Source organism: Ruegeria sp. AB11, assembly GCF_056536325.1.
Map to the genome: position 1 here is coordinate 2610479 of NZ_JBQFJO010000001.1, position 55877 is coordinate 2666355.

62 protein-coding genes, 1 other RNA gene and 1 pseudogene (2 of these 64 running past the window's edge) are annotated in these 55877 nt (G+C 54.4%); 31 read left to right on the plus strand and 33 right to left on the minus strand.

What is annotated here, in order from left to right; all coding sequences use genetic code 11:
- From ACR3EJ_RS13110 to ACR3EJ_RS13155, 10 genes and pseudogenes are all read left to right on the plus strand, one after another.
- Positions 1–291, plus strand: partial view of a LacI family DNA-binding transcriptional regulator gene (locus ACR3EJ_RS13110; protein WP_170539617.1) — the 3' end only. Its footprint begins 741 nt before the window's first position; the window shows 291 of its 1032 coding nt (coding positions 742–1032); its start codon lies beyond the left edge, outside the window; it ends in the stop codon at positions 289–291.
- Between the two features lie 102 nt (positions 292–393).
- Positions 394–1152 (plus strand): annotated as a pseudogene (locus ACR3EJ_RS13115) (IS5 family transposase).
- 222 nt (positions 1153–1374) lie between these two features.
- A complete protein-coding gene (locus tag ACR3EJ_RS13120) occupies positions 1375–1893 on the plus strand; it encodes a hypothetical protein (protein WP_170539614.1) in 519 nt (172 codons plus the stop codon).
- 210 nt (positions 1894–2103) lie between these two features.
- Complete coding sequence (locus tag ACR3EJ_RS13125; protein WP_170539611.1) at positions 2104–3132, plus strand: alcohol dehydrogenase catalytic domain-containing protein; 1029 nt, start codon at positions 2104–2106, stop codon at positions 3130–3132.
- A gap of 42 nt (positions 3133–3174) precedes the next feature.
- Entirely contained in the window at positions 3175–4050 is an 876-nt protein-coding gene (locus ACR3EJ_RS13130) for a branched-chain amino acid ABC transporter permease (protein WP_010440044.1), read from the plus strand.
- 5 nt (positions 4051–4055) lie between these two features.
- On the plus strand, positions 4056–5153 hold the full coding sequence (locus tag ACR3EJ_RS13135; protein ID WP_170539608.1) for a branched-chain amino acid ABC transporter permease: 1098 nt from the start codon (positions 4056–4058) through the stop codon (positions 5151–5153).
- Positions 5150–5914: an ABC transporter ATP-binding protein gene (locus ACR3EJ_RS13140; RefSeq protein ID WP_170539605.1), complete on the plus strand. Its 765-nt coding sequence runs from the start codon at positions 5150–5152 to the stop codon at positions 5912–5914. The genes ACR3EJ_RS13135 and ACR3EJ_RS13140 overlap by 4 nt, the downstream gene beginning before the upstream one ends.
- Positions 5911–6684: an ABC transporter ATP-binding protein gene (locus ACR3EJ_RS13145; RefSeq protein WP_170539602.1), complete on the plus strand. Its 774-nt coding sequence runs from the start codon at positions 5911–5913 to the stop codon at positions 6682–6684. Before ACR3EJ_RS13140 ends, ACR3EJ_RS13145 begins: the two co-directional genes overlap by 4 nt.
- 5 nt (positions 6685–6689) lie before the next feature.
- Positions 6690–8576 (plus strand): AMP-dependent synthetase/ligase, encoded by a 1887-nt coding sequence (locus ACR3EJ_RS13150; RefSeq protein ID WP_170539600.1) that lies wholly within the window; start codon positions 6690–6692, stop codon positions 8574–8576.
- A 30-nt stretch (positions 8577–8606) separates the two neighbouring features.
- On the plus strand, positions 8607–9767 hold the full coding sequence (locus ACR3EJ_RS13155) for an ABC transporter substrate-binding protein (protein WP_170539597.1): 1161 nt from the start codon (positions 8607–8609) through the stop codon (positions 9765–9767).
- Positions 9768–9827: 60 nt separating this feature from the next.
- Here the strand turns inward: ACR3EJ_RS13155 and rpsI are convergent, their stop codons facing one another.
- On the minus strand, positions 9828–10313 hold the full coding sequence (rpsI, locus tag ACR3EJ_RS13160; RefSeq protein ID WP_010440030.1) for a 30S ribosomal protein S9: 486 nt from the start codon (positions 10311–10313) through the stop codon (positions 9828–9830).
- Between the two features lie 6 nt (positions 10314–10319).
- Complete coding sequence (gene rplM, locus ACR3EJ_RS13165) at positions 10320–10778, minus strand: 50S ribosomal protein L13 (RefSeq protein WP_010440027.1); 459 nt, start codon at positions 10776–10778, stop codon at positions 10320–10322.
- Positions 10779–11022: 244 nt separating this feature from the next.
- Between rplM and ACR3EJ_RS13170 the strand changes: the two genes are divergently transcribed.
- The gene (locus tag ACR3EJ_RS13170; RefSeq protein WP_170703232.1) at positions 11023–11388 is read left to right on the plus strand and encodes a nuclear transport factor 2 family protein; all 366 of its coding nucleotides are present in this window, start codon (positions 11023–11025) and stop codon (positions 11386–11388) included.
- Positions 11389–11391: 3 nt separating this feature from the next.
- Here ACR3EJ_RS13170 and ACR3EJ_RS13175 read toward each other — a convergent pair whose 3' ends face one another.
- Complete coding sequence (locus ACR3EJ_RS13175) at positions 11392–12795, minus strand: aminotransferase-like domain-containing protein (RefSeq protein ID WP_170539592.1); 1404 nt, start codon at positions 12793–12795, stop codon at positions 11392–11394.
- 99 nt (positions 12796–12894) lie between these two features.
- On the opposite strand from ACR3EJ_RS13175, the gene ACR3EJ_RS13180 reads away from it, so the two are divergent.
- Positions 12895–13122, plus strand: coding sequence for a DUF1127 domain-containing protein (locus ACR3EJ_RS13180; protein ID WP_170539591.1), 228 nt, complete (start codon positions 12895–12897; stop codon positions 13120–13122).
- Positions 13123–13181: 59 nt separating this feature from the next.
- On the opposite strand, the gene ACR3EJ_RS13185 is transcribed toward ACR3EJ_RS13180, so the two are convergent.
- On the minus strand, positions 13182–13625 hold the full coding sequence (locus ACR3EJ_RS13185; RefSeq protein WP_170539589.1) for a PaaI family thioesterase: 444 nt from the start codon (positions 13623–13625) through the stop codon (positions 13182–13184).
- Positions 13626–13683: 58 nt separating this feature from the next.
- On the opposite strand from ACR3EJ_RS13185, the gene ACR3EJ_RS13190 reads away from it, so the two are divergent.
- The 4 genes from ACR3EJ_RS13190 to gluQRS all read left to right on the plus strand — a co-directional run bounded on the left by ACR3EJ_RS13190 (position 13684) and on the right by gluQRS (position 17556).
- The gene (locus ACR3EJ_RS13190) at positions 13684–14469 is read left to right on the plus strand and encodes an enoyl-CoA hydratase (RefSeq protein ID WP_170539586.1); all 786 of its coding nucleotides are present in this window, start codon (positions 13684–13686) and stop codon (positions 14467–14469) included.
- Positions 14470–14720: 251 nt separating this feature from the next.
- Complete coding sequence (trmFO, locus tag ACR3EJ_RS13195) at positions 14721–16061, plus strand: methylenetetrahydrofolate--tRNA-(uracil(54)-C(5))-methyltransferase (FADH(2)-oxidizing) TrmFO (protein ID WP_170539583.1); 1341 nt, start codon at positions 14721–14723, stop codon at positions 16059–16061.
- Between the two features lie 38 nt (positions 16062–16099).
- Positions 16100–16714 carry a methyltransferase domain-containing protein gene (locus tag ACR3EJ_RS13200; protein ID WP_170539580.1) on the plus strand — a complete coding sequence of 205 codons (615 nt, stop codon included), beginning with the start codon at positions 16100–16102 and terminating at the stop codon, positions 16712–16714.
- On the plus strand, positions 16711–17556 hold the full coding sequence (gluQRS, locus tag ACR3EJ_RS13205) for a tRNA glutamyl-Q(34) synthetase GluQRS (RefSeq protein ID WP_170539577.1): 846 nt from the start codon (positions 16711–16713) through the stop codon (positions 17554–17556). The genes ACR3EJ_RS13200 and gluQRS overlap by 4 nt, the downstream gene beginning before the upstream one ends.
- 29 nt (positions 17557–17585) lie before the next feature.
- Here gluQRS and hisI read toward each other — a convergent pair whose 3' ends face one another.
- A complete protein-coding gene (gene hisI / locus ACR3EJ_RS13210) occupies positions 17586–17975 on the minus strand; it encodes a phosphoribosyl-AMP cyclohydrolase (RefSeq protein WP_170539574.1) in 390 nt (129 codons plus the stop codon).
- A gap of 48 nt (positions 17976–18023) precedes the next feature.
- On the opposite strand from hisI, the gene ACR3EJ_RS13215 reads away from it, so the two are divergent.
- Positions 18024–18476, plus strand: coding sequence for an iron-sulfur cluster assembly scaffold protein (locus tag ACR3EJ_RS13215; RefSeq protein WP_170539571.1), 453 nt, complete (start codon positions 18024–18026; stop codon positions 18474–18476).
- A gap of 57 nt (positions 18477–18533) precedes the next feature.
- Complete coding sequence (locus ACR3EJ_RS13220; RefSeq protein ID WP_170470084.1) at positions 18534–19172, plus strand: MarC family protein; 639 nt, start codon at positions 18534–18536, stop codon at positions 19170–19172.
- 187 nt (positions 19173–19359) lie between these two features.
- Here ACR3EJ_RS13220 and ACR3EJ_RS13225 read toward each other — a convergent pair whose 3' ends face one another.
- From ACR3EJ_RS13225 to sciP, 5 genes are all read right to left on the minus strand, one after another.
- A complete protein-coding gene (locus tag ACR3EJ_RS13225; RefSeq protein ID WP_010440002.1) occupies positions 19360–19482 on the minus strand; it encodes a hypothetical protein in 123 nt (40 codons plus the stop codon).
- 110 nt (positions 19483–19592) lie between these two features.
- Positions 19593–21683, minus strand: a complete 2091-nt coding sequence (gene recG, locus ACR3EJ_RS13230; RefSeq protein WP_170539568.1) for an ATP-dependent DNA helicase RecG — start codon at positions 21681–21683, stop codon at positions 19593–19595.
- Complete coding sequence (ligA, locus tag ACR3EJ_RS13235; RefSeq protein WP_170539565.1) at positions 21680–23932, minus strand: NAD-dependent DNA ligase LigA; 2253 nt, start codon at positions 23930–23932, stop codon at positions 21680–21682. The genes recG and ligA overlap by 4 nt, the downstream gene beginning before the upstream one ends.
- A gap of 125 nt (positions 23933–24057) precedes the next feature.
- Positions 24058–24774 (minus strand): response regulator transcription factor CtrA, encoded by a 717-nt coding sequence (gene ctrA, locus ACR3EJ_RS13240; RefSeq protein ID WP_170539562.1) that lies wholly within the window; start codon positions 24772–24774, stop codon positions 24058–24060.
- Positions 24775–24858: 84 nt separating this feature from the next.
- Positions 24859–25152: a CtrA inhibitor SciP gene (sciP, locus tag ACR3EJ_RS13245; protein ID WP_170703286.1), complete on the minus strand. Its 294-nt coding sequence runs from the start codon at positions 25150–25152 to the stop codon at positions 24859–24861.
- 130 nt (positions 25153–25282) lie between these two features.
- Between sciP and mnmA the strand changes: the two genes are divergently transcribed.
- Complete coding sequence (mnmA, locus tag ACR3EJ_RS13250) at positions 25283–26428, plus strand: tRNA 2-thiouridine(34) synthase MnmA (protein ID WP_170539558.1); 1146 nt, start codon at positions 25283–25285, stop codon at positions 26426–26428.
- On the opposite strand, the gene ACR3EJ_RS13255 is transcribed toward mnmA, so the two are convergent.
- From ACR3EJ_RS13255 to ACR3EJ_RS13335, 17 genes are all read right to left on the minus strand, one after another.
- On the minus strand, positions 26425–27006 hold the full coding sequence (locus ACR3EJ_RS13255) for a cadmium resistance transporter (protein WP_170470071.1): 582 nt from the start codon (positions 27004–27006) through the stop codon (positions 26425–26427). The genes mnmA and ACR3EJ_RS13255 overlap by 4 nt on opposite strands.
- Entirely contained in the window at positions 27006–28163 is a 1158-nt protein-coding gene (gene lpxB, locus ACR3EJ_RS13260) for a lipid-A-disaccharide synthase (RefSeq protein ID WP_170539555.1), read from the minus strand. The genes ACR3EJ_RS13255 and lpxB overlap by 1 nt, the downstream gene beginning before the upstream one ends.
- The gene (locus ACR3EJ_RS13265) at positions 28163–28957 is read right to left on the minus strand and encodes a UDP-2,3-diacylglucosamine diphosphatase LpxI domain-containing protein (protein WP_170539552.1); all 795 of its coding nucleotides are present in this window, start codon (positions 28955–28957) and stop codon (positions 28163–28165) included. The genes lpxB and ACR3EJ_RS13265 overlap by 1 nt, the downstream gene beginning before the upstream one ends.
- A gap of 3 nt (positions 28958–28960) precedes the next feature.
- Positions 28961–29746, minus strand: coding sequence for an acyl-ACP--UDP-N-acetylglucosamine O-acyltransferase (gene lpxA / locus ACR3EJ_RS13270; protein ID WP_170470062.1), 786 nt, complete (start codon positions 29744–29746; stop codon positions 28961–28963).
- Entirely contained in the window at positions 29743–30216 is a 474-nt protein-coding gene (fabZ, locus tag ACR3EJ_RS13275; protein ID WP_010439978.1) for a 3-hydroxyacyl-ACP dehydratase FabZ, read from the minus strand. Before fabZ ends, lpxA begins: the two co-directional genes overlap by 4 nt.
- 72 nt (positions 30217–30288) lie before the next feature.
- Positions 30289–30873, minus strand: a complete 585-nt coding sequence (locus ACR3EJ_RS13280; protein WP_170539549.1) for an OmpH/Skp family outer membrane protein — start codon at positions 30871–30873, stop codon at positions 30289–30291.
- A gap of 6 nt (positions 30874–30879) precedes the next feature.
- The gene (bamA, locus tag ACR3EJ_RS13285; protein ID WP_260026011.1) at positions 30880–33240 is read right to left on the minus strand and encodes an outer membrane protein assembly factor BamA; all 2361 of its coding nucleotides are present in this window, start codon (positions 33238–33240) and stop codon (positions 30880–30882) included.
- A 347-nt stretch (positions 33241–33587) separates the two neighbouring features.
- The gene (rseP, locus tag ACR3EJ_RS13290; protein WP_170539546.1) at positions 33588–34940 is read right to left on the minus strand and encodes an RIP metalloprotease RseP; all 1353 of its coding nucleotides are present in this window, start codon (positions 34938–34940) and stop codon (positions 33588–33590) included.
- Between the two features lie 5 nt (positions 34941–34945).
- On the minus strand, positions 34946–36118 hold the full coding sequence (gene dxr / locus ACR3EJ_RS13295) for a 1-deoxy-D-xylulose-5-phosphate reductoisomerase (RefSeq protein WP_170539543.1): 1173 nt from the start codon (positions 36116–36118) through the stop codon (positions 34946–34948).
- The gene (locus ACR3EJ_RS13300; RefSeq protein ID WP_170539540.1) at positions 36118–36900 is read right to left on the minus strand and encodes a phosphatidate cytidylyltransferase; all 783 of its coding nucleotides are present in this window, start codon (positions 36898–36900) and stop codon (positions 36118–36120) included. The genes dxr and ACR3EJ_RS13300 overlap by 1 nt, the downstream gene beginning before the upstream one ends.
- Entirely contained in the window at positions 36897–37628 is a 732-nt protein-coding gene (locus ACR3EJ_RS13305; protein ID WP_170470044.1) for an isoprenyl transferase, read from the minus strand. Before ACR3EJ_RS13305 ends, ACR3EJ_RS13300 begins: the two co-directional genes overlap by 4 nt.
- Positions 37629–37637: 9 nt before the next feature.
- Complete coding sequence (gene frr / locus ACR3EJ_RS13310; protein WP_170470041.1) at positions 37638–38201, minus strand: ribosome recycling factor; 564 nt, start codon at positions 38199–38201, stop codon at positions 37638–37640.
- A 186-nt stretch (positions 38202–38387) separates the two neighbouring features.
- Positions 38388–39383: an acryloyl-CoA reductase gene (gene acuI / locus ACR3EJ_RS13315; protein ID WP_170539537.1), complete on the minus strand. Its 996-nt coding sequence runs from the start codon at positions 39381–39383 to the stop codon at positions 38388–38390.
- A 49-nt stretch (positions 39384–39432) separates the two neighbouring features.
- On the minus strand, positions 39433–40527 hold the full coding sequence (locus ACR3EJ_RS13320) for a dimethylsulfoniopropionate demethylase (protein ID WP_170539533.1): 1095 nt from the start codon (positions 40525–40527) through the stop codon (positions 39433–39435).
- Position 40528: 1 nt separating this feature from the next.
- Positions 40529–41065 (minus strand): DinB family protein, encoded by a 537-nt coding sequence (locus tag ACR3EJ_RS13325; protein WP_480422968.1) that lies wholly within the window; start codon positions 41063–41065, stop codon positions 40529–40531.
- On the minus strand, positions 41035–41739 hold the full coding sequence (locus ACR3EJ_RS13330; RefSeq protein ID WP_010439955.1) for a DUF1326 domain-containing protein: 705 nt from the start codon (positions 41737–41739) through the stop codon (positions 41035–41037). The genes ACR3EJ_RS13325 and ACR3EJ_RS13330 overlap by 31 nt, the downstream gene beginning before the upstream one ends.
- 4 nt (positions 41740–41743) lie before the next feature.
- Positions 41744–42535: a DUF2182 domain-containing protein gene (locus ACR3EJ_RS13335; RefSeq protein WP_170539530.1), complete on the minus strand. Its 792-nt coding sequence runs from the start codon at positions 42533–42535 to the stop codon at positions 41744–41746.
- Between the two features lie 89 nt (positions 42536–42624).
- Here ACR3EJ_RS13335 and ACR3EJ_RS13340 point away from each other — a divergent pair, with 89 nt between their 5' ends.
- From ACR3EJ_RS13340 to ACR3EJ_RS13370, 7 genes are all read left to right on the plus strand, one after another.
- Entirely contained in the window at positions 42625–43356 is a 732-nt protein-coding gene (locus ACR3EJ_RS13340) for a FadR/GntR family transcriptional regulator (RefSeq protein ID WP_170539527.1), read from the plus strand.
- 48 nt (positions 43357–43404) lie between these two features.
- Complete coding sequence (locus ACR3EJ_RS13345) at positions 43405–43767, plus strand: DUF4345 family protein (protein ID WP_170539524.1); 363 nt, start codon at positions 43405–43407, stop codon at positions 43765–43767.
- 36 nt (positions 43768–43803) lie between these two features.
- Positions 43804–44151: a transfer-messenger RNA gene (gene ssrA / locus ACR3EJ_RS13350) on the plus strand.
- A 99-nt stretch (positions 44152–44250) separates the two neighbouring features.
- Positions 44251–44685: an ester cyclase gene (locus ACR3EJ_RS13355; RefSeq protein WP_170539521.1), complete on the plus strand. Its 435-nt coding sequence runs from the start codon at positions 44251–44253 to the stop codon at positions 44683–44685.
- Between the two features lie 127 nt (positions 44686–44812).
- Complete coding sequence (locus ACR3EJ_RS13360; RefSeq protein WP_170539518.1) at positions 44813–45628, plus strand: chromate resistance protein ChrB domain-containing protein; 816 nt, start codon at positions 44813–44815, stop codon at positions 45626–45628.
- On the plus strand, positions 45625–46875 hold the full coding sequence (gene chrA / locus ACR3EJ_RS13365; RefSeq protein ID WP_170539514.1) for a chromate efflux transporter: 1251 nt from the start codon (positions 45625–45627) through the stop codon (positions 46873–46875). Before ACR3EJ_RS13360 ends, chrA begins: the two co-directional genes overlap by 4 nt.
- A 76-nt stretch (positions 46876–46951) precedes the next feature.
- Positions 46952–47422, plus strand: coding sequence for an SspB family protein (locus ACR3EJ_RS13370; protein ID WP_010439943.1), 471 nt, complete (start codon positions 46952–46954; stop codon positions 47420–47422).
- Positions 47423–47450: 28 nt separating this feature from the next.
- Here the strand turns inward: ACR3EJ_RS13370 and ACR3EJ_RS13375 are convergent, their stop codons facing one another.
- Positions 47451–48014, minus strand: a complete 564-nt coding sequence (locus ACR3EJ_RS13375) for a hypothetical protein (protein WP_120981137.1) — start codon at positions 48012–48014, stop codon at positions 47451–47453.
- 207 nt (positions 48015–48221) lie between these two features.
- Here ACR3EJ_RS13375 and fumC point away from each other — a divergent pair, with 207 nt between their 5' ends.
- Genes fumC through ACR3EJ_RS13395 form a run of 4 tightly spaced genes read left to right on the plus strand, consistent with a single transcriptional unit; the run spans position 48222 to position 50672 of the window.
- The gene (fumC, locus tag ACR3EJ_RS13380) at positions 48222–49616 is read left to right on the plus strand and encodes a class II fumarate hydratase (protein ID WP_170539511.1); all 1395 of its coding nucleotides are present in this window, start codon (positions 48222–48224) and stop codon (positions 49614–49616) included.
- The gene (locus ACR3EJ_RS13385; protein WP_010439938.1) at positions 49616–49792 is read left to right on the plus strand and encodes a DUF4169 family protein; all 177 of its coding nucleotides are present in this window, start codon (positions 49616–49618) and stop codon (positions 49790–49792) included. Before fumC ends, ACR3EJ_RS13385 begins: the two co-directional genes overlap by 1 nt.
- The gene (locus ACR3EJ_RS13390; protein ID WP_170539508.1) at positions 49789–50010 is read left to right on the plus strand and encodes a ribbon-helix-helix domain-containing protein; all 222 of its coding nucleotides are present in this window, start codon (positions 49789–49791) and stop codon (positions 50008–50010) included. Before ACR3EJ_RS13385 ends, ACR3EJ_RS13390 begins: the two co-directional genes overlap by 4 nt.
- A gap of 59 nt (positions 50011–50069) precedes the next feature.
- Positions 50070–50672 carry a DNA-3-methyladenine glycosylase I gene (locus ACR3EJ_RS13395; protein ID WP_170539505.1) on the plus strand — a complete coding sequence of 201 codons (603 nt, stop codon included), beginning with the start codon at positions 50070–50072 and terminating at the stop codon, positions 50670–50672.
- Between the two features lie 12 nt (positions 50673–50684).
- Here the strand turns inward: ACR3EJ_RS13395 and ACR3EJ_RS13400 are convergent, their stop codons facing one another.
- From ACR3EJ_RS13400 to ACR3EJ_RS13415, 4 genes are all read right to left on the minus strand, one after another.
- A complete protein-coding gene (locus tag ACR3EJ_RS13400; RefSeq protein ID WP_170539503.1) occupies positions 50685–51566 on the minus strand; it encodes a fructose bisphosphate aldolase in 882 nt (293 codons plus the stop codon).
- A 72-nt stretch (positions 51567–51638) separates the two neighbouring features.
- A complete protein-coding gene (locus ACR3EJ_RS13405; RefSeq protein ID WP_170539501.1) occupies positions 51639–52988 on the minus strand; it encodes a cytochrome P450 in 1350 nt (449 codons plus the stop codon).
- Positions 52985–54196, minus strand: a complete 1212-nt coding sequence (locus ACR3EJ_RS13410) for a hypothetical protein (protein WP_170539498.1) — start codon at positions 54194–54196, stop codon at positions 52985–52987. The genes ACR3EJ_RS13405 and ACR3EJ_RS13410 overlap by 4 nt, the downstream gene beginning before the upstream one ends.
- Positions 54197–54283: 87 nt before the next feature.
- Positions 54284–55036: a cytochrome c biogenesis CcdA family protein gene (locus ACR3EJ_RS13415; protein ID WP_010439928.1), complete on the minus strand. Its 753-nt coding sequence runs from the start codon at positions 55034–55036 to the stop codon at positions 54284–54286.
- Between the two features lie 105 nt (positions 55037–55141).
- On the opposite strand from ACR3EJ_RS13415, the gene ACR3EJ_RS13420 reads away from it, so the two are divergent.
- Complete coding sequence (locus ACR3EJ_RS13420; RefSeq protein ID WP_170539495.1) at positions 55142–55375, plus strand: sulfurtransferase TusA family protein; 234 nt, start codon at positions 55142–55144, stop codon at positions 55373–55375.
- 55 nt (positions 55376–55430) lie between these two features.
- On the opposite strand, the gene ACR3EJ_RS13425 is transcribed toward ACR3EJ_RS13420, so the two are convergent.
- Positions 55431–55877 carry the 3' end of a ribonuclease E/G gene (locus ACR3EJ_RS13425; RefSeq protein WP_170539492.1) on the minus strand. The gene runs 2346 nt beyond the window's last position, so 447 of the gene's 2793 nt are visible here — the last part of the coding sequence; its start codon lies beyond the right edge, outside the window; its stop codon occupies positions 55431–55433.

The following is a 55877-nucleotide window of genomic DNA, read 5'->3' on the forward strand; positions in this document are numbered from 1 at the left end:
GCTCTGCTTTGCGGCAATGACGTCATTGCGCAAGGCGCATTATTTGCGGCCCAGAGCCTGGGGTTGAAGGTTCCAGACGATCTCTCGATCATCGGCATCGGAGACTTCAAAGGATCAGCGGATGTTGAGCCGGGCCTCACAACCATTCGCATCCCGGCAGAAAACATCGGCAAACTCGCAGGCGAGAGGTTCACCGACTACATTACGTCAGAACATCCAGAGCCTTTTAAAATTTGTTGCGAACTCGAGTGTGTCGTTCGAGGAACGACAAGCCCGGTGTCAGTATATTAACCTACTTGGACAGATTATTTCGCCAACTGAAATTGTTAGGCTCGGGAGCCATTGAATTCCGTTTGGTTGCGTGACTCACGGGTCGAAAAACGAGCGGTGAACATATGTGGTCTATTCTGGTTGAGCGACGCGCAGATGGCGCGGCTTGCACCTTTCTTTCCGAAGTCCCATGGCAAGCCCCGTGTTGACGATAAGAGTGTGCTGAGCGGGATTATCTTCATCAATCGCAATGGGTTAAGGTGGCGCGACGCACCCAAAGAATACGGGCCGCAAAAGACATTGTACAATCGTTGGAAGCGATGGAGCGATAAGGGTATCTTTGCTGGTATGTTGATTGGTTTGGCCGCAGATCACGGTGAAAAGAATACAGTCATGATCGACGCAACCTGCCTCAAAGCCCATCGCACGGCGTCGAGCCTTGCGGTGAAAAAGGGGGACGTAGCCGTCTGATCGGGCGGACAAAGGGCGGGATGAACACCTAGCTTCACGCGATCTGTGACAGCACTGGATGACCGTTGAACTTCTTCATAACCGCCGGTCAGGTCAGTTGATTACACCGGCGATCGGGCTCTCGTTTCCAGTCTACCAAAGGTCGATTGGTTGCTGGGTGATCGAGGCTATGACACTGATTGGTTCAAAGAAGCATTGAAAGACAAAGGAATACGCGCCTGTATCCCCGGTCGAAAACAACGCAAGACGGTAGTTCGATACGACAAGCGACGATACAAACGAAGTAACCGGATCGAGATCATGTTCGGCAGGCTGAAGGACTGGCGGCGAGTTGCAACAAGATACGACAGATGCCCGAAGGTCTTCCTGTCCGCAATCGCGCTCGCCGCACTCGTTATCTATTGGCTATGAGTCCTGAGCCTAGTTGGCCGCTTGAGTTTCCACCACAAACTTCCGAAACGTGTTTTTATCTGATCAATCGACCGAATACGGCATGATGTTGCCACCGCATACCATGCCTATCAGCACAGTGTAGCTCAAACCCGGAATGTGCTGCAGATTCACGGGTTTTCCCCTTGGCGCTAGGGTAAATTCAACCCATGTCGGCGACACATTATTTGAAGGAGACCCCCTATGTCGCGTCTATTGTTAGTTGTTGCCATCGCCATCATTGGCGGAGGGGCATACTATTTCGCCACAAAACCTGAACCAACACCGGCCGAACAGCTTCAATCGGCTGCCGAGGACGCATCCGACGCTGTTGGCGAGGCAGCCACAGCCATTCAAGAGGCTGCGAGCGATGCGGTTGAAGCGGCGACTGAGCAGGCGTCTGAGGCCGCATCTTCGGTTGCAGATCAGGCAAGTGAAGCGGCGTCATCTGTCGCAGAACAAGCCAGCGATGCAGCTTCCGACGCCGGAGAGCAAGTTGCTGCGCTCACGGCGCAGGGGCAAGAGCTGTTTAATTCCTGGGTTCAAGAGGGAATGCTGACTGCACAGAATTTTGACTATGACGCGCTGGTCACATCGATCCAGGACAGCACTCTGACTGAGGATGTTAAATCCAAAGCTCTTACGATTCTCGACGATATTAAAGCATCGCCCGAGCTGATCGTCGCCAAGATACAAGACCTGCGCAACTTGCTGACGCAGTAGTACGGCTCTTTGAACCAGCCCGGTTGGGGCTGGTTCAGCTAAGCTTGGGTACTTTGATTCCTTAGTGTCGCGATCGTGCAAAGTAATGCAGCAAACCCAAGAACGCTTAGTTCTGCAACACTGGGAAATACAATTTTAGATGTTTGTCAGAGTGTTACGTTGAAGTAGTTTCCACATTGTGTTGAACTTCCTTTCCAAAAGGATTGTAAAATGACCGCTCTGCCCGACTCCATGATTGCCATTGTTCAAACACATGACGGCTATTCAGGTACTGCCACCGGACCCGTTTTGGAAAAGGCATCGGATTGGTTGGCCGAAGCCGATCTGCCCTTGCCCGTTCCCGGGCCGGGTCAGGTGTTGATCAGATTGCGAACTGCCTCGGTTAACCCATCTGATATCCATTTTATCAAAGGCGAATACGGTCAGCCTCGGGTCAAAGGTGCTGCTGCAGGTTTCGAAGGATGTGGAGACGTTGTCGCCACAGGTGCCGGCGCTGAAGCCCTGCAGGATCAGCGGGTGGCGTTTGTTGCAGCAGGCTCAGGTGCATGGGCCGAATATGTCGTCACGCAAGCTCAGATGTGCATCCCTTTGCGGCCCGATATCTCAGACGAAGACGGTGCTGCGCAGATTGTTAACCCTCTGACAGCTATGGCGATGGTGGATATCGCGAAGAATTCAGGTGAGGCCTTTGTGGTATCCGCTGCGACCAGCCAACTCGGAAAATTGATGTGCAGCCTTGGGCGGGACCTTGGGTTGAAACCAATCGCATTGGTGCGACGAGCTGAGACGGTTGACCCGCTAAAGGCCCTCGGCGCTGCAGAGGTGGTGGTAACTGGTGGCGCTGATGCAGCCACGCAGTTCGCGACTATCAGCAAAAACCTAAAACCTCGTGTGTTCCTTGATGCCGTTGCAGACCAACTGTCCGAGCAAGTGTTTTGTGCCATGCCCAATGGCGCGCGCTGGGTGTGTTACGGCAAGCTCAGCACTGAATTGCCAAAGCTGACCCAGATGGGACAGTTGATCTTTATGAGCAAACGGATCGAAGGGTTTTGGTTGACCCGCTGGATGATGGACACGCCCCCGGCTGATCAAATGCGCGTTGTCGGCGAAGTACAGGCGCGATTTGCGGACGGACGCTGGCACACAGATGTTTCCGCAAGGCTTTCGTTGCGAGAAGTGCTGCCAAATCTGGCAGACGCTCTAAAAAAGAGTGACGGCAAGGTGATTATCACGCCATAGTAGAACGAAGCGCCGGACGTAACCGGCTGAGGGAGGGTGAGATTGGATAACGCACAGCTGCTGATCAGCGGGCTGGCGAATGGCTGCGTTTACGGCCTGATCGCTCTGGGCTTTGTTCTGATTTACAAAGCGACCGAGGCGGTGAATTTCGCGCAGGGCGATTTCATGATGCTGGGTGCGTTTGTCACTATCGGCCTTACGAATACTGAATATATGGGTCTGCCCTTCTGGCTGGCATTGCCAATCTCACTGATGATTATGGGGGCGTTGGGATATCTGATTGATCGGCTGATCATCCGTCGCTTGTTTGGCGAAAGCCAAACCGCGGTCGTGATCCTTACCATCGCTTTGGGCTTTGTGATCCGGTTTGCCGCCGGTCTGATCTGGGGGCACGAGCCACAAACGCTGCAGAATCCTCTGGCCGGAAAGGAAATCCGGTTTGGTGGACTGGTTCTAGGCATGGAAGATGTGGCTGTTATCGTCGTCACTATCCTACTAACCTGGGGCCTTTATGTGTTTTTCAGCAAGACCAAGCTGGGGCTTGCCATGCAGGGTGCGTCGCAAAACCAGTTGGCAGCCTATTACATGGGTATCCCGGTCAAGCGCGTTCAGGGGTTTATCTGGGCCTTGGCAGGAGTCGTTGCCGGAATCGCCGGAATATTATTCGCCGCCAAAGGCTCGGTTGATCCCACGACCGGATTGCTGGGAATCAAAGCCTTTGCGGCCGCAGTGATCGGAGGGTTCGGCAGCCTTCCGGGTGCATTGGCCGGAGGGCTGATTGTCGGAGTGATCGAACCTTTTGCCAGCCGTTATGTCGCCGCCGGATACAGCCAGATCGCACCATATGCGCTCTTGCTGGCGGTACTGATCTTTCGACCGCACGGGCTGTTCAGCCAGGTGCGGGTCAAGAAGGTCTAAGCGCCATGCGGGTTGTTTTCAAAACAAGCTATATGCAGGACATTCGCCCGTGGAAGGATGGCTATCAGCTTAGCCTCTATCTTATCCTTTTGGCGATCGTTACCGCTGCGCCCTGGTGGCTGGATGATTTCTATCTGGGTGAACTGACCAATGTGCTGATCTGGGCAATAGCCGGGCTCGGCCTGATGATCCTGACAGGTCATACTGGACAAGCCAGCCTCGGCCACGCCGCCTTTCTGGCCGTCGGATGCTATGCAAATGTTGTGCTCATAGAAGCGGGCGTACCTTTTCTACTGGCTTTCCCTGTGGCGGGCCTGTTGACCGGTATCGTTGGTGCAACGGTTGCCATCCCGGCCCTGCGCCTGCACGGCATCTATCTTGCGATTTTTACTTTGGCCCTGTCTGTGCTCATGGACGACATCATCGTTCTGGCCGAACCCATCACCGGAGGTGTCGCGGGTAAATATCTGGGTGGTGTCGAGATCTTTGGACATCTGGTCGATCGTTGGGCTACCCCGGCCCCGTTCTTCTGGCTGGTGCTGGCCGTCGCCGTTGTCGTGACACTGGGCTATATCAACCTATTGCGCGCGCCCTTGGGCCGCAGCTTCATCGCCGTACGAGACTCGGAGGTCTCAGCGCAGGCGATGGGCGTGGATATCGCGCGCACCAAGACGATCTCATTTGCCCTCTCCTGTGCAGTCACCGGGCTGGCAGGCGCACTGATGGGAATGTTTGCGGGAGCGTTCAATAACGAGACTTTCAGCGTCGTTATTTCGATCCAATTGCTTATGATGATTGTGATCGGCGGATTGGGTTCTATCCATGGCGCGTTTCTGGGTGCAATCGTGATCGGTTTCCTGCCGCAGTTCCTGTCGATCTCGAAGGAATATGCAGCGGCCATATTTGGCGGCAACACCGTTGCCATTCCGGGTTTGGAGTTCGGCATCTTCGGCATGATCCTGATCGCCTTCATCCTGTTCGAACCAATGGGCCTCTATGGCCGATGGTTGAAAATCCGCACTTGGTTCGAGCTATTCCCCTTCTACCGCAAGGACATGTTCAAACGGCAAAAATCGTATCTCAAGACGGAGCGTCTGAGATGAACTTGCTGGAGTTTGAAAGCGTCACCCTGAAATTCGGTGGTCTGACTGCGGTCGATAATCTGTCATTTGATGTTCAGGAGGGCGAGGTTTTTGCCATCGTTGGTCCGAACGGGGCTGGTAAATCTACTGTCTTCAATCTGATCTCACGATTTTACGATCCTTATGCGGGGGCGATCCGGTTCGATGGGCACGACTTGCTGCGCGTGAAACCTTCGGCCGTAGCGGCCTATGGTGTGGCACGTACATTCCAGAACATTGAACTGTTCGAACACGCGACCGTTCTACAGAACCTTCTGGTCGGGCGCCACCGGCACCGCTCAACCAACCTGTTCTCGGAAATTCTGTTTACGCCCGCTGCGCGCAAGCAAGAGATTGAAAACCGTGAAAAGGTAGAAGAGATCATCGACTTCCTCGACCTTCAGGCTTTCCGCGACAAGATGATCTCGGGCCTGCCCTACGGTGTACGCAAGGTGGTAGAGGTCGCGCGCGCGCTGGCCACCGATCCAAAACTCCTGCTACTGGACGAACCCGCCTCGGGCCTGTCGGTTGAAGAGACCACCGATATGCGCTGGTGGATCGATGATATCCGGCGGCAGATGGGGATCACCGTGCTGATGGTGGAACATGACATGGGACTGGTCTCGGGCGTTTCCGACCGGGTGCTGGCGATGGCAGACGGAGCGAAACTTGCGCTAGGAACCCCAGCTGAGGTTCAATCGCATCCAGCCGTGGTCGAGGCTTATCTGGGGAAAGCCTCATGAATGAGCCAATTCTCAGAATCCGCAATATCGAAAGCTTCTATGGCCCGATCATGGCCATTCGCGGCGTTTCGCTCGACGTGCATGCAGGGCAGATCGTCTCGATCCTTGGCGCGAATGGTGCAGGTAAGACGACACTAATGAAAACCGTCTCGGGCGTGATGGACCCCGAAAAAGGCACGATCACATTTGACGGCCAGCAAATACAAGGCTCCGAACCTCACAAGGTTGTTCAAAAAGGCATCGTACATGTGCCTGAAGGACGTGAGGTTTTTCCGCTACTGACCGTCGATGAGAACCTGAGCCTTGGCGCGTATACCCTGTCAGACAAAGGTCAGATCGATCACGATCGCGATCTGGTCTTTTCCTACTTTCCCGTTCTGAAAGAACGCCGGGGTCAAGAGGCCGGCACCTTGTCTGGCGGGCAACAGCAGATGCTGGCAATCGGGCGCGGTTTGATGGCCAACCCCCGTATCATGCTGCTGGACGAGCCCTCGCTGGGCCTGTCACCGTTGTTGGTGCAAGAGATTTTTGGCATCCTCAAGCGCCTCAATGACGAGCAGAAAATGACGATGATGCTGGTTGAACAGAACGCCAATGCCGCCTTGGAACTTGCCCATCATGGCTATGTTATGGAGATCGGGCGGATCGTCATGGATGGTGCCGCCGATGTATTGCTGCAATCCGAAGACATCCAGAACTTCTATTTGGGCGTTAAGGAAGAAGGCGCGCGGGAGAACCGCCGTTGGAAACGCAAGAAGACGTGGAGGTGAGCCGGATGGACGCAAGCCCCCTGCCCCCTCAGATCACGATCAACGGCGTGCAGTTCAACGCGACGCCCGGGCAGCGCCCGCTGCGGGTCGATGGTTGCGTGACGATTTGCGAGCTGTTCCAAAAACGTTTTGCCGAGTTGGGATCACGCACAGCGCATCGTGAAAAGGATTTCGGCATCTGGAAATCCTATTCATGGGCCGACTACTGGCAGCACGCCAGATGGATCGGGCTGGCCCTGCGCAAGTTGGGCCTGCAACGTGGCGAAGTTGTGTCAATCCTGTCCGAAGACCGTAAGGAATGGGCATGGTTCGATATGGGCATCCAATGCGTCGGAGGGATCGCCTCTGGCGTCTACACCACGGATTCAGCTGCTCAGCTGAAATATCTGATCAACGACAGTGGTAGCCGGTTTCTGATCGTTGAAGACGAAGAGCAGTTGGACAAGTTCCTCGAGGTAGAAGAGCAACTTCCAGATTTGCTCAAGGTCATTATCCTTGAAGACGAAGGCCTGCACGATCTCGACCATCCGCGTTGTATGATGATTGGGGACTTGTACGCTCTGGGGCGGCAGGCTGAGGCCGAAGAACCTGGCGCATTCGAATCGGAGATCGCTGCGGCCACGCCACAAGACACTGCCTTGCTCATCTATACTTCGGGCACCACCGGCAATCCTAAGGGCGCCATGCTAAGCCATGAAAACATCATGGCGGCGATCGAAGCTGGCGCCCATTCCCTGCCTTCTCAGTCGACCGACGAACAGCTATGTTTTCTACCGCTCTGTCATATCCTCGAGCGCGATGTGTCGATCTATTACCCACTGGCGATGAAAAGCACAGTGAATTTCGCCGAAAGCCCCGAAACGGTATTCGCCAACCTGCAAGAAGTCTCTCCCGCCACCTTTACCGCCGTTCCACGAGTGTGGGAGAAAATCTACTCGCAGGTCATGTTCATGGCAAAAGAAGCCACGCCGACCGGGCGTTTCGCCTTTGTGCAGGCGCTCAAGGCGGGCACGGCACGGGCTGATTACATCCTTACGGGCAAGCCTGTGCCCTCGCCGGTCGCCATGCGGTTCTGGTTCTGGGATCGGCTGGTATTGCGCAACCTCCGACGGATGCTGGGCCTAGACCGGCTTCGTCGGGGTGGTTCTGGTGCGGCGCCGATCTCTCCTGATCTGCTTAGATGGTATTGGGCCATCGGCGTACCAATTGTCGAAGGGTTCGGGATGACCGAGACTGCCGGCATAGCGGCGTTGAACACGCTTGGGGTCAATAAGATTGGCACCATTGGAATGCCAGTGCCCGGCAACGACATGCGTATTTCGGATGATGGGGAAATTCAAGTTAAAGGTCTGAACATTTTTCAGGGCTACTGGCGCAACAATGCCAAAACGGCTGAAAGCTTCACTTGCGACGGCTGGCTGCGCACCGGGGATATGGGGCATATCGACGAGGATGGCTTTGTCACCATCACAGGTCGCCTCAAGGACATCATCATCACTGCGGGCGGCAAGAACATCACGCCCGCCGAGATCGAGAGTGGATTGAAGTTCAGCCAGTACATCTCGGACGCGGTAATCATCGGGGACAGGCGTAAGTATTTAACTGCTCTGATCATGATCGATCAGGAGAACGTCGAGAAATTCGCGCAAGAGCGTAAGATCCCCTTCTCGAATTTTGCATCCCTCTGTGCGGCATCGGAAGTCACCGAACTAATTGGTGCAGAGATCAAAGCCGTAAACAAAGAGTTTGCACGGGTCGAACAGATCAAGGATTTTCGTTTGATCGATGTGTTGCTGACTGCAGAGGATGAAGAGCTGACTGCGACGATGAAACTCAAGCGTGGTCTTGTGGAAAAGAAACACGCACATCTCATTGAAGATATGTACAATTAGTTAAGGGATGACCCAACAGGGAGGAGAAATATGAAACAACTGATTAAGGGGTTTGCTGCAGCCACGGCATTAACTGCATCCGCCACAATAGGCTGGGCGCAAACCCAGGGTGTGAGCGATGATGAGATTGTCATTGGCTCTGTTAACGACCTCAGTGGCATTTTCGCTGCCGTGGGAGTACCGGCCACGAAGGGCGCGAATGTGGTCTTTGATCGGGTCAACGCTGAGGGCGGCGTTCACGGGCGTCAGATTCGCTTTGTGGTCGAGGATAACGGCTATCAAATGCCGCGCGCGATGCAGGGCTATAACAAGCTTCTGAACCGCGACAAGGTGTTTGCCATGTTGCAGTCGCTGGGCACACCAATGAATGTTGCCGGGTTCAAACTGCTGGACCCGAAAGGTATTCCCAACGTCGCTCCTCTGACCGCCGCGCGGCAGATGCTGCAAGAGCCGATGAAGAACAAGTTCACGTCGTTCTCGACCTATTACGACCAGGCGCGGATTGGAGTGAAATATCTAAACGGTGAATTCGGATCGCAAACCGTCTGCACAATGTATCTACCCACCGATTTCGGCGAGGAAATCCTGGAAGGCAGCAAAGCCGGAGCTGAAGAAGCTGGTATTTCGTTTGGTGCAGAGACCACCCATAAGCCTGACGAGACGGACTTCGTCGGTTCCCTGAGCAAGCTTAAGGAAGAGGGTTGCGATATCGTCACCATGGCCCTCGGCGTACGTCAGGCGATCACCGTTGTTGGAACGGCCAAAAAGATGGGCCTGACCGACATGAAATTCCTCGGAACCTCGGCCAGCTTTTTGACCGTGGTCGCACAGGTGCCCGGTGGCGTCACGGACGGATTTTATGCCGCGGCGTCTTGGCTGGACCTCTGGGCACGCGCGGAAGAACCTGCCCCGGCGGCGTTTATCGCGGAATACAAAGCGGCCACAGGTGAAGATCCTGTCGGTTTCTCAATGCTTGGCTATTCAGCCGCCGAAATGATGGTCAAAGCGCTTGAGGCCGCAGGGCCTGATCTGACCCACGAAAGTTTCATCGCCGCAATGGAATCGCTGGATTACATGGATGAACTGGTCGGCAACCAGATCACCTATGGGCCGGATGACCATCAGGGTGCTGATACTGTCTTTGTCAGCGTCGTTGAGAATGGTGCTTGGAAACTGGTTTACGAAGAATAAACCCACCAAAGAAAAAGGGCTCGCAGTTGCGAGCCCTTTCCAATTCGGTATCCGTAGCGATTAACGCTTCGAGAACTGGAACGAACGACGCGCTTTGCGCTTACCGTATTTCTTACGTTCCACAACGCGGCTGTCGCGGGTCAGGAAGCCAGCAGCTTTCAGAGCACCACGCAGGTTCGGATCGTAAAGTTGCAGCGCTTTCGAGATGCCGTGCTTGACCGCACCGGCCTGCCCCGTCAGGCCACCGCCTTTGACGGTTGCAACAACATCGAACTCACCTTCAACACCAGCAACCTGGAACGGTTGGCGCAGGATCAGCTGCAGAACGGGACGCGCAAAATACTTGTCCTGATCTTTGCCGTTCACGGTGACCTTGCCGGAACCCGGCTTGATCCAAACGCGGGCAACGGCGTCTTTACGCTTGCCGGTGGCATAGGAGCGGCCCAGTTCGTCACGTACGGGTTCACGCACGATGACTTCTTCGGCCACGGTTTCAACGCCTGCGACGGCGCTCAGCTCTTCGAGAGTATTGATCTGATCAGCCATCGGTCATTAGCTCCGGGTGTTTTTCTTGTTCATGGATGCAACATCCAGAACTTCGGGCGCTTGCGCCTCATGGGGATGCTCGGCGCCTGCGTAAACGCGCAGGTTGGTCATCTGCTGGCGAGCCAGGCGGTTGCCCGGCAGCATGCGCTTGACCGCCTGGGTCACGACGCGCTCGGGATGTGCACCCTCGAGGATCTGCTGCTTGGTGCGCGATTTGATGCCGCCCGGGTGGCCAGTGTGCCAGTAGAAGTTCTCTTCGCGCTTCTTGCCGGTCATCTGGATTTTGTCAGCGTTGATCACGATGACATTGTCGCCCATGTCCATGTTGGGTGTGAACGACGCTTTGTGCTTGCCACGCAGGCGCATGGCGACGATCGAGGCAAGACGGCCCAGAACAACGCCCTCGGCGTCGATCAGGATCCATTTCTTGTCGATGTCTGCAGGTGTTGCAGAAAAGGTTTTCATGGCAGGATAGTCCTGTTTGATGTGAAAGACCGCCCCAAGCGGAGCGGCCCGAATTCGATGGATGGGGTTTAGACCTACTCGTGATGCAGGTCAATACACGTAAGGTAGAATAAATAACGCAATAACAGAGACTTACAAAATAGGTAATATTTTACCCCAATGATTTATTCGCCAACCTATCTAAATCTATAAGGTGCGCAACTGTAACCCACTCATTAAAACCAACCAGTCCCGGGAGGCTACCATGCAAGAACTAAACAATGTAATTGCTGCTTACGGTGCTGCCTGGCAGGAAACGAACCCGAATAGACGACTGAAACTGCTTGATCAGTGTTTTGCTGGCAATGGCAACTATGTCGATCCTACCGCTGCGGTAACTGGAAGAGATCAGCTATCCGAACATATCGGAGAAGTCCTGAAAGATACGCAAGGCCGCGTTGAACTGACAAGCGCCCCCACCTCACATCATGACGTCGTCCACTTCACCTGGCATATGGTTTCACCCGATGGTTCGATCATGGTTGCGGGACATGATTTCATCCGCCTCGATGCCAACGGCAAGATCGGGCATCTGGCCGGTTTTTTTGGGGACCCTACCCCGTTGAATTAAGGCTTAGACGCTTATTTGTTCGGGTGGGTTATCCAACAACGTGCGCAGGCGCAGCATTGCATCTTCGAATTTAGCTAACGAGACATGCCCGTTCACTGCAATACGGACAGCATTTGGTGCCCTGCCGTCCCTAAGCGCGAATTCGTCGGCAGATCGCAATTGAATACCTTCACGTTCGGCTGCGCGACTGAAGGCAGCAGAGCGCCAACCCGAAGGCAGATGCAGCCACACAAAGGGAATCTCTGAATCCCAATTGAGGTCAAAGCCGCCCAAGGCGTTTACTGCGACCCGCACATATTCTCCCATCTTGGAGCGAACATCTCGTGCCAGTTGCCTCGCCTCTGGGTGCCCCAACAATAGCCGCGTCAATTCGGCTAAGGGTTGGGCCAACCCAAAGTACCCGTACTCGGCAGATCGGCGCAAATCTACACTTCGCTCCCGTGGGGCAATCGCGAATCCAACACGTAGCGCTGGCGTCAGCGTTTTTGAAATTGAAGAGACATGCCAGCCCCGCTCAGGTGCCAACGCACGATAGCTGGGCGCGCGTGCCTCACCCATGCGGTAGCAATCATCTTCGATGATCTGCAATTCATACTTTCGCGCAATCTCGACCACCTCTTTGCGTCTCTCCAGCGGAGAATGCCCGCCCGTAGGGTTCTGCACCTCGGGTGAGACGCAGATCGCCTGCGCCTTGGTTTGCCTGAGGATATGATCCAGCGCGTCGGGGCTAATGCCCCATTTATCCATCTTTACCCCGACAATCTCGGCGCGCATCAACTCTCCGGCCCGCCGGAAACCGGCATACGACAGATCCTCGACCAGCACGACAGGTTTTGGATCCCTCAGAACGGTTTGAAAAACAACACAAATACCACTTTGTCCGCCATGCGTCAGTACAATGTCGTCTGCGTTCAATGAACCAAGTGGAAGATCCGATAACCAGTCAGCCACGACTTGGCGCACCGGTAGATAAGCATCGCGGGTCGGATAGTTCATGAACATCCGCGGATCGCCTTTTGCAACCTTTTCAAGGCATTCGCGGATTAAGGTCACCTGCCCTACATCCGGCAAGCGTGGGCTGAACAGGCTGACGTTGGACTCATATTTATCGTCCCTCAGATGTAACTGTCGTGACCAGACATCATCCAGAATGGGCGATCGCGGCGGGGCGACAAATGTACCACGCCCGACCTCGGCTTGTAGCAAGCCTTCATCGGTCAGGATCGTATAGGCACGCGCGACAGTGCCTGGTGTGATCTTTAATCGATACGCCAATTCCCGCACCGGAGGCAGTTTCTTTCCAACCTCCAGCGTCTTGTTATCTATTGCTTTTCGGATCGTGTCGGCGACCAGAGTGTACTTTGGACCTTTGGATTTAGGTAATGCCTCTGGCCAAATTGTATCCATTACAATTCTTCCTTTGATTTCGATACAATGTTGAATGTATCAACGCACTGTACCGAACATCTTAGCTTTGTGTCAATACAATTTGAAAGGATACCCAAGATGACACACGCAATGCACAACCCCGCCCTCTTGCTGCTGAACGACAGCCCTCGGCTGCCGCTGATCGCCGCGCTGGCCGTGCGGTTTGCGGCGATTGTCACACAGTGGGAGCAACGCCGCCGCAGCCGCGTCAATTTAGGCAAGCTGGATGACAGGCTGCTTCGCGATGTAGGACTGACCCGCCATCGCGCCGATGAAGAAGTAAGCCGCTACTTCTGGATGAAATAATTATCCCCAGTCCCATCTAAGGGACCTCTTCCTGGCCGGGGTTTGTCCCCGGCCCTTTTTTATCCAAACGCGGCGGCGGCTGAACCTACTGGAGGAATGGAATACGTTATACTCGCCCGTGCAACCGGTTTGTCCGAGCCTTCCGAGTACATCAGCACATCCCCTACTGCCAATGTTCGACCTAATTTCAGCAACTTGCATTCGGCAATTAAGTCAGCACCACCTTCCGGCTTGCGAAGGAAATCCAGCGAACTGTTTGTGGTTACCGCCAGCGATTGCCGACCCTTTCGCGCCAAAACCATCGCATAAACGCTAACATCAGCCAGCCCGAACATGGACGGCCCAGATACGGTGCCGCCAGGTCGCAGATGTCGGTCCTCGACCCTTAGTCGCATCGTGATGGACGTCTCGGTCAGTTCTTCCACAACAAAATCGCTGTGGACCTGTGGAAATACTTCTTCCAGATACTCTGTCAAATCTTGTTTGCTCAGTGCTAACGACATGCTTCCCCTCATGGCTCTGCCCGCCTAGAGTTGGCCCAAACGCCAGTGGGAGGGCAAGATGGCAATTCTGGAACGTAACGACACAGGAGCTATTGCGCGGCTCAAGATGAATGCGCCTGAGCGTTTGAATGCACTGAGTGACGAAATGCTCGCCGCGTTGCAGGCCGAGCTCGATGCACTGCGTGATGATAATTCGATTCGTGTCGTTGTTCTTTCAGGGGCAGGAAAAGCGTTTTGTGCCGGGCACGATCTGAAACAGATGACGCAAGGACGACAGGCCAGCGACCGAGGGCTTTCCTACTTTCAGGATCTGTTTGACCGCTGCGCAAAGATGATGCTGTCTATCCAGTCCCTGCCCCAGCCTGTTATTGCCCAGACGCACGGAATCGCTACGGCGGCAGGCTGTCAGTTGGTAGCAACCTGTGACATGGCAATTGCGGCCGAGGGTACACGGTTTGGCGTAAATGGCGTTAATATCGGCCTGTTTTGCTCGACCCCGATGGTGGCACTCAGCCGGAATATTCCGCGTAAACAGGCGTTTGAGATGCTGACGACCGGTGATTTTATTTCAGCCGAGCGCGCAGCCGAGCTTGGTCTGGTCAATCGGGTTGTCCCAGAAAACCTGCTGGCGGAAGAAACTGATACGCTTGCAGAGAAGTTGGCGGCAAAGCTTAGCAGTGCGGTGAAAATCGGTAAAACAGCTTTTTATCAACAAGTTAACATGCCCGTTGACCAGGCCTACGCGTACACTGCCGAAGTAATGGCTCAGAATATGATGGACCGGAATACCGAGGAAGGCATAAGCGCATTTATAGAGAAACGTCCGCCCAATTGGCATCAGTGACGCTGTTATTTCATACATTTTTCAGCACTGTTCGCATTTTTTCACTTTTCAAAAGGGCGACACTGTGGCAATGCTGGGACAAGGCCAAGGCCTGAATATGCTTTTGGGTCGCCGTGGGCGGAAGGTCCCTCCAGCTGGTTTCTCTCACCGGCGCAGACATTCCCGCAGCGGCGACCCCAAAAACTTCTCCGTTTAAAGTTGCTGATATCTGCACATTGCGTATGACGTTGCAGTGCCCTATTTGGCATCGCATGACAGACAAATTGCATATTGTGGGCGGCGGCATGGCCGGGTCCGAGGCCGCCTGGCAGGCGGCGGAACTGGGCGTGGATGTTGTGATCCACGAAATGCGACCTAATGTAGGCACCTTTGCGCACCAGACCGGCAATCTGGCCGAGATGGTATGTTCGAACTCGTTCCGCTCAGATGATGATGAACAGAACGCTGTCGGATTGCTGCATTGGGAAATGCGCGCAGCAAACGGGTTGATTATGACCACGGCTGATAGCCACCGCCTACCAGCAGGTGGTGCCCTGGCGGTTGACCGTGATTCTTTTGCTGAATCTGTGACCGCCAAGTTGAAGGCACATTCACACGTATCGGTCACTGACGAGGAGGTCATCAGCCTGCCCAGTGAGGGCCACTGGATATTCGCCACAGGCCCGCTGACCTCACCCGGTTTGAGTGAGGCCATACGGTCAGAGACAGGTGCCGAAGCACTAGCCTTTTTCGACGCCATAGCGCCTATCGTCTACGCCGACAGCATTGATATGAGCAAAGCATGGATGCAGTCGCGTTATGACAAGGGCGAGACCGAAGAAGAACGGACGGCCTATCTCAATTGTCCGATGGATCGTGAACAGTACGAAGCCTTCATTGATGCGCTCCTGGCGGCTGACAAGACCGAGTTCCACGAGGGCGAAACCGCGAGTTATTTCGACGGCTGCCTGCCGATCGAAGTAATGGCCGAGCGCGGCCGTGAAACCTTGCGTCACGGTCCGATGAAACCCGTTGGTCTGACCAATCCGCACCAACCGGATGTAAAGCCACACGCTGTTGTTCAATTGCGGCGTGACAATGCCTTGGGCACCTTATTCAACATCGTTGGTTTTCAGACCAAGATGAAATACGGCGCACAAACGGATGTTTTTCGTAAAATCCCAGGGCTGGAAAACGCCAGCTTTGCGCGGTTGGGTGGCATTCATCGTAATACCTTCATCAATTCCCCGACATTGCTAGATGCGCAGATGCGGCTGAAATCCCGGCCCAATATTCGATTTGCTGGCCAGATTACTGGGGTCGAAGGCTATGTTGAAAGTGCCGCGATGGGCCTGCTGGCTGGTCGTCTTGCTGCCGCCGAGATTTTGGGCAAGACCTTGCCCGAAGTGCCTCAAGATAGCGCGATGGGCGCGTTGATCCACCATATTACCGGCGGTGCTGAGGCCAAAACGTTCCAGCCCATGAACGTGAATTTCGGATTATTCCGCCCGGTCGATGGTCTGAAAGGTGGTCGTCGGGGCCGTAAAGATCGCTACAAGGCGTATACAGACCGGGCAAAAGCTGTCTGGAGAGACTGGTTAAACCAGTGTTGACTGGACGGCACGCCTACCCTGCGCCTAACATGTGAGGTATGAGCGACAAGTTTCTGAAAAACACATACAATCTGAACTCTGCCCAGGAAACGCAGGAACACTATCAGAATTGGGCGGCTTCGTATGATGATGAAGTCGATGAGCATGGCTACGTCACCCCGGATCGTGTTGCCGCAGCATTGTGGTCATTTATCTCAGATGCCGAGGTGCCGGTTCTGGACTATGGCTGTGGCACAGGGCTTTCAGGTGTTGCGCTGAACAAGGCCGGTTTCCACGTGATCGACGGCATGGACCCATCGCCGAATATGCTGAAAGGGGCAGCGGCCAAGGGTGTCTATCGCAATCTGATAGGCTTTGACGTCACCAACCCCGAACCGATTGAGGCGGGTGCTTACTCTGCCATCACATCCATAGGGGTTATTGGAGCCGGCGCGGCTCCGCCTGAAACATTTGATCTTCTTATGAATGCGTTACCACGCGGTGGGTATCTGGCCTTTTCTTTCAATGACCATACCTTGGCCGATCACGCCTATACCGCGCGTCTCAACGATTGGCTGGACATGGGGCACGCACGGTTGTTATTTCGTGAATATGGCCCTCACCTCCCCGGAATGGACATGAAATCTAACGTCTACGTTGTTGAAAAAGCGTGAGATTCATAACGCGATTTGCGCCTTCTCCGACAGGTCCATTGCATCTGGGCCATGCATATTCTGCACTTCTGGCCCATGATCAAGCGCAGGCTGCAGGTGGAGAATTCCACTTGCGGATCGAAGATATAGACCAGTCGCGTTCTCGCCTTCATTGGGAAAACCAAATCTATGACGATCTGCACTGGCTTGGCCTGACATGGCCTCTGCCGGTGATGCGCCAATCAGATCGAATTCAAAAATATCGACACGCGCTCGAAACCTTGATCGATCTGAAGTTGGTCTACCCTTGCCAATGTAAGCGTGCCGATATCGAGGCCGCGGCTGGGGCCCCACAGGAAGGAGCGCCCCAGTTTGGACCAGATGGGCGCATCTATCCGGGTACATGCCGTCAGCGGCTCCTGCTCGATGCGGGCACCGAGGATGTTCTTCGCCTCAATATGGAAAAAGCGCTAGAGGTGTCAGAGCTTCGCACTTTTCGTGAAACCGGAGCGAAACATGCGGGAACGCACTCACTTAATGCCGATACGCTTCTCAACGCAGTCGGCGATATCATCCTCGTTCGGCGCAATATGGGCAGTTCTTATCATTTGTCCGTAGTCGTTGACGACGCAGATCAGGACATAACGCATGTGGTCCGAGGTGAAGATCTGTTCGACGCTACGCAGATACACGCCTTGCTGCAGGGCTTGCTTGGGCTGCCAACGCCAGTATATCACCACCACCGTCTAATCCGGGACGAGGCTGGCAAACGGCTTGCAAAACGAGATGATGCGCGCGCGATTTCTCTCTATCGCGATCAAGGCGCTACACCGGCCGAAATCAGAGCGATGGTCGGGCTTTGATCTGAGAAGCAAACCGATCGCCTAACGCTTCATTCAATCGGTGACATAAGCTCGACTTCGATGCCATCGCGAACCGCTGTATAGAAACAACTCCGCCGATTGGTGTGACAGGCCGGACCGGATTGTTTCACTACGATCAGAAGGCAATCCCGGTCACAATCGACGCGAAAATCCACCAACTCCTGCACATGGCCCGAGCTTTCGCCTTTGACCCAGAACGCCTGTCGCGATCGCGACCAATAGGTGACGCGCCCGGTATCCAGCGTGCGCTCGATGGACTGGGCGTTCATCCACGCCATCATAAGAACCTCACCGGTTTCTTCATCCTGCGCAATCGCAGGGATCAAACCAGCCTCGTTGAATTTCAGTGTCGACGGGTCGAACAAGACTGTGTCAGCCATCGCAAAAACCTTTTGCATCCCAGAATCTCGCCATTATGTATGGGGAATAGAAAACGAGGGAAAGCCATGAGCGGCGAAACCGATTTAATCAAGCTCTATTCCGGACGCATTCTGGCGCTGGCGGCGGATATTCCGCATCTGGACCGCTTGGTAGATCCTGATGCGACAGTGAAAAAGCGTGCACCTTTATGCGGCTCGACAGTAACTGTTGACGTCAAAGTCGAGGATGGGCGGATTACCAACTTCGGGCAGGATGTTAAGGCTTGTGCTTTGGGCCAGGCTTCGGCTTCGGTTGTCGGCAGCGCGGTGATCGGTGCGACACGGGCTCAGGTAGAAACCGCGCGCGATCAGCTTTCGGCAATGTTGAAGAAAGACGGCCCGGCCCCCGACGCTCCATTTGACGGGCTCGAGGTTTTAATGCCCGCACGGGACTATAAGAACCGGCATGCGTCGATCTTGTTGGCACTGGACGCAACTGCGGAAGCGATGGAGCAGGTAGAACAAGCCAATTGCGCCTGATCGTGGCCTTTCCAAACAAAGACGTATAGTGTGCCCCCAATTGATTTGGGGGTTAACGTGAACAATTTGCTGGAACATTTCGTGACGCTCTGGGTTGTGATCGACCCTATCGGCACGATCCCCGTCTTTATCGCCGTCACTGCGGGTATTGCCGCTGGGGCCCGTCGCAAGACCGCCCTATTGGCGGCATTGGTGAGCGCGGGAATACTAATGTTCTTTCTCATCTTCGGACAACTTGTAATCGAGGCATTAGACATCGGCCTAAACTCGTTTCAAGTAGCCGGCGGGATAATCCTGTTCCTCTTCGCGTTGACCATGATCTTTGGCGAGAGCAAGCAAGAGATTGAACAACGTCAGGCCGAAGAGGACCTGGACGATAAAATGCACAAGACCAACCCGGCCATTTTCCCGCTGGCCGTTCCATCCCTCGCCTCCCCTGGCGCGATGCTCGCTATCGTTGTTTTGACCGACAACAACCGATACAGCGTCGCTGATCAAAGTATCACTGCATTGGTTATGCTAGCTGTGATCGCCATCGCGTTTGTGCTGATGCTATTGGCAGAACCGATCATCCGGTTAATCGGTCATTCAGGTGCAGCCATCATCAGCCGCGTAATGGGAATGATCCTGGCCTCAGTCGCGGTCAACTCTGTCCTGTCGGCGACGATTGAGATTATCAAAACTGGTCAGCTTTGAAAAAAGAACCGCCGCACCTTCCGGGCGGAAAGGGCGGCGGCAAGTCATGCGTTTCTCATGTAGGGTCCGGATTACCGCACGGGGCCGAGGCTGGCTCCTTCAAGGGAAATGGGACAGGCAGGTCACCCTTGATCAGGACGGGGAAACAAGCGCGGTATGATCGGCACGAGATCGCAGGCAGAAAGGCTTAGAACCCGCTTGGCAGGTGAAGGGCAACCACCAGCATCACAACCAGAGAAACCGCGCCTGCCGCATCCTGTAAGATCGTGGATTGCGAACGGGTAAAGGCAGTTTTGATCTGGCTCAGCATGGTCTCACCTCCGGTCAGGTTTAATCATTTGTTGACCTTTTGTTCTCATATTTTGACGAGTCGGTAAAGAACTTTTTAAGAACATTTGTGAACTTTCTGGGATTTTCAGTCTAACCCACTGATATCAAACGGATCGCCTTGTCCTGTTTCATGAGCCACAGAAGAACACGCGCCGCCTGGCCTCGGTCTGATGTCAACTTGGGGTCTGAGGAGAGCAACGCACGCGCATCTGATTGCGCCACTGCCATCAATCCTGCCTGCCGTTCGAGATCGGCAATCCGGAACTTGGGCAGGCCAGATTGCGCTGTACCGATCAAGTCACCCGCGCCGCGCATCTGCAAATCTGTCTCGGCAATGCGGAACCCGTCCTCGGTTTCACGCAGAACTTCCAGACGCTTGCCCCCACCTTCGCTAAGTGGCGGTTGATACATCAGCAAACAGGTCGAAGCATCCTCTCCGCGTCCAACCCGCCCCCGCAACTGGTGCAATTGCGCCAATCCGAAAATCTCTGCCCGTTCAATCACCATGATTGTGGCATTTGGAACATTGACCCCAACTTCAATCACCGTGGTCGCGACTAGAACCTTGGTTTGGCCGGTCTGAAACGCCGCCATTGCAGCATCTTTTTCGGTGGGTGGCATCTGGCCATGCACCAGCCCCACCACATCATCCCCCAAAAGCGCGCGCAGCCGCTTGAAACGCTCCTCGGCGGCGGTCAGGTCTGAGACTTCGGATTCATCGACCAGAGGACATACCCAATAGCATTGTTTGCCCGCATCAATCGCGCCGCGCAGGTGGGCCACAACCTCGTCCATTCGCTGCGTGCTGACGATCGCGGTCTTGATTGGCTTTCGGCCAGGTGGCTTTTCATCAAGAACCGAGACATCCATGTCACCATACTGCGCCAACGCCAAACTGCGCGGGATGGGCGTTGCGGTCATCACCAGAACATCCGTGCGCTGACCTTTTTCGGACAATTCCATCCGTTGGCGGACACCAAAACGATGTTGTTCATCAACGATTGCCAGCCTTAGAGCTTTAAACTCAACATCGTCCTGAAACACCGCATGGGTGCCGACCAGTATTTGAATGTCGCCTTGTTTCAGTGCGGCCAGCTTTTCCCGACGTTCAGCTCCCTTATCGCGCCCGGTTAGGATTTCCAGCACAACTCCGGCCTCTTCGGCCAAGGGTCGCAGTCCTTCAAGATGTTGTCGGGCAAGGATCTCGGTGGGTGCCATCATCACCCCCTGCCCGCCCGCTTCAACCGCGATCAAAAGCGCCATAAACGCCACAAGCGTCTTTCCCGCGCCGACATCGCCTTGCAGCAATCGATTCATGCGGGAACCCGAGGCCATATCCGCCGAAATTTCTTCGATCGCACGGGATTGAGCATCGGTTGGTCGATACGGCAAGCTTGTAAGCACCTTAGATTGCAGCTCCCCTGTTCCAAGACTGATGATGCCACGCACCTTCCGCTCACGCTGTCTTGCCAGAGCCAAAGTCAGCTGATGGGCGAGCAATTCATCATATGCCAGACGCTCCCTTGCAGGTGCAATAGGGGCTACGTCATCTGCCCCATGCGGATGATGAGCAGCACGAATTGCAGCCGACCAGTCGGGCCAGTTTTGCTGAGCCACCTGAGCTGGGTCTGCCCATTCAACCAGAGCAGGCACCCGTTTGAGTGCGCTTTGCGCCGCCTTGTACGCCGTTTTTTGCGTAACGCCCTGGGTCAGATGATAAACTGGTTCAAACTCTGGTAATTCACCTGCGTTTTCTGGCGCGACCATGTGATCGGGGTGCACCATCTGGGCCATTCCATCAAACAGTTCCAGCTTTCCCGAAACCACGCGGTGCGCACCCTGCGGCAGCAGTTTCTTCAGATAATCCCCGCGCGCGTGAAAGAACACCAGTTGAAAATCCGCTTGGCTGTCCTCGACATGTATGCGGTATGCACCACCTTTATTACGCGGGGGCCGATGGGTTCCGATCGTGACCTCTACCGTCAAGGTCGTCGGAAGATCGGCCCCTTGTATGCTATCGCGTCGGCGTCGGTCGATCACCGCATATGGCAATGAAAACAAGACATCTCGCGGCGACTCGATGTCTAATTGGCCGAAAAGTTGCGCTGTTTTCGGTCCCACACCATCCAGCGTTTCAAGCCCCGCGAACAGCGGAAAGAGTTGCTCTGGCCTGCCGCTCATAGATCGCCGATCAGTTGAAGCCAGCCGTCTTCATCCAGGGTTTCGATACCCAGATCGGCCGCTTTCTTTGCCTTCGATCCCGCACCCGGACCCGCCACCAACAAATCGGTTTTTTGGCTGACCGAACCAGACACCTTGGCGCCCAACGCCTCGGCACGCGCCTTGGCCTCGGCGCGCGTCATCTTTTCAAGCGTTCCTGTAAAGACGACTGTTTTTCCTGCAACCGGGCTGTCCGATGCAGGCGCATTTGGCGGAACTATGGTTAAGTGACTGCGCAGTCCATCAATCGCTTTGCGTTCGTCCGGGTTGGCAAAGGCGTCAGACAGCGACAGCCCCAGCGTGGTTCCAATGCCATCAATTCCAATCATATCCGTCCAAGCGCTGGCAGCGTCCGCTGGTACATTTAGCTTAGCAACCGTAGCATCCCGCGCCTCTTTGACTCTGGCGCGCCGACCTTCTTCTATAGCTGCGATCCTTTCTGCATCTTCCGCTTCGTCAGCGGCACGCTGCGCAAGTGCTGCGGGTCGCGCCGTATCGATTGACGCGGTCATTTGATCCCACTCCCGATAGAATAGGGCCAAATCCCGGGCGCCGACTTCGCCCACATGGCGAATTCCGAGTGCAAACAACAATCGAGCGAAGGGAATGGTTCGTTTGTCATCAATCGCGGCGAACAGATTGCTGGCCGAGGTCTCTCCCCAACCGTCACGGTTTTTCAAACGGGCAAGATTTTCAGCGTCCCGTTCTTTCAAGGTGAAGATATCGGCAGGTGTGTTGATAGGCAGAACGGGGTCGTTGTGGAACATCTCGATCTGTTTGGCTCCGAGTCCTTCGATATCGAAGGCTTTGCGCGACACGAAATGTTTAAGTTTCTCTACCGCCTGCGCAGGGCAAATCAACCCCCCGGTGCATCGGCGTACCGCATCACCTTCTTCGCGGATTGCCTCACTGTCACATTCCGGGCATGTCGTTGGAAAGGAATAAGGTTTCGCATCATCCGGTCGTTTCGACAGATCAACATCCGAAATCTTTGGGATCACATCCCCTGCCCGATAAACCTGCACCCAATCGCCGATGCGTATGTCTTTGCCATCGCGGATAACCCCGCCTTTGGCGTCCCGCCCCGCGATATAGTCCTCATTGTGCAGCGTCGCGTTCGACACAACGACCCCACCGACAGTCACAGGATGCAAACGTGCAACCGGGCTAAGCGCTCCGGTCCGACCCACCTGAATGTCGATCGCTTCAAGCCGGGTCCAGGCCAGTTCGGCCGGAAATTTATGCGCGATCGCCCAGCGGGGCGTTGTCGAGCGGAATCCCAACCGGGATTGCAGACTCAGATCATCAACTTTGTAGACCACCCCGTCGATGTCATATCCCAAAATCGCGCGCTGTTCTTCGATCGCGCGGTAATGATCCAGCATCTGACCTGTCGTGGAACAGAGACGCGTAAGCGCGTTAACTTGGAAGCCCAATGCTTTGAGTCGTTCGATTGCCCCCATTTGCGTTTCAGCCAGAGGTTTCGACAGTTCGCCCCAGGCATAGGCAAAAAACTTTAGTGGACGTGACCGAGTTATTTCCGAGTCCAGTTGGCGCAGCGAACCAGCTGCTGCGTTACGCGGATTTGCGAAAGTCTTTCCACCTGTTTCAATTTGCCGGACGTTCAGCGCTTCGAAATCATGATGAGACATGTAAACCTCACCACGAACCTCGAATATATCTGGAGCACCTTCAATTCGATGCGGAATATCCGACACGGTGCGCGCATTGGCGGTCACGTTTTCCCCGGTCTCACCATCCCCTCGGGTCGCTGCCTGAATCAGCTCGCCGTGCTCATATCTTAAGGATAACGAGAGGCCATCGATCTTTGGCTCGGCTGTATATTCAAGTGGTGCGTCTTCCCCTAACCCGAGATACTTGCGGATTGAGCGGTCAAAATCGGCAACATCCTCATCGTCAAAGGCATTGCCAAGTGACATCATCCGCACCGCATGCGTGACTTTGGAAAACCCGTCTGAAACTTGTGCCCCTACTTGATCCGAAGGGCTGTCTACACGTTTTAGTTCCGGAAAGTGCGCCTCAATATCGGCGTTGCGACGTTTGAGGGCATCATAATCGGCGTCTGATATTTCCGGAGCATCTTCAGTGTGATAAAGCTGGTTGGCCCTCTGCAACTCCTTGGCAAGCCGAGCCAGTTCTGCACGTGCTTCGTCTTCCGTCAATTCTGCGATTGCAGTGGTATCGCTCATGGCCCCGCCCTGTCACGTCATATTAGAATCCAGTGATAGGACGAGGCCATGATCAGGTCCAGTGTTGTGCTGAGACGCGAGTGAAATTACCGTCCTGGACCATCGACGGTAGCAGTCAGATCAATTCACGCGCCAACGGCAAGGCGGGCTTCACCCATATTGCTGGATTGTGGATCGCGCAGAACATAACCGCGACCCCAGACTGTTTCGATATAATTCTCACCACCAGTGGCATTGCTGAGCTTCTTACGTAACTTGCAGATGAACACATCGATAATTTTCAATTCTGGCTCATCCATGCCGCCGTAGAGATGATTCAGGAACATCTCTTTGGTCAGAGTTGTACCCTTGCGCAGGCTTAGAAGCTCAAGCATCTGATATTCTTTGCCCGTCAGGTGCACGGTCTTTCCTTCGACCTCGACGGTCTTGGCATCCAGATTGACGGCCACCTGCCCTGTGTGGATCACGGACTGGGAATGCCCCTTGGAACGCCGGATGATCGCATGAATACGCGCCACCAGCTCTTCGCGATGGAAGGGTTTGGTCAGGTAATCGTCTGCACCAAACCCGAAGCCTTTGATCTTGCTTTCGGTGTCGTCTGCGCCCGACAGGATCAGGATCGGTGTTTCCACGCGTGCGATCCGCAGTTGGCGCAGCACTTCGTGGCCGTTCATATCAGGCAAATTCAGGTCAAGCAGAATGAGGTCATATTCATACAGCTTGGCCAGATCGATTCCTTCTTCGCCAAGGTCCGTCGCATATACGTTGAGATTTGCGTGCGTCAGCATCAATTCAATGCTCTTGGACGTGGTTGGATCATCCTCGACAAGAAGTATGCGCATTTTTCACTGCTCCAATTAGGTCAAATTCTTCAACTGATCTGAGCCTGAATAAAAATGGTTAATCTGACGTTATCGTTGAATCATTTATTCATCTTCTCCTTTAGGTTGTCGATATTTTTTTAATGCAGTCACCTTCAGCGCATCGATCCCGTGCTTTGCGACGGCTGACACCCAGGAATTGAATTCCTCATCGCTAATGCCATAGCGTTTCTTTGCTTCAGACAGGGAAATCAGCCCGTAAAGCACTCCACGCACGACAATTACTTTGCGCGAAGCTACCCATCGCCGCGTGTCTGCCAGGGGTAGATCGGCGCGTGTTAGCACGCTTCCATCCGGCAAGGTGACCGATCTTGGACCTTCCACTTTGTGCAAATACATCTGTTCCACCTTCTTCTGCTGCGACAAAGCTGCATCCAACCTACTTAAAACGGTGTGAAACCGCCCCTTGAGAGTGTGTAGAATTTTCCTATATTCTGCCGGTCTTTCTTAACCCGGACTGGAACCGCCAATGGCCCTCGATACCGAGACCCCGCTAAACTCGCTTGGCTTTGCCAAACCGCCCTCGGAAACGCGGGTGGTTGTGGCTATGTCTGGCGGCGTGGACAGCTCTGTTGTCGCGGCCTATCTGGCTGATCAGGGCTATGACGTTGTAGGGGTTACGCTGCAGCTTTACGACCACGGCGCGGCGCTTGCCAAGAAAGGTGCCTGTTGTGCGGGAATCGATATCCACGACGCGCGCCGCGTGGCCGAAGAGCGCGGCTTCCCTCATTATGTTCTGGATTATGAGAACATCTTTAAAGACGCTGTAATCGACGAATTCGCTGACAGCTATCTGGCAGGAGCGACTCCGGTGCCTTGTATCCGCTGCAATGAGCGGGTGAAGTTCAAGGACCTGTTGGAAACCGCCAAGGACCTAGAGGCCGACTGTATGGCCACCGGTCATTATATCCAGCGCAAGATGGGAACCAATGGGGCCGAGTTGCATAGTGCTGAGGATGCCAACCGCGACCAGTCTTATTTCCTTTTCTCGACAACGCCCGAGCAGTTGGATTTCCTGCGCTTTCCTTTGGGGCACCTGCCCTCCAAGGACGCCACGCGCGAGATGGCGGCGCAATACGGGTTGGCGGTTGCGGACAAACCTGACAGCCAGGACATCTGCTTTGTACCGAACGGCAACTACGCCAGCGTAATCGAAAAGTTGCGCCCAGGTGCTGCAGAGCCGGGTGAAATCGTACATGCCGATGGCCGTGTTCTGGCACAGCATGATGGAGTGATTCACTATACAATTGGTCAGCGCCGCGGGCTTGGCATCGGTGGCCTGAGTGAGCCGTTGTATGTGGTAAAGCTGGACGTCGACAAAAAGCAGGTTGTCGTCGGCCCCAAAGAGATGTTGGCTACACGGACCGTTCCGGTGCGTGAAATCAATTGGCTTGGGGATGAACCCTTCACGTCAAAAAACGAATGGCATGTTTCGGTCAAGGTCCGTTCGACCCGCCCGCCGCGCGAGGCGATCATTCGGCCTCTGTCCGACACGACGGCCGAGGTTGAGCTGTTTACGCCCGAAGAAGGTATCTCTCCGGGTCAGGCTTGTGTGTTTTACGAAACTGGTGGAAGCCGCATCTTTGGCGGTGGCTGGATCTGGCGCGGTTATTAAATCGCGTCAGTCCAGGAATTGCTGAGGATATAGATACCGGCACAGATCATTACGTAAGGAACCAGTTTCTCAAGTCGCCGCGCAAACCCGCCGGTCATGATCGGAGATCGCGCGCCTAGCAGACCAAGCATGGTTAGCGTCAGGGCCGCAGCAACCGCACCTGTAACGCCTGCAATACGGTAGCTTGGGGCCGAGTCTGCCAAAAGCGGTGCGAGCACAGCGAACGTATCCATCGACAGGCTTATGAACAGCAACATCGTTACAACGGTTGAGGCACCTGAGGATACTTGCGGAGCCTCCTCGGTCTCTGATCCCCGAAACTGCCGGATAACCCCAATCACGCCGAGGCCAAGCGGGATCACACCCAGATAGCCAGCCCAATGTGGCACCACGTCATCGACACCCAAAGCCAGCAACAAGGCGGCGGCGATGATCAATATCTGCGCAAGCAGGAACCCCGCAACGGTCCGTCGCGGACCGGAAACCATCATCAGCGCAACAAGCGCTGCGAGGTTGTCGAGGTTAGTCAGAACCTGTGCCATGTAGGCAGAGGCGGCAAAGATCACGTGATCCAGCATCACGTGTTCATTCTGTCCAAAACAGCTTTTGCCGCGCGCAGACCCGGCGCCTCTCCACCCCGCCCAAGGCGCTCCATCGTTATCGCCATAGCCTCATGTTGGGCGTCCTGCGTAGCTGCAACCTCTTCCAGTGCTGCCGCGATCTTTAGCGGCTGGCAGTCGTCCAACAGACATTCAGGTACAGCACGCGTGTCCGAGACCAGATTGACAAGCGTCACCGTATCGAGCTTGACCATGCGCTTCGCGATCAATTTGGTCAGCCAATTCAGATTATAAGCGATCACCATCGGCGTTGACTGTGCAGCCAGTTCCAGTGACACGGTGCCCGATGCCGCCAATGCCAGATCGGCTGACGCGAAGGCCGCCCTCTTCTGAACCTGTGCATGGTCCGACGGCAACTTTCGTGGATCGACAACAATCGGATGTCCCGGCCAATCCTGAACTTGTTCGGCAACCACATCAACCATATGCGCGACTGTAGGCACGACGACACGGGTATCGGGTCGATCTGTCAGGAATTCTTGCAGAGCAGCGCCAAATATCGGGGCTAACCGCTCGACCTCTCCCCGCCGAGAACCAGGTAATGCGAGCACAATAGGAGCGTCGCCCACGTCATGATCCACACGGAATCTCTTGATATCTTGTTCAGACGCAATCGGCTCGTTGACGACGGGGTGACCGACAAAATCACACTCCATCCCTGCCCGCTCCATATAGGGCGGTTCAAACGGCAGCAGCGCCAGAACATGGTCGATCACCTTCGCCATTTTGTCGGCGCGCCCGGGCCTCCAGGCCCAAACGCTGGGTGCAACGTAGTGGACGGTTCGAATACTGCTGGACGCCTTCACCAGTTTAGCGACTCGCAGCGAGAAGTCCGGACTGTCGATGGTGATCAACACATCCGGCTGCGTGTCCAGAACCGCCTGAGCGGTTTCGGCGATCCGGCGTTTCAAGTGAAAGAACTTGGGCAGAACCTCGACCAATCCCATGACGCTGAGTTCGGACATGGGAAAGCGGCTGCTCAGTCCTTGCGCCTGCATCAGTGGACCGCCGACGCCATCAAACCACACCTCTGGCGAAAGGGTTTTAAGTCCCTCCATCAAAGCGGCGCCCAATCGGTCGCCCGACGGTTCACCGGCGACCAAGAATACGCGCATCAGACGGTGCGCTCGCGAACGTAGAGAAATAGACCGAGGCGATTGCACTCTTCAATCACTCGGTCCCGCTGCAGGACAATGACACCACCCTTTTCGATGACAATACCTGACAAGCCCGCCGCAACCGCGCCCGATACGGTGTCGGGTCCGATAGCAGGCATATCCGCGCGCCGGTCCTGATCGGGTTTGGGGCCTTTGTACAGAATACCCCCACCCGCGTCAGGGCGTTGGGTCAGCGACTGCAACATCCAAGCAGTACCATAGATGCCCTCAATTGCTAGCGCTTGCCCTTTCAGCACTACGCATGCCTGACCGACATCTGCAGTCCCCATGCTGCGCAGGATACCTGCCGCACGGTCAGCATCTGCGTGATCAGTATCCGAGGGTTGTGCCTCAGTCAGCGCGCCGAGCGGCGGTAGCAAATCCGGTGCGATCTCGTGCGCGGCACGGACCGTCAAATCAGAATCTTCAAAAATCCCGATAACCGCGCGCAGGGCACCGTCATCACCGGCCATTATGGCCTTTTGTAAAATCGGGACCAATGGCATCGTCGCAGCATCAATGCGCGCAGGATTTACGGTGGGCCGGCGCACTGCCCCAGCCATGCAAATCTCGGTCACGCCGCGCGCTTTCAGATCGGCGATAAAGCTGCCCAATTCCTCAAGCGGAAAGACCACGTCAACATTCAACCTTTCAGGCTCAAACCCTTCCAGCGCGCAAATCAAAGGTCGGTTCGGCAAACATGCAACCACCTCGTCCGGCAATGCCCCAGTTCCCGCGATCAGCGCCAACATGTCTTATTTCCTCGGCGTCAGGAAGGAACGGTCCGTTTGCCCCGTCACAAACTCGACAATCTGGCGCACATATTCGTTGTCGGCCTCCTCGCCCAAGCGATTGGCGCGATCCATGAAGGTGCCATCACCTTCCGACAACTCTTTGAATGCCGCGCGCAGCGCCGAGATATCCTCGCGCGTGACACCGCGCCGTTTCAACCCAACCAGATTCAATCCATCAAGCTCACCACGTGGTGCCTGAACCAGACCATATGGAATCACGTCGTTCGGAACCATAGTCAGCGCACCGATGATGGCCCCGCGACCAACGCGCACGAACTGATGCAGACCCGAGATACCGCCAACGATGACGTCATCCTCGATTATGCAATGACCTGCTGCGCCTGCATGGTTCACCAAAATGACCCGGTTTCCGATCTGCACATCATGCGCAACGTGGACACCAGCCATCAGCAGGCAGTCATCACCAATCCGCGTGACGCCACCGCCGCCATCCGTGCCGGTATTGATGGTGACGTGCTCGCGAATGCGATTGCGTTCACCGATTTCAAGCCGTGTGTTTTCGCCGCCAAACTTTTTGTCTTGTGGGATTTCGCCGACAACGGCAAAGCTGAAGATCACTGTGTCGTCACCAATTGAAGTATCGCCGGTGACGACCACATGGGACTTGAGCTCAACCCGATCGCCTAGACGGACGGACGGCCCGATATGGCAGAACGGACCAATCGTACAACCCTGCCCGATCTGCGCACCGTCTTCGATAATGGCGCTGGGATGAATGCCGCTCATGTTGTCTTTTCCATGTCCCAGTCGACATAGGCCGAAAATTCGGCTTCGGCGGCGACCTCACCTTCAACAGTCGCGCGACCACTGAACTTGAAGATCTTGCCGCCTTTCTTGCCACGCACAGTTTCAACATGCATCTCAAGCACGTCACCGGGCACGACTTTGCGGCGGAATTTGCATTTGTCGATGTTCATGAAATAGATCAGCAATTCACTGTCGATCACGTCCATACCAACACCCAGCATGACACCTGCAGTCTGCGCCATCGCTTCGACAATGGTCACTCCCGGCATGATCGGCGTGCCAGGAAAATGACCCTGAAAATGCGGCTCGTTCATAGTGACATTCTTGATGCCAACTGCAGATTGATAGCCGTCAATATCCACGACCTTGTCGACCAGCAAAAACGGATAGCGATGCGGCAATATACGCTGAATCAGCTGAATGTCGGCGCTCTGGGTTTCCGTGGTCATGGTGCGGATGTCCTGTTTTGGATGTCTCTTTCAAGCGTGGTTAGCAATACGCGTACTTAAGGGCAAGCCAGCCTATTCGTCATTAGCGTCTTCAAGTGCAGACCCGTCGCCAATTGCCGCGTCAATCCGGGCAATTGCGGTATCGGTAATATCTGACGCATCCGAGCTGAGAACAACATTTGAACGCTCGATGACAATCGACGCCCCATATTCGCGTAGAAGTTCGATCAATACAGGTTGAGCCATCTCAAAGAATTGATTGCGTGCCTCTTCTCCGTGCCGTGCCAAAGCATCCAGTTTGGCGCGTTGGCCATCCCGATGCGACTGGACTTTCTGATCAAACGCCTCGGCCAAAGGTCGAAATTCACTGGCGGACATTTCAGAGCGCTTGTCCGTCAGGTCTTTCTCTTCTTTGCTGAGCTGTGCCACGATCAACTCATTTTCATCCGACAGCAGAGCGCTCTCAGCTTCTATCTCGCGAAATATGCGCTGACCGAAACGAGAATCAGCAAACAGCCGTTCACTTGAAATGGTAAGTACGTCAGATTGCGGAACGCCCAATTGTTGCGCCAACAATGGACTTGGCGCCATCAGGGCCGCCCAAACACACAGGGCCCTCAGCGGGCCCTGCAGAATGTTCATGACTTTGGTCAACATCTGAGTTCAGAACTGTGCCTGAATGGTCAGGTCAAAGCTCTGTTCCTTGTCGAACTCTTCTTTCTTCAACGCTTGCGAAAAGTTGAAGCGCAGAGGACCAAATGGCGTTGTCCAGAGAACCGAGACACCTACCACATGGCGGATGGATCCGCTGGCTCCGACGATATCGGCACCCGACGTATCCACGTTGTTGATGTTGTAAAGGTTACCTACGTCGTAGAATAAACCACCCCGCAAACCGAGCTCTTCAGGCAAGCCCAAGGGGAAATCAGACTCGAACCGGGCTACCCAATAATAGTTACCACCGATGGCATCGTCCTGACCGTTGGAAAGGTCGCGCGGCCCAAGACCGGCAGGTTCGAAACCACGGAACGTGTTCGGGCCAAGCACAAATCGATCAATGGTCCGGCTAAAATCATCCCCGGTCCAGTTGAGCGCGCCAAGTTCCAGAGATGCCCTAAGCACAACCTCCTCGTTGAGCACGCGCTTCTGAGCGATCGCGCGGGCTGTGGTTTTGATATACTCGTTGTCGCCGCCCAATCCAGCTGCATCCACGCCAAGCTCAAACAAGACGCCTGCATTGGGATTCAAGCCACCCAATCGACTGTCGTACACATAAGAAACACCAATCGAACTGCTGGTTCTTTTGCCCTGAGCAATTTCAGAAGCGATGACCGCCCCATTGGTCTCGTTGCTCTGCTGGGTCATTTCGCTTTGGTTCCAGCCGTAACGCAAACGCAGCGCTGAAAGTTCGCCGATGGCATAGCTGACCTGAGGATTAAAAAAGACGGTTTTGGTGTCGTAACTCGCAAAGCTTGAGTTGGTGCTTGCAAGACCCACCCCAAGATCAAAGCGTAATTTCCGCCCCAGCAGATAAGGTTCGGTAAAGTTAATTGTATACTGCTCAGAATCTTGAGCCGTCGAAAGCGTGATCCCTAGATTCTGGCCACGGCCCAGGAAATTGGATTCGTTCAGGCCAATGGCGATCCCGAAACCGTCCGAGACCGAGTAGCTACCACCCAGGCTAAGCGATCCGGTTGGTTGTTCTTCAACATCGACATCAACGATGACCTGACTTGGAGATGTACCTTCGCGGGTTTCAACATCAGCGGCTGAGAAGAAGCCCAGCGCACGAATACGTTCGGCGCTCTGACGGATTTCCCGGGGATTGAAGGGGTCACCTTCCACGGTATCGAATTGCCTCCGGATCACCCGGTCAAGTGTTGTGGTATTGCCTTCGATGTCGATGCGTTCGACAAAAATACGCGGGCCGCGGGTTAGGACAAACTGAACATCCAGCGTCAGATCACGCGGGTTGCGCGTCACCCGAGGTTCAACCCTCAAGAAATCAACGCCCTGTTTCAGGCCCAGACGTTCAAGTCGAGCAATCGAGTTTTCAATCAAAGTCGGCGAGTAGATAACACCAGGCTTGACCTTTAGTGCTGCCTGATAGGGTGCCGGATCGACGCCAGGAATTTCGCTTACAGTTGAAATCTGACCAAAGGCGAATCTCTGACCTTCGGTGATATTCATAACCAGGAAAAACGCATCCCGTTCACGCGTAAATTCCACATTGGCACTGTTTACTCGGAAATCGATATAACCGCGCGAAAGGTAGAAATCGCGGATGACCTGCTTATCGAATTCGATACGATCAGCAATAAATGTGTCGCCCCGCAGGAAAGTCCGCAGAATATTTGCTTGTTTGGTCTCGAGCACACGACGCAGGCGGCGGTCCGAGTAAGCACGGTTGCCAACAAAGCTGACGCGCTCAACTTCGATGGTGGTGCCTTCGGCCACCTCAAAAACCAAATCCACACGATTGTCATTTCGGCGGATGATGCGTGGAATCACCGTTGCCGACACCCGGCCCTGCGCCGAATAGATCTCGGCGATCAAATCTGCGTCGGCTTCTGCCAATTGCGGGGTGAAGACTCGACGGGTCTGAGACGAGATCGCCTCGAGCAGTACGTCATCCTTAACGCGACGGTTCCCCTCAATGCTGATCTGATTAATCGTCGGGTACTCTTCAACCGCAATAACCAGTGTGTTTCCGCGAGGAGTCAGTTCGACTGTTTCAAAAACACCACTGTCAAGCAAACGCTGAAAAGCATCATTTATCTGTCCGGCACTGACAGTTTGCCCCGGCTCGATTCCCGTTCGTGCGATGATTGTCGAGGTTTCGATCCGTCGATTGCCTTCAACCTCGAAGCGGTTAATCGTGTAAGATTGCGCCTGAGCAGGATCCGGTAATACCAGCAAACCCGGTGTAGCAAATAGAAAAAAGAGCGTTAGTGCCTGCCACAAAATGTTGGTCTTCTGCCCTCGAGCGCCGCAGAATGTGCTCGTGCCCCTGCAATCAGTCATTTTTATCACTACCCAGAAATCTCAGCCTGTAGTTGCTGAGTAGCCGGATTGGGAAGCCATGTCAAAAGAGCAAACACAAAAAAACGGCCCGGTGGGCCGCTGCATTTTCATAGCCTTGGTCTGAAGAATCACAAACCGACGAGATATCCGCCTACAGCCAATGCCAAGGCGGTTACGCCAAAGCTAAGTAATACATCCCAGTTCAACTGAAAAAGGACGCTGACGCTTTTGTAAGATCTCTGCAACGCTTCGGTCATCGCTCTCAAGCCCGCTCATTGAATTACACCAATGAAGATAAGCTTCAATTGCGGCATTATTGCGTCCAAATGGCGCCTTTCACGCCTTATTCAGCAGAACAGGTCATTGCTGACAGAGAAGATCATCAACGAAAGGATAAGCGTTATCCCAATCCCCATCAAAATCCGCAGGGCATTGTCACTGGGTGGTTTTCCCGAGACAGCTTCGTAGGCGTAAAACAACAAGTGTCCGCCATCAAGCGCTGGGATCGGGAACAAGTTCAGCAGCCCAACCGCCGTAGAAAGTACCGCGATAAAGAAGATGAAATTCTGTGCACCTTGACTGGCCATCGCGCCAGAGGTTTCCGCAATTCCGATCGGACCGGAAATATTGCACGTGCTGATCGCCCCCGTGATCATGTGCCACATACCTGACAATGACCCTTCGATAATGCGTCCGGTCTGAGCAAAACCGGTTTTTACGGAATCCCAGATGCCGGCGGGAACAGTCTGAGGTTCAAACATCATTCCCCGAACGATCCCGATCCGCCAATGGGTCACAAAACCTCCATCTGCTTGCGGCTCGTCGGTACGTCTTGGGGCCAGCGCAAATTCAAGCTCGGTTCCATTGCGCCAAACGTCCAGAAGCAACACGCGCCCGTCCGAGCTTTCGACACGTTCTTTCAATTGTTCGAAATTGAAAATCGGGTCGCCATCGACCGCTGTAATTACGTCGCCCTGCTGCAATTGTATGTCCATTGCAGCGCTGCGTGGTGTAACCTGCTGGATCAACGCTGGAAACAGCCACGGAGCAGAAACATCGATGGTCTCACCGTCCCGGATTACAGTATAGTCCAGTTCAGGCTGTACGGGCAGAGCATCAACGAAATCCGACCAACTGCCTGCATTATCAAAATCCGGTGTCGGCACGCCTGCAATCGCAACAATTTCGTCCCCTTCAAGCAACCCCTGCTCGACTCCGGGGAGCGGCTGCAAGGAACCGACTGTCAAAGGTTCTCGTGATACGCCTTGCGACCAGTACACAAATCCAAAAACCAGGATCGACATCGCGAAGTTGAATATAGGCCCAGCCGCCACAGTGGCGGTACGTGCCCACAGCGGTGCCCCATGCATCGTTCGACGCAATTCTTCCGGGCTCTGCCCAACTATTTCGTTCATCGCATCCGTATCTTTGCCAGACGCAGCGTTGGCATCCCCCAAAAACTTGACGTATCCGCCAAATGGAAGCAACGCGACCTGCCACCGTGTGCCGCGCTTATCTACCCGGCTCCACAGAACCGGACCGAAGCCGATCGAAAACACTTCGGCATGAATGCCCGACCAGCGCCCGACAATGTAATGACCGTATTCATGCACAGCGACAATCACTGAAAGCGCAATAACAAAGGCAACTATCGTATAGAGAAGATTGCCGAATTGCGGGATCAAAGAGAGTATGTCCAAAGGTATTATCCTGCTCGTTCCAATACGGTTTCATCGACCCACTGACGTGCGAGATGGTCCGTTTGCTGTACATTATCAAGAGTCAACTGAGCATCAATAAGGCCATCTGTCGCCTCAAATCGCTCCAAAACCGACGAAACCGCGTCAGCCATATCCAGAAACCGAATTCTACGGGCGATAAAGTGGTCCAGCGCGCGCTCTTTTGCGGCATTGAAGATCGCACCCGACAATCCGCCACGTTGCATCACTTCGCGTGCAAGACGCAACGCAGGATACCGGGTCTCATCTGGAGCGCTAAAGCTCAATTGCCCTAGTTGAGCCAGATCAAGCCTTGCGACAGGTAGATCGAGCCGCTCGGGCCAGTGCAATGCGTATCCGATGGCATGGCGCATATCGGGTGCACCCATGTGTGCCATCACGGCACCATCCCGATACCCAACCATCGCGTGAACAATAGATTCGGGGTGCACCAGAACTTCGATTTCAGAGGGCTGAATGCCGAAGTATTCTTTTGTTTCTATGACTTCCAGTGCTTTATTGAACATCGAAGCGCTGTCGATTGTAATTCGCTGCCCCATGTTCCAATTCGGATGGCTTGACGCTTGTTCGACAGTTGCGTTCGCCAGATCACTCAGCGGCCAATCCCGAAATGCGCCACCGCTTGCCGTGATAATAATCCGCTCGACGCTTGTCATGTCTTCGCCAACAAGGGCCTGAAAGACTGCCGAATGTTCACTATCGACAGGAAGTAGCCTTGCGCCGTAGTTCTGCGCAGTCTCCAGAACCAAAGGTCCTGCACATACCAGCGTTTCCTTGTTCGCCAGCGCAAGCGTCGCGCCTTGCTTAAGGGCTTCGATCCCCGGAGCAAGTCCCGCAGCGCCGACAATCGCTGACATAACCCAATCTGCAGGCCGTGCACCTGCCTCGATCAAAGCCGCCTGCCCCGCAGCCGCTTGAACACCGCTTCCGGCTAAGGCTGAACGCAGGTCATCCAACCTGTCATCAAACGCGGTGACAGCAACATCTGCGCCCAGACGGACCGCATCTTGCGCCAATTTCGAAATATTGCCGCCACCGGTCAGCGCGACGACATCATAGGCATTCGGATTCCTCGAAATCAGATCAAGCGTGTTCTGCCCGATCGATCCCGTCGCGCCGAATATCGATACCTTTCGCATCACATGCCTCCGGGTGCATAAAGCAACCCTGCCAACAGGACAAAGACCGAGGCCCCCATCATCCCGTCGAACCGGTCCAGAAAGCCACCATGACCAGGTAACAAGTTCGAACTGTCCTTAACTCCAAACCTGCGTTTTGTTGAGCTTTCGACGATATCGCCGATCTGGCTCGCCATAGAGGCGAGAACCGATACAACTACGAAAGCCAAACCAAAACCCGCGTAGAACGCAAATAATGTACCAACTATTCCTGCGGCGACCCATCCCCCTATCGTTCCGGACCATGTTTTCTTGGGGCTGACCTTTGGCCAAAACTTAGGTCCACCAAGCGTTTTGCCCACAAAATACCCGGCAACATCCGTCGCTATGACAACAAGGATCAGCCACACCATCCATCCAAACCCCAAGCTTTCGCGTATCGAGATAAACCCCAGCCCCGAAGTTGCTATCCAGATCGCAAAAAGCGCGTAGGTACCACGCGCGCACTTGATTTGACCCGCGCCAACCAAAGCGGGTGCCAACAAAAATGGAATTTTATACAGCGGCGGCAAATGGTAACTCAGAACAACGGCGACACCGGTCAATATCGCAAGCTGAATCGCGACACCTCGTTGCTGAGGGTCTACAATCCGCACCAGCTCCCACGTCATGAGCCCGCACGCAGTGGCAATAAATACCTCGAACCAAAGTCCACCCAGCCACACCATGAGGGCCGCTATGAGGACCAACACGGACGCTGACAAAACCCGAGCGGTCAGATCAGACCATCGGCCATCACTCATGCCGGAACCGCCCCAAATCGCCGTTCACGCGATCCATAGTTCAGGCATAAACGTTCCAACTCGGCAGCAGTAAAGTCGGGCCACAATGTATCTATGAATTCATACTCTGAGTAGGCAGATTGCCAGAGCAAGAAATTCGAAATTCGGGCTTCACCACTGGTACGGATTACCAGATCAGGGTCCGGCAGAACCCGCGTGTCCAGATATTTGGGCAGAGTTTCTTCGTCCACATCTTCGGGACGCAAAACACCTTCGGCCACGTCACGTGCCAAACGTTTGGTTGCGCGAGCAACCTCATCTCGACCGCCATAGTTCAAGGCGACTGTCAGATGGACCAGATCATTATCCTGCGTTTCACGTTCAAGCGTATCCATCAGCTCGGTAAGTTTGGCATCCAAACGTACGCGGTCACCGATAAATCGCACCCGGATACCGTTGTTCTTTAGCGTATTGGTTTCTTTGACAATATAGCGTCGGAACAGGCTCATGAGGCCTGCAACCTCCACCTGCGTACGCTTCCAGTTTTCGGTCGAAAACGCAAAGATCGTCAGATATTTGATCCCGAGCCCTGGGCAGGCCTCGACCACCTCACGAACACGCCGCGCGCCTGCGTGATGGCCAAACAACCGAGGCCGTCCCCGTGCCTGAGCCCATCGACCATTACCGTCCATGATAATTGCCACATGGCGCGGACCGGCTTGCAAAGCGTTATCGGGATCCTTTGGCATGACCGAGTCTCAGACCTGCATAATCTCGGCTTGCTTGGTCTCAAGTGCCTCATCGACGGATTTGATCATCGTGTCGGTCAGCTCCTGCACTTCTACCTCCCAGAATTTCTGATCATCCTCGGACATGCCATCGGCTTTGGCTTTCTTGATCTGGTCCATGCCGTCGCGGCGCACGTTCCGGATCGAAACACGCGCGCTTTCGGCGTATTGGCCTGCAACCTTGCCCAATTCACGTCGGCGTTCCTCGTTCAACTCGGGAATCGGCAGCATGATGATCGTGCCATTCAGCTGTGGATTGATACCAAGCCCGCTTTCGCGAATTGCTTTTTCAACTTTGCCCACAAGACCTTTATCCCAGACATTTACGGTAACCATACGTGGTTCGGGGACGTTTACGGTGCCGACCTGATTGATTGGGGTCATCGAGCCATACGCGTCAACCATCACGGGCTCAAGCATCGAGGCCGAAGCGCGCCCGGTCCGCAATGAAGCGAATTCGGTTCTGAGGTTGGCCATTGCGCCGTCCATACGGCGTTTCAGATCATCGGTGTCGAGTACGAAATCATCAGACATGCTGCTCACTCCCCGTCTTCAGGTGATGTTTGGATGGGTCTTAAGCCATCACAATTGGGATGTATAGCAATCATGCGGATGAATTGTGGCAATGACCAGAACTGTTTCCGGCATTCCGGCCCCAATCGCGACCAAGGGACCGACCGAACACTGAATTCGGTCGGATTCTTGTTGGTACAATCAATATCAGGTGTTCACATCGACTACGACGCGACCTTTGACTTGTCCCTGCAGAATATCCGCGCCCAATTGCGGCAGATCAGACAGTGTTGCTGGGTTAATCATGGCCTCAAGCTTTTCCATGGGCAGATCGGTAGCGATACGCTGCCAAGCGCGAACGCGGTTGTCGTAGGGCTGCATGACGCTGTCGATACCCAACAGATTCACGCCACGCAGTAGGAATGGGATCACAGTCGCAGGCAAACCCGCACCTCCGGCAAGTCCAACGGCAGCAACTGATGCCCCATATTTCATCTGACCCAATACGCGGGCGAGCATGGCGCCACCCACTGCGTCAACACACCCGGACCAGGTTTCACTTTCCAGCGGACGCTTGGTGGTTTCGTTCAATTCGTCGCGCGGAACAATTGTGGTTGCACCCAAAGACTTTAGGTAGTCAGCGGTATCCGGGCGACCGGTTACTGCTGCGACCTCATATCCCAGATGAGCCAGAATGGCAGTAGCGACCGAACCTACGCCGCCTGCGGCACCCGTGACTAGCACCGGGCCATGGCCCGGCCGCATTCCATGATCTTCCAACGCCATGACGGCTAACATGGCCGTAAATCCTGCGGTGCCAACCGCCATCGCCTGTCGCGTATCCAAACCCTGCGGCAAAGGAACCAGCCAATCTGCACGGGCATTTGCTTTCTGAGAATACCCGCCCCAATGCGCCTCACCCACGCGCCAGCCCGTCAAAACGACTTTGTCACCGGGTTTATAGCGATCATCAGAGGATTGCTCGACGGTGCCCGCATAATCGATACCCGGGATATGCGGATAACTCCGCACCAAGCCGCCACCCTTTGGCGACATACACAGCCCGTCTTTGTAGTTAACCGTTGAATATTCGACAGCAACAGTCACTTCTCCATCCGGCAAATCATCCAGAGATATCTGTTTTATCGAGGCGCTTGCGAGGCCACTTTCTTCATCTTTTTCAACGACGAGTGAATTAAACATAACCTTACTCCTTTAGTAGCCCGTATGGGCATGTCCTCAGATACAGGGCTCAGCGCCAGAATTTCTCTTGTACGACGGCCCATCGCATACCGTGTTCAGTCATCAACTCGATCCGCGTGCCGGGTGCCCAATGCGACCGGTCCACCATCCCTATGGCGACGTTCACCTCGAACTCGGGCGAATATGCAGCAGAGGCCACTTGCCCCACCTGACGACCCTCAGCCATCAAAGGCCAAGATTCGGTGCACGGGCCGATCTCGCCCTCGATAGTCAGCGGACGGATTTGTCTGGGCGGCCCGTTTTCTGCCTGATCCGCCAAAGCGGCCTTACCGATGTAATCCAGCGGAGAATTGCAAAAGCGCTCAAGCCCGCATTCATAGGGAGTGTTCTCGCGTCGCATATCCGACCCAAAACTCAATAGGCCACTCTCGATCCGTTCAATTCCATTGGGGCAACCCGCACGTACATTCAGGTCGCGCCCATTTGCGAACAACGTATTCCAAAGCGGCATTCCGTAATCCGCCCCTTCGACATAGATCTCGAACCCACCTTGTTTCGACCAGCCGGATCGGGCGATGACAAACGATGTATCTTCGAAGGGCAACCTCTTGTATCGGAAGAATTTTATGTCCCTGACATCATCTCCAAATACCCGTGCCATCAGATCATCTGCCCTGGGGCCTTGAACGGCTAGCGGAGACACGTCTGGTTCAGAAACTTCGACATCCAGCCCCAGGGCAAGCACGATGCCCAGAGCAAATTGCCAAAGATCTCCATCAGCGACGGAAAGCCAGTAATGGTCATCTGCCAGTTTGATCGCCACCGGGTCATTCAGCATACCGCCATTTTGGTCAACGATCGGCACATAATAACACTGATCCGCCTGCATCTTGTCCATATCGCGCGGGCTGAGCATTTTCATCAGTCGCAGCGCGTCCGGGCCTTTGATCAGAACCTGTCTCTCACACGAGACATCCCACACCTGCACATGCTTTTTCAGATGCGCAGCATCAGCCTCGACACTTTCGAAGACTGTAGGCAGAAGCATGTGATTATAGACAGTATATCCCTTTACCCCTTCGGCTTCGACACCCGGGGTAAACGGGGTTTTGCGGACGCGTCGGTTCGGCGTAATGACTGCCATGTCAGAAATCCTCTGGCAGAAAGACAAGATCGCTGACGGGCGCATCAGAGCCTGCCTCGGTCAGCATTTGGTGCAATTGTCCGCGATGATGCGTCTGGTGATTGAACATGTGAATGATGCATTGCGCATAAGGCTTTGTTACATCTTCTTCTTTTGCAGCGGAATACCATGTGAACGGGCCCGTAAGTTCGTCGTCTCCCAACGTTTCGCTCCACCTAGTAATCCGATCGTCAATGGTATCCCGCAGCGGCAACCAGTCGGACAAACCAGCGCAGATTGACACGCTCTCTGGGATGCCACCGCCTGGTCCAGGGCCTTTGTCGAACCGTGAGATCCAGATCCAGTCCCCCCAAAGCAGGTGATTGGCTGTTCCCATGATTGAACCGAAAAAGGCGCCCCGTTTCCGCGTCAGTTCTTCGTCGGAAAGAGCCTTAAGAAAACCCTTTAACTGACTGTTCTCCCATCGACTATAACGCGACATTTCACGGGCATAGGCACCGGTGATCATTACTTTGGCCCGTGCCAGTCGATGGGGCAAATCTCGGCTGATTTCCCGCCAAAGTCCCAGACGCGACCATAATCACGTACCTTGGATTTCGTTCCTCTGGCCACGATGATGTCCGGGCCCATCCAGTATTTCGAGTTTGAAACCATCACTGGATGCTCAGGGTCTTTACCAGCCAGCATCTCGATCTCGCCTTGAATTTTCCGCCCGATCATGATCCGGCGCTTTGTCCCATCTCGCTCGATTTGAACCGGTGCACGCTCTGCCCCGATGATTTCACTAACCAACATGGTGAACAGACCGGTAGTGCCGCCTGCCTGCCCGCTGAATATTTGCAGCAACCCGTTATAGGCCTTCCCACTGGCGCGTTCGTCGACATAAGCCGCGACTTTCCACTGGCCCTCGCCCATGCGCCCGGGGATATCGACCAACAGCCCGACGTTGAGGCCTGACAGATCTTCGCCTTCGTAGTGGCCTTCGTCGATCACGATACCCATCCACGCATGGCAATGCCCTTCGGTCGGAGGGTGTGCACCTAGCGAAACGACGCAAGGACAAAACACATCGCAGGAGCAGTTCAGGATCAGTTCACCCTTGACTGCCCAGTCGGTCGGGCTCATCTCTCGGCGCTTGGGATTGGGCATTCGGCTGTCAATTCTCTGACTGACCGGCAGCTTATCCGCATCCGGTTTTCTGTTCTTAGCCATAGACCTATCCTCCGTAAGTAATGTGATGTACGAGCAGTGCCAGACCGCCCGCTATTAAGATGAACCCCATCGGCCGGGTCACTACGTGTCCGATTTGGGGTAGTTTTTCCAAAACCATGAACAGCGTCGCCAGCCCCATCCACAGCAGGCTCATGACGCCGCCCACAAAGCCCAGAGCCATGAAGCCCCAGCAACAGCCTACGCAAAATGCACCCAACCCCAGGCCCATGCGCAGGCCGCCTGAGAAACCCGTTTTCCAATGTCCCAGAAAGTACATCATGGGCGCATGACAAACGCCATGGCAGACCTCTTTTGCACGGGTGAATTGGAAAGCGCCCACTACCAAAAGCAGGCCTGCAGCCAAGTAGGGCGATTTGGCGATGCCCAGCATATCAACCGCACCTCCGAACAGCAGTGCCAGCTGAAGGCCGGTGATCAACGCAGCAAAACCCACCCAAACTATGAAGTATCCGGATAGAACGCCCAGCCACCCTGCCCGCGTGCCATTCGCGCTGCGGATCAGATCATCGTAACTGCGCAATGTGGGGACTAGTGTTGGCAGCATCATTGCCGCCATCATGATCGCCCACATCCAGAACAGCGGGCCAAACTCGGCCATGGGCATATACATATCCATGCGCGGGTCCATCGCCGCCATGGCCTGTCCCATTGGGCCGGGCCGACCGATCCAGTCCAAATCCATATCGCGACTCATCGAGACCATCATCCACCACGCCCAAAGGATCGCGATGTAGAAGCCCAACCAAAGCGCGCTGCGGAAAACTGAGCGACTCACTTGCCTCTCCCGACTCAACTCTCTTGCTTTTCAAATGTCAGACTTTTAAATGTCAGACAAATAAAAATTTACTTTTGACGCAAGCGACGATGAAGATTGACCCCCAAAGCTCTGCCGATCTATCGGCTCAAATTGCCCAAGCTATCCGGGATGCCATCATATCGGGGCAACTCATCGTCGATGAACGCTTGCCCTCCGAATCTGAACTTGCCGAGCAATTCAATGTCTCGCGCCCGACTGTTCGCGAAGCTTTGAAACGCTTGGCGGCACAATCTCTGATCCGTACGCAACGTGGGGCCACAGGGGGCGCGTTTGTAAATCGACTAAGCTTTGAAGGCGCTTATTCTCAACAGGTTACGACCTCAACGCTATTACTGTCGATGAACGCGGTCAGTTTCGACACTGCGTGCGAGGCACGGTACGCGTTGGAACGAGCCTGTGCGTCCCTGTCTGCGCAACGTCGAACGGCAGATCAGCTTGCGACAATGCGGGCCGAGATCTTTCGGCAGGCACAGCCCTGTCTGACCGACGAAGCATTCTGCGCCTCAGATGTTGCCTTCCATCGAGCACTGGTCGATGGCGCTGGCAATCCGGTCTTGTCCTACCAGCTGGCTGGCGCTGTCGAGGCGATGCAGCCATTAATGAACATGATCACCTTCACCGCTCGTTCGCGGGAAGAAATCATCGCGTTGCACACCAAAATCGCCAATGCCTTAGAGGCGCGTGACGTTGAAAAGGTTGATGCAGTGCTGGTTCAGCTTGAGAGCTATACTCGGCAACTGGCGCAAGATGTCGCCGAGAAAAAACGCAAACCGGCCTGACCTAAATAGCTTTATATCAGAGGTTTGAAATAGAAACATGAGGTGAAAATGATCACTGTCCTCAATGTAGTTGCCGCCTTGCTGACAATTGCTTTCGGGTTATTTGGCTTCCTGGCGCCTGCGCATACTGCTAACGCATTGGATCTGGTCCCGACCAAAAGCACCATGGGTCTCAGTGAAATGCGCGCCTCGGTTGGTGGGCTGTTTGTAGTCACCGGCGCTGCGGTGCTGTGGCTTAACAATCCGATGGCTTATGTGATGCTAGGGATAGTCTATTCTGGTGCAGCACTTGGCAGATTCGTTTCTGTTGCTCTCGATCATCCACCTTTGGCGAAAGCATTGATTTTTGGTGGAATCGAACTTGTTCTCGCCATCTGGCTTATTCTGGCAAACATGAACAGAGCATCGTAACCCATTGAAACAAAACCACCCCATAGCCCAGATTCCGAGTTTGCATCCCATCGTCACCTCACCTATATAAGAGAGGTCCCTCGGGACTATGGACATAAACGCGCTCGTAATAAGCGGATCGGACCCGGGGGCGGTACCCGGCGGCTCCACCAACCATCCTTCGTTTGGGGATTTTGGGGCCGAAACAGGATCGACGAACGTCTAAAGGGGTTAGCTTTGTCTCGGCTGTCTGCCACCGTTATCGGCGAAAATAGTACAATTGCAAACGACAATCGTGCTCCGGTTGCAGTTGCTGCGTAAGCAGTAGCAAGACCGAAACTTAAGCCCTTGCGCCTAGCCGCGTAAGGCGGGGTTCGCAGGTACCTGGCAACAGAAACCTGCATTTTCCCTGTTATGTCTGTTTATTGCTCATAGCTCATTAGAGATTCAGGATTTATTCACTTGTTTATCCCACATTTCTGTCCAGGCGACAGGAGGGTTAAGATGACGAATTCTGACAGGCTTAGGGCGTGGTATTCTGAGGTTTGGGAACAGGGCAATACCGACGCAATCGATCACTTTTTTGCTCCAGACACGATGGCCGAGGGGTTGATCTCCGAAATGCAAGTTGGGGCCGATGATTTTCGCGATCTGGTCATGGCCTTCCGACATGTGCTGGGCGAAATCAAGGTCGACCTCCCCAAAATCATTGAAAACGGTGATTGGGTGTCCAGAGTTCTTCATGTCCGTACTTTTCGGGCTGACAACGGCGCACCATTAGAGGTTACCGGGCAAGTCATGGCCCGATTCAAAGGGGATAAAATGGTCGAGGCTTATAATCAGTTCGATTTCATTTCACTCTTCGAACAGCTTGGGCAGTTTCCGCAGGATACGCTTCCGGTTTGCATGACTGGGCAAAGGTTGGACTGGGTCGGTTAAACCACAACCGCAAGCTTGACCCCTACCGCATCCACGCGATAGCAGAGGTTCAAGGGGTAAGCTTGCGAACACCCCGTGAGGCGGCAGCCCAAGTTCGCATGTATCCAAAGCCACAAGGAAACATGCAATGGCTGCCCCCAATGCAATAACACCCCGACAACTGCTTCGCTTAATCGGTACGCCCAAGGCGCCTGTCCTTATCGACGTGCGAACCGAGGCGGATTTTGCGGACGACCCTGTGCTTGTTCCGAGCGCTATTCGTCGCTCTTTCAAAGATGTTGACAAAATCAGAGAAAGGATCGGAGATCGCTTTTCTGTTGTGATTTGCCAAAAAGGCAAGAAACTAAGCCAGGGTGTCGTCTCTTGGCTGCAATCCGAAGGCGTAATGTCCGAATATCTTGAGGGCGGCATGTTTGCCTGGCGCGATCTGCCAGGGGCACCCTCCGTGCCTGTTTCTGCCCTGCCTGAGATTGCCCAGGGCGTTACGATTTGGGTGACACGACATCGCCCCAAGATTGATCGCATTGCGTGCCCTTGGTTAATCCGAAGGTTTGTCGACGCTCAAGCGCGCTTCCTTTTTGTGGCGCCCGGCGAAATACAGGGAGTGGCGGAGCATTTCGGCGCCACTCCCTTTGACGTTGAAGGTGTCGACTGGAGCCATCGCGGTGAGAAATGCACCTTCGATACCATGCTGGACGTGTTCAACCTGCATTCCGAACCAATGGACCGATTGGCCACCATAATACGCGCGGCTGACACCAACAGGCATAATTTAGCGCCAGAAGCTGCTGGATTATTGGCAATATCGGTCGGACTGTCGCGCCAATATCGGGACGATCAGCAACAACTGGAGGCTGGTCTGCATATCTACGATGCGCTTTATCGATGGGCTCGGGATGGATCTGGTGAAACACATGACTGGCCAGCAGGTCACGGGAAATGACACCATCGTACCGTGAGTTGTTCAGCGTTTTCGGGCGTATCGGGCTTTTGTCCTTTGGTGGGCCAGCGGCGCAGATTTCACTGATGCATCAGGAACTCGTCGAGAAACGCCCCTGGCTGGACGAGCAAACCTATCTGCGTGCGCTTTCGTTGTGCATGTTATTGCCGGGGCCCGAGGCCATGCAGCTGGCAACATACGCGGGTTGGCGATTGCGTGGTGTGACCGGAGGCTTGATTGCAGGTGGCTTGTTTGTCCTGCCCGGGGCGCTGGTCATTGCAATACTTGTAGCGTTGTATGCAGCGTATGGCACATTGCCACTGGTTCAGGCGGGGTTTTTGGGCATCAAGGCCACCGTCATTATCATCGTTCTTCAAGCCTTGCGTAATCTATCGAAAAAGGCGTTGACCGATACCGAACATCAGATGATCGCCGGGCTCGCGTTTCTTGGAATATTTCTGTTCAACCTGCCCTTCCCTCTGATCATTTTCTGCGCGGCCCTTTGGGGCTTTGCCACGTCCAAAGGCCAAGCTCCTACAGCCGTCCAGGCAAGCCCGGCATTAGGCAAACCCGTTCAAACGGCAGTATTCTGGCTCATTTTGTGGCTGGGACCTTTGTTTTTACTGCAATTGTCAGGGCAGGAACTGCTCAGCGACTTAGGCTGGTTTTTTGCCCGTCTTGCCGTCGTCACCTTTGGAGGAGCTTATGCGGTGCTGGCCTATATGACCCAGACCGTTGTGGACACATACCAATGGATCAGTACGGATCAGATGATCGACGCGCTTGGCCTGGCCGAAACCACGCCGGGACCTCTAATCCTTGTGACGCAATTTGTGGCGATGCTGACTGGACAGGTTGCCGCAGGGTCATCACTTGCACTAGCGGCCGGAGTTGTCGCTTTATGGGCGACATTTGTTCCCTGCTTCCTCTGGATCTTCCTCGCGGCGCCACAACTGGACAGAATTGCAGCACGCCCTCGGCTTGGGGCCGCTATGCACGGCATCACGGCTGCGGTTGTCGGAGTGATTCTCAACCTCTCCGTGTGGTTTGGGTTGAACGTTCTGTTTGGCTCTCTCCCCGGTTGGTCATTGGGACCTGTGTCAATCCCCCTGCCCGATCCTGCTACGCTCGATATCAGAGCGCTTGTTCTTACGGTGTTAGCTGGCCTGTTGATTTTCCGTATGAAATCCGGTTTAGCGACCACATTAGGAATTATGGTTCTGGCCGGAATCGGGTTGCAGTTTTTGTGACCAATACAGCCCAGCACGGCCTTTCGTTTCCGTCCGAATGAACTATGCTGGTATTAACCACTTTCGAGGATCAAACATGTCGCAAGACATCGACTACGGGAATCTGATGCACACGGCCATGCGGGGCCTGATCAAGACCGTCCTGACGGATGTGTCCAAGACTGGCCTGCCCGGAGCACATCATTTCTTCATCACCTTTGATACACGATATGAAGGCGTTGAACTGGCTGACTGGCTACGAGAGCGGTATCCCGGTGAAATGACGATCGTCATGCAGCATTGGTTCGAGAATCTCGAAGTCGGTGAAGAAGGATTTTCGATCACCCTGAATTTCGGCGATGCGCCTGAGCCGCTGTACATACCGTATATGGCAATAAAAACCTTCGTTGACCCTTCGGTCGAGTTTGGCTTGCGCTTTGAAAGCCCCGAGGATGAGGACGACGAAGTCTTTGTGGCGGATGAAGCCCCAATCGAACTGGAAGCAGAAGAACCGGAACCACAGCATCATGATGCGGATGTTGTTTCGCTGGATAGTTTCCGCAAGTGATCAGATAAAGCCCCACTTTATGTGGGGTTTACTTCTTTTTCAAAAATGTCTCGACTGAGCGTGATTTGACTCCGTCCCGGAACCTCGAAAATGACAGATCCAGACCGCCATCTGCCAGGGTCCGGTCAAACTGTTGCAACTCGTAGCCTCCGTTTTCTGCGATAAACAAAGAAAACACGGTCAAAGTGTCGCCTTCAATCCTGCCCCAGACAAAAGGTTCACCTTTCATCGGGTCAAGCGGCACCTCGTGCCCGAACACGTTGCGTTTCATCGCGGCAGAATAAACATCCGCACGATCCGAGCTTTGAAAATCAACCGAATATTTCTCATCCTTGATGCGCCCATCTGCTTTGTAGGTCGTGGTGGTCCAACTTACATTGAAACCACCTTTAATCTCATGGATTGAAACACTCATATCCCGAGGCGTCGAAGTACCATCGGCGTCAACAACTTCGGCAGATCCAGTATAATCGCCGACAAAAGGCTCAATGTTGGTCGCGTTGGCTTGCTGTAAAGATGCGGCCAGCCAGATACATGCGGCAAACGCCAACGCAACCGCATGCAGGGGTCTGTTCATAAATGATACTCGCATGGCTGACTCCGTCCTCTATGTAACTACATTCTAACTTTAGTCCGTCTGCGCACAATGGCACTGTTTTCGCTAACAGAAATTAATTGGCGCGGCGCTTCGTCTATACCTTTGTCTGGCCTAGGTTTAAGGTGCGCTCAACTGGCCGATTGCGCCTCAGCCCCGCTGCGGTTAAACGGCATACGACTGCATACCAGACCGGAGCGACCGATGTCTAAAACCCGTACCGAATCCGACAGCTTTGGCCCTCTTGAGGTGCCCGCCGATAAATACTGGGGCGCACAAACACAACGCTCGATCATGAACTTCCCAATCGGGTGGGAAAAACAGCCCGTCGCAATTGTGCGTGCGCTGGGCGTGATCAAGCAGGCCTGCGCAATAGAAAACAAGGCGACGGGCAAGTTGGATGATAAGATCGCTGACGCGATTATTCAGGCCGCAGGAGAAGTATTCGAGGGTAAGTTTGACGACAACTTCCCCTTGGTCGTCTGGCAAACCGGATCGGGCACTCAATCCAACATGAACTCGAACGAGGTCATCGCAAACCGCGCGATCGAGATTTTGGGTGGCGTGATCGGCTCGAAAGAGCCAGTGCATCCGAACGATCATTGCAACATGGGTCAATCCTCGAACGATACCTTTCCTACTGCTATGCACATCGCCACCGCAATGAGTGTACGAGATGTGCTGATGCCTGGGCTCGAGAAATTTGCGTCTGCGCTGGAGGCCAAGGCGAAAGAGTTCGCTGGGATCATCAAGATCGGTCGCACCCACACACAGGACGCCACCCCACTGACACTGGAACAGGAATTCGGCGGTTACGCGCATCAGATTCGTCAGGGGATTGCGCGGGTCGAAACCTCGATGCCCGGCATTTATGAACTGGCACAAGGTGGCACCGCCGTTGGTACTGGATTGAATACGCATGACGGTTGGGACGAGGCTGTCGCTAGGAATATGGCCGAAATCACCGGCCTTCCCTTCGTTACTGCACCAAACAAATTCGAAGCGTTGGCCGCTCATGACGCCATGGTCTTCTTGTCCGGCGCTTTGGCCACGATCGCCGGATCCTGTTATAAAATCGCAAATGATATCCGTCTGTTAGGTTCGGGTCCCCGCTCGGGGCTAGGCGAACTTATCCTGCCCGAGAATGAACCCGGCTCGTCCATCATGCCCGGTAAGGTCAATCCGACCCAGGCCGAAGCGTTGACACAGGTGGCCGCGCACGTGATGGGCAATGACGCAGCAATGAAGTTTGCTGGCTCGCAAGGACATTTCCAACTGAATGTCTATAACCCGATGATGTCGTATAACCTGTTGCAATCCATCCAACTGTTGGGAGATGCGACCGACAGCTTTACCGAAAGGATGCTACTAGGCATCAAGGCCAATGAACCGCGCATCGATAAACTGATGAAAGAGTCGTTGATGCTGGTGACCGCTCTGGCCCCCACCATCGGGTATGACAACGCCACGACCGTCGCCAAGACGGCGCACAAGAATGGCACGACGCTCAAGGAAGAAGCGATCGCATTGGGCTTTGTCGATGAAGAAACTTTCGACGCAGTTGTCCGCCCGGAGAAGATGATCGGGCCCAAGAACTGATGGGCAAGCCGGTCAACCTGAACCGGTATCGAAAAGAGAAAGCGCGGGCCGAAAAGAAGGCCCGTGCAGATGCAAACGCTGCGAAACACGGACAGACCAAATCCGAGAAAGCTGTGGTAAAGCTGGAGCAAATGCGCCAGCGCCGCGACCTCGACGGTCACAAGGTCGACGAATGAGCGGGCGGCCTGTCAAACGCTCTCTGACCTTGCAAGGTCATCGAACATCCGTTTCGCTTGAGGATGAATTCTGGCAGGCATTCCGTGACATTGCGCGGAAAAAAGATATTCCAATCAATGTTCTGGCGGCAAATATTGATGCAGAACGTGATCCTGAAACCGGGTTAGCTTCGGCCATTCGCGTGTTCATTCTGAATTGGTATCGTCAATCTGAATGATTGCTTGATTTCAGCCAATAGAGTCGCTTATCTTCATGGGGAACAAAAGGGGTACATTCATGAGCGATTTGGCAACGGGCCCAGATGGAAAACCTCGGTGCGCGTGGTGCAACGCCGCCCCAGAATTCTTCGACTATCATGACAATGAATGGGGATATCCCGTTTCCGACGACAGACGGTTGTTTGAAAAACTATGCCTCGAAAGCTTTCAGTCGGGCCTGAGCTGGCGCACCATTCTGTCAAAACGCGAGAATTTCAGAGCAGCGTTTAGAAACTTTGATTTCAACAAGATAGCAGAGTTTTCTGATGCAGATATCAATCGTCTACTGGACGACAAAGGCATCGTACGTCACCGTGGCAAGATCGAAGCCGTGATCAATAACGCCGGCCGCGTGCAGGACCTAATCGAAGCTGAGGGATCATTGGCAGCGTATGTCTGGAGGTACGAGCCTGAGACGCCACCTGCCCCGCAAAGCGCATCCACTTCGGTAGAATCCATTGCGATGTCGAAAGATCTGAAAAAACGCGGCTGGAAATTCGTCGGTCCTACGACCGTGTTTGCCTTCATGCAGGCCATGGGGTTGATCAATGATCACGCAGTTGGATGTGCCATGCGCGAAAAAGCGACGCAAATGCGCCGCGATTTCATCAAGCCAGAATAAAATCTCCTGCGATCAGATCGAGGCGCGGTAGATATTGTCAATGTTGCTTCCGAGCGCTGCATTGAAATCCGCATCGGATTGTTGCTTGGACAAGCCTTCAGTCAGTGCGCGAGAGAAAGACGCGATCATCTTGCCGTTCTTGCCGAGCAGGTCACAAGCCTGCTCGGTCGAATATCCACCCGACAGCGCAACCACGCGCAGGACACGTGGGTGGTCGGCTACCTCGTCATACAAGTTGGCCTGACTTGGAATGGTCAGCTTCAGCATCACCTCCTGCCCCTCGGCCAATTGATCGAGGTTCTTCAGGATTTCTGATTTCAAGATGTCTTCGGCCTCGGCTTTGGTTTCCGAATGGATGTTCACTTCGGGCTCGACAATCGGCACCATGCATGCGTCTGTAACGACCCGGGCCACTTCAAATTGCTGTGCAACAACATCCGCGATGCCCTGCGCATTGGCTTCGTGGATGACCGAGCGTTCCTTGGTTCCGAAAACGCCATCCGCGTTGGACAGGGTTTCCGCCAGCCCCGGGATAGGCTTCATCATTTGAACGCCATTGGCTTGATCCTCAAGCCCTTTGTCGATCTTCAGAAATGGCACGATGTTTTTGACCGACCACAAGTAATCTGCGACTTTCTTGCCTTCGATTTCTTCACCTAGCGTTCGTTCGAACAGGATCGCCCCAATCACTTTCTCCTTGGTGAAATCTTCTGCCAGAATGATCCGGGCGCGCATCTTCTGGATCTCTCCGAACATCTCTTCGTCCGAGTTATACCCAGAGGCATCAACGCCATACAAAGCCAGTGCTTTCGGGGTTGAACCGCCGCTTTGATCCAGGGCTGCAATAAATCCTGCGCCTTCGGACATCTGCGCGCGCTGTTCTGCTTTCGACATAACTCATTCCCGTTCAATATGATTCCGCATTTTCCAACCGCATACAGCAAGCCGACGAACGATGGTAGTTTGTTAGCGCTCAACTAGGCGCAACCAAATCCCATCCTTTGATCTGACGGTCAGATGTGCGACCGGTACGGGCGTTTTGCCTTCGATTGTTTCAAAGCGATATCGACGCAGCAGCATCGACAGTATGAGTGGACCCTCAACCATGGCAAACCCCGCGCCTGTGCAAACCCGAGGGCCGGCAGAAAATGGGATGTAGGCGTCACGCTGACAGGCCTTTCCGTTCTCTGTTGCCCATCGCCCGGGATCAAATTCGTCTGGTCTGTCCCATAAGCGTTCGTGGCGATGTAAATGCCAGGGGCTGACCACGATCTGAGATTTTTGCGGGATATCTCTGTCACGGAATTTTTCTGGACAGGAGGCTTCACGCACCATCATTGGAACAGGCGGATACAGGCGCAGCGCCTCACGAAATACGTCGCGGCTAAGTCGTAGGTGGGACATGGCCGAGAACTCGGGTGTATCCAGCGCTTGCGCCTCTTCTGCCAGCTTATCCTGCCAATCGGGATACAAGGCCAGTAGATACAGGGCCCATGCCAACGCCGATGCACTGGTTTCATGCCCCGCGAGAAAGAAAATAGCGACCTGATCGACCATGTCTTGCGCGTCAAAGCATTTGCCTGTCTCTGGATCGTTAGTCGTCATGATCTTTGTGGCGAGATCATCAGGTGCCGTTCCGTTCTTGATTGCTGCTGCCCGGTCAAGTGTTAGTTGGCTGATCAGAGCGCGTATTTGTCGGGCGGTCTGACGCGTCTTGCGCGAATGCAACCGGGGGGCCCATCTGGGAATCGGTACAAAGGCTGCCAGGTTCAACAAAGGTTGTTCGCGCTGATAGATCCTGAACTTTTCAAAAACCTGCGCAGCTACCTCATGCTCAATCGGAACCGAGAACAAGGTTCTAAATATGACATCTGCGGCCACGTGGCTGGTGATCTCTTCACATTCCACGTCCTGCCCAATCCGCACCCCAAGCCTGTCGACGCAAGCTTGCGCCGCATCTACCATCGCAGGAAATGTGTCTTTCAATCGGCCACCTTCAAACGCAGGATCGATGATCCTGCGCTGCTGCTTCCAGACCGCCCCATTGGTCAGAAACACGGACTGCCCCAGCAGCGGGCGCAAACCTTCGCTGATGCGGCTTGATTTGGGAAACACATCGGGTCGATCTTTCAACACAGTGCGGATCAGTTCCGGTTGGTTGATCAGGAACGATCGAAAGAAAGGCGTCCGAAACTCAGCCATCCAGGCCCGATACAAACGTTGAGGTTGCGCCGACAGAAGGTCTTGTCGAAACAAACGCATATACCGCCAGAGTGAAACCTTATCGGGCCGTGAAGCAGGTTTAGGTGGCCTCATGCCGCCACCGTAGTGTGTTTCGAAATGGTGCGTTCAATGCGTGAACGCGAAGGTGTTCGGTTAGCAAACCTTTCTCCCAGCGTTTGCGGGCCCGCGGTTATTTTGAAGTAGTCGTAATCATTGGGCCTATCGAACGCGCACAGATACTGGAAATGCAGCCGAAAGAACCGCCACCTGAGCTTTTTCCAGCGCTTGGGTGAAAGAGTTTGAGTGAACGCTGCAGACAGTACCAGCGGCCAGCATTTGTTGGGTAGCGATACTCCGCTAACCGCCACCGGATCACACAAAGCGAAGGCGCAGCCGTCTCCGGGTGCTGAAACATCGACCCAAGCCAGCCCCTCGCTACCCGAGAGATATTGCAGATCGGTCCGCAATGCGCGGGCCTTTGGCAAAAAGGAAACCATCGGCACGACCTGCCCCAATGACAGGAATGACAAGGCCGGCCCGCCGATCTTGCCCTGCCTCCTTAGAACCTCAGCCAGGGCTGTCACGCCAAGATGAGCCCCAGAGCTATGGCCGACCACCAAAACCTCATCAACGTCAGATCCGAGGGCCTGCAAAATCTGATCTGAAAACTGGTCAAGCCGCGTTGTCAGCTCAGGTGAATATGCACCTTTTAAACGTGCGGAATGCGCATAGTCATGCATCAGGTAATAGGCGAACAATCGGTTGTCGATCGCTCGAAACCAGCGCATCAGAGCGTAAACGGCCACAGCAGCAGGCAGCACAGACCACCACCACATGAACGTGCCTAACCCAACAGCAACACCCCACCCAACCAGCAGAGCCAGCGCAAGTTGAGCCAATAACATTCCTACCGGATATAGTGCGGCGATAACCGGACCCTTGCGCAATTGCATAAGGCGCCAAAGCGTTCCCGTTGATATGTAGATCCAGGCGGTCTGTACCATCTGAAAATACGTCACCAGTATCGAGCGCGCCATGCTGTCCTTAACGATATCAGCCCAAACCAAAACCTCGATCTCGGTCTCAACAGATACACCGTCTTGATGTGAAAGAACGCGCCAACCATAGGCTCCACCATCGGTTTTGCCGATCACTTCGATCTCGTAACCAGATATCGCGGCCTGGGAACGGCTCTCTCTTCGATAGAGTTCGCGATAGCGGCGTGGGGGAATCGGATCATAGCCGGGTATATAAAACACCCGGCGCTTGCGCACCTGTGGTTGGGTTTGTTGACTGCTCATGACCCGGCCCTCTGATCCGCAGATTAGCGCAGCGGCAAGGTCAAGGTAAGACCCGCCGTTTAACCATCCACGTTTAGTGCCAGAGGGTTAACCAAAATTCGCCAAAGCTGGAAATGTTTCAAGCAGCCACCAGCTGAATTCCGTGAACAGCCCAGTTATCAGCATGATACCGACGAACAATAGCAACCCACCCATCACCTTTTCGATCGTACCCATATGAGGTTTGATACGGTTCATAACGGCCATGGAGCGGTTCAGGAACATTGCGGCCAAAAGAAACGGAATACCCAGCCCTGCAGCATAAACACCTAGTAACAACGTGCCGCGTGCGACAGACGCCTCTGACGCGGCCAACGACAAGATTGCCCCCAGTTGGGGACCGATGCAGGGCGTCCAGCCAAAAGCAAACGCCAGGCCCAGAATATAGGCCCCGAATACGGAACCACCGGATTCTCCCGCATCAACGCGCGCTTCGCGATCTAACAGAGGGATACGGAACACATTCAGAAAGTGCAGGCCAAAAACAATCACCACCGCGCCTGACAATTTAGCAAAAAGCACCTGATTCTGGAGTACGAACGCCCCAAAGGCCGATGCTGTGAAGCCCAGCAGAAGAAATACCGTCGACAGACCCAGAACAAAGAAAAGTGCCGACAGGGTCGCCTTGCGCCGCGCACGCGCCTCGTCCTGCATCTCGTGAATGGTCACGCCGCTCATATACGCAAGATATGGGGGCACAATCGGCAACACGCAGGGCGACAAAAAGCTGATCAGCCCGCCGAGCAAGGCGACAAACATGGCAGGTAAAAGTCCTGCATCGATGATCTCAATTCCGAACATGGATCAGCACATATGGTATCAAGTGGGTTTCGTCACGGGGCCATTCGGTCACATCCTCGTGGTTACACGCTGGACAGTGCCCCTTGTTGGAAATATCTCAACCGAATGACAGATGAGACAGATACGTTGGATGCGCTGGGATTGTTATGCCCTCTACCCGTCCTCAAGGCCCGAAAAAGGCTTAAATCCTTACCTGCAGGTGGCGTCCTGCGCCTGCTTGCTGATGATCCGGCGGCGATAATCGACGTGCCGCATTTCTGTACTGTGGCGGGTCACACGCTCATTTCACAAGACAGTGTAGATGGTCATCAGATCTATTTGATCCGAAAATCCGACTAGCGACTCGTCACGATAGTATTAAAGAAAAAGGCGGGCCAATCAGCCCGCCTTTTCATTATTGCCCGAGTGACCACCACCCGCGCCGCTTTGGCTTGGCTGGCGCAGGTTCAGGTTCTTCCGTCACAACCTCCAAGACAGGCTCCGGGGTCTCAGTCTCAACAACTTCAGGTTCAATCTCTATTGGCTGTTCCTCGGCCTCTATGGCCACCGGTTCAGCCTGTTCAGAAGCTTCTACTGGCTGAGCCTCGGCAACCTCAGGTTCGGGTGCTTCCTCGGGGTTCTGGGCTTCTGGGGTTTGCTCTGGTTCGGCGTCGGAAACCTCAACTGTGGAGGCAACTGGTTCGTTCGCCTGTTCAGCCGCCGTGTCATCTGTGGCAGGCTGAGTTTCGTTGGCACCGGTATCAGTATCTGCATCCTTTTTACGGCGACGCGGCGCCCGACGCTTCTTGGGCTTGGCTGGTTTCTCAGCCGCTTCCTCATTAACCGGTTCAGCCTCGGCCTG

Bases quoted from the DNA above. Each gene is read 5' to 3' on its own strand.
- fumC (WP_170539511.1), top strand. From the start codon at position 48,222: ATGTCTAAAACCCGTACCGAATCCGACAGCTTTGGCCCTCTTGAGGTG.
- ACR3EJ_RS13370 (WP_010439943.1), top strand. From the start codon at position 46,952: ATGTCGCAAGACATCGACTACGGGAATCTGATGCACACGGCCATGCGG.
- ACR3EJ_RS13185 (WP_170539589.1), bottom strand. From the start codon at position 13,625: ATGTCGTTAGCACTGAGCAAACAAGATTTGACAGAGTATCTGGAAGAA.
- ACR3EJ_RS13280 (WP_170539549.1), bottom strand. From the start codon at position 30,873: ATGTTGACCAAAGTCATGAACATTCTGCAGGGCCCGCTGAGGGCCCTG.
- ACR3EJ_RS13120 (WP_170539614.1), top strand. From the start codon at position 1,375: ATGTCGCGTCTATTGTTAGTTGTTGCCATCGCCATCATTGGCGGAGGG.
- ACR3EJ_RS13200 (WP_170539580.1), top strand. From the start codon at position 16,100: ATGAGCGACAAGTTTCTGAAAAACACATACAATCTGAACTCTGCCCAG.
- ACR3EJ_RS13150 (WP_170539600.1), top strand. From the start codon at position 6,690: ATGGACGCAAGCCCCCTGCCCCCTCAGATCACGATCAACGGCGTGCAG.
- hisI (WP_170539574.1), bottom strand. From the start codon at position 17,975: ATGCAAAAGGTTTTTGCGATGGCTGACACAGTCTTGTTCGACCCGTCG.
- ACR3EJ_RS13300 (WP_170539540.1), bottom strand. From the start codon at position 36,900: ATGAGTGATGGCCGATGGTCTGATCTGACCGCTCGGGTTTTGTCAGCG.
- frr (WP_170470041.1), bottom strand. From the start codon at position 38,201: ATGTCTGATGATTTCGTACTCGACACCGATGATCTGAAACGCCGTATG.
- ACR3EJ_RS13415 (WP_010439928.1), bottom strand. From the start codon at position 55,036: ATGTTCGGAATTGAGATCATCGATGCAGGACTTTTACCTGCCATGTTT.
- ACR3EJ_RS13410 (WP_170539498.1), bottom strand. From the start codon at position 54,196: ATGAGCAGTCAACAAACCCAACCACAGGTGCGCAAGCGCCGGGTGTTT.
- ACR3EJ_RS13215 (WP_170539571.1), top strand. From the start codon at position 18,024: ATGAGCGGCGAAACCGATTTAATCAAGCTCTATTCCGGACGCATTCTG.
- ACR3EJ_RS13375 (WP_120981137.1), bottom strand. From the start codon at position 48,014: ATGCGAGTATCATTTATGAACAGACCCCTGCATGCGGTTGCGTTGGCG.
- ACR3EJ_RS13355 (WP_170539521.1), top strand. From the start codon at position 44,251: ATGACGAATTCTGACAGGCTTAGGGCGTGGTATTCTGAGGTTTGGGAA.
- acuI (WP_170539537.1), bottom strand. From the start codon at position 39,383: ATGTTTAATTCACTCGTCGTTGAAAAAGATGAAGAAAGTGGCCTCGCA.
- ACR3EJ_RS13305 (WP_170470044.1), bottom strand. From the start codon at position 37,628: ATGCCAAAGGATCCCGATAACGCTTTGCAAGCCGGTCCGCGCCATGTG.
- ligA (WP_170539565.1), bottom strand. From the start codon at position 23,932: ATGAGCGATACCACTGCAATCGCAGAATTGACGGAAGACGAAGCACGT.
- ACR3EJ_RS13145 (WP_170539602.1), top strand. From the start codon at position 5,911: ATGAATGAGCCAATTCTCAGAATCCGCAATATCGAAAGCTTCTATGGC.
- ctrA (WP_170539562.1), bottom strand. From the start codon at position 24,774: ATGCGCATACTTCTTGTCGAGGATGATCCAACCACGTCCAAGAGCATT.
- lpxA (WP_170470062.1), bottom strand. From the start codon at position 29,746: ATGAGCGGCATTCATCCCAGCGCCATTATCGAAGACGGTGCGCAGATC.
- ACR3EJ_RS13390 (WP_170539508.1), top strand. From the start codon at position 49,789: ATGAGCGGGCGGCCTGTCAAACGCTCTCTGACCTTGCAAGGTCATCGA.
- ACR3EJ_RS13345 (WP_170539524.1), top strand. From the start codon at position 43,405: ATGATCACTGTCCTCAATGTAGTTGCCGCCTTGCTGACAATTGCTTTC.
- rpsI (WP_010440030.1), bottom strand. From the start codon at position 10,313: ATGGCTGATCAGATCAATACTCTCGAAGAGCTGAGCGCCGTCGCAGGC.
- ACR3EJ_RS13330 (WP_010439955.1), bottom strand. From the start codon at position 41,739: ATGGCTAAGAACAGAAAACCGGATGCGGATAAGCTGCCGGTCAGTCAG.
- mnmA (WP_170539558.1), top strand. From the start codon at position 25,283: ATGGCCCTCGATACCGAGACCCCGCTAAACTCGCTTGGCTTTGCCAAA.
- ACR3EJ_RS13255 (WP_170470071.1), bottom strand. From the start codon at position 27,006: ATGCTGGATCACGTGATCTTTGCCGCCTCTGCCTACATGGCACAGGTT.
- ACR3EJ_RS13180 (WP_170539591.1), top strand. From the start codon at position 12,895: ATGACACACGCAATGCACAACCCCGCCCTCTTGCTGCTGAACGACAGC.
- lpxB (WP_170539555.1), bottom strand. From the start codon at position 28,163: ATGCGCGTATTCTTGGTCGCCGGTGAACCGTCGGGCGACCGATTGGGC.
- trmFO (WP_170539583.1), top strand. From the start codon at position 14,721: ATGACAGACAAATTGCATATTGTGGGCGGCGGCATGGCCGGGTCCGAG.
- bamA (WP_260026011.1), bottom strand. From the start codon at position 33,240: ATGACTGATTGCAGGGGCACGAGCACATTCTGCGGCGCTCGAGGGCAG.
- ACR3EJ_RS13420 (WP_170539495.1), top strand. From the start codon at position 55,142: ATGACAGATGAGACAGATACGTTGGATGCGCTGGGATTGTTATGCCCT.
- dxr (WP_170539543.1), bottom strand. From the start codon at position 36,118: ATGCGAAAGGTATCGATATTCGGCGCGACGGGATCGATCGGGCAGAAC.
- fabZ (WP_010439978.1), bottom strand. From the start codon at position 30,216: ATGACCACGGAAACCCAGAGCGCCGACATTCAGCTGATTCAGCGTATA.
- ACR3EJ_RS13135 (WP_170539608.1), top strand. From the start codon at position 4,056: ATGCGGGTTGTTTTCAAAACAAGCTATATGCAGGACATTCGCCCGTGG.
- ACR3EJ_RS13385 (WP_010439938.1), top strand. From the start codon at position 49,616: ATGGGCAAGCCGGTCAACCTGAACCGGTATCGAAAAGAGAAAGCGCGG.
- sciP (WP_170703286.1), bottom strand. From the start codon at position 25,152: ATGTATTTGCACAAAGTGGAAGGTCCAAGATCGGTCACCTTGCCGGAT.
- ACR3EJ_RS13400 (WP_170539503.1), bottom strand. From the start codon at position 51,566: ATGTCGAAAGCAGAACAGCGCGCGCAGATGTCCGAAGGCGCAGGATTT.
- ACR3EJ_RS13225 (WP_010440002.1), bottom strand. From the start codon at position 19,482: ATGCTGAGCCAGATCAAAACTGCCTTTACCCGTTCGCAATCCACGATC.
- ACR3EJ_RS13170 (WP_170703232.1), top strand. From the start codon at position 11,023: ATGCAAGAACTAAACAATGTAATTGCTGCTTACGGTGCTGCCTGGCAG.
- ACR3EJ_RS13155 (WP_170539597.1), top strand. From the start codon at position 8,607: ATGAAACAACTGATTAAGGGGTTTGCTGCAGCCACGGCATTAACTGCA.
- recG (WP_170539568.1), bottom strand. From the start codon at position 21,683: ATGAGCGGCAGGCCAGAGCAACTCTTTCCGCTGTTCGCGGGGCTTGAA.
- ACR3EJ_RS13265 (WP_170539552.1), bottom strand. From the start codon at position 28,957: ATGTTGGCGCTGATCGCGGGAACTGGGGCATTGCCGGACGAGGTGGTT.
- ACR3EJ_RS13190 (WP_170539586.1), top strand. From the start codon at position 13,684: ATGGCAATTCTGGAACGTAACGACACAGGAGCTATTGCGCGGCTCAAG.
- rplM (WP_010440027.1), bottom strand. From the start codon at position 10,778: ATGAAAACCTTTTCTGCAACACCTGCAGACATCGACAAGAAATGGATC.
- ACR3EJ_RS13340 (WP_170539527.1), top strand. From the start codon at position 42,625: ATGAAGATTGACCCCCAAAGCTCTGCCGATCTATCGGCTCAAATTGCC.
- ACR3EJ_RS13175 (WP_170539592.1), bottom strand. From the start codon at position 12,795: ATGGATACAATTTGGCCAGAGGCATTACCTAAATCCAAAGGTCCAAAG.
- ACR3EJ_RS13125 (WP_170539611.1), top strand. From the start codon at position 2,104: ATGACCGCTCTGCCCGACTCCATGATTGCCATTGTTCAAACACATGAC.
- ACR3EJ_RS13395 (WP_170539505.1), top strand. From the start codon at position 50,070: ATGAGCGATTTGGCAACGGGCCCAGATGGAAAACCTCGGTGCGCGTGG.
- ACR3EJ_RS13360 (WP_170539518.1), top strand. From the start codon at position 44,813: ATGGCTGCCCCCAATGCAATAACACCCCGACAACTGCTTCGCTTAATC.
- chrA (WP_170539514.1), top strand. From the start codon at position 45,625: ATGACACCATCGTACCGTGAGTTGTTCAGCGTTTTCGGGCGTATCGGG.
- ACR3EJ_RS13320 (WP_170539533.1), bottom strand. From the start codon at position 40,527: ATGGCAGTCATTACGCCGAACCGACGCGTCCGCAAAACCCCGTTTACC.
- ACR3EJ_RS13140 (WP_170539605.1), top strand. From the start codon at position 5,150: ATGAACTTGCTGGAGTTTGAAAGCGTCACCCTGAAATTCGGTGGTCTG.
- ACR3EJ_RS13405 (WP_170539501.1), bottom strand. From the start codon at position 52,988: ATGAGGCCACCTAAACCTGCTTCACGGCCCGATAAGGTTTCACTCTGG.